The 45964-nt window shown below is 38.3% G+C and carries 44 protein-coding genes, 2 tRNA genes, 1 pseudogene and 1 riboswitch; of the genes and pseudogenes, 24 read left to right on the top strand and 23 right to left on the bottom strand.

Translation table 11 applies throughout. The features are described 5' to 3' along the window. Positions 1–414 precede the first annotated feature (414 nt). The 8 genes from I6F45_RS18930 (at position 415) to I6F45_RS18965 (ending at position 6445) form a co-directional block, all read left to right on the top strand. On the top strand, positions 415–1347 hold the full coding sequence (locus I6F45_RS18930) for a hypothetical protein (protein ID WP_007579759.1): 933 nt from the start codon (positions 415–417) through the stop codon (positions 1345–1347). A gap of 26 nt (positions 1348–1373) precedes the next feature. Continuing rightward, the gene (locus I6F45_RS18935; RefSeq protein ID WP_024589503.1) at positions 1374–2273 is read left to right on the top strand and encodes a DUF350 domain-containing protein; all 900 of its coding nucleotides are present in this window, start codon (positions 1374–1376) and stop codon (positions 2271–2273) included. A 3-nt stretch (positions 2274–2276) separates the two neighbouring features. Beyond that, a complete protein-coding gene (locus tag I6F45_RS18940; protein ID WP_197161672.1) occupies positions 2277–3998 on the top strand; it encodes a polyamine aminopropyltransferase in 1722 nt (573 codons plus the stop codon). 79 nt (positions 3999–4077) lie between these two features. Next, a complete protein-coding gene (locus I6F45_RS18945; RefSeq protein ID WP_008170558.1) occupies positions 4078–4491 on the top strand; it encodes a YjfI family protein in 414 nt (137 codons plus the stop codon). Positions 4492–4515: 24 nt separating this feature from the next. Further along, positions 4516–5208: a PspA/IM30 family protein gene (locus tag I6F45_RS18950; RefSeq protein ID WP_004335088.1), complete on the top strand. Its 693-nt coding sequence runs from the start codon at positions 4516–4518 to the stop codon at positions 5206–5208. Positions 5209–5282: 74 nt separating this feature from the next. Next, positions 5283–5921, top strand: coding sequence for a DUF4178 domain-containing protein (locus I6F45_RS18955; RefSeq protein WP_024592232.1), 639 nt, complete (start codon positions 5283–5285; stop codon positions 5919–5921). Further along, entirely contained in the window at positions 5918–6244 is a 327-nt protein-coding gene (locus I6F45_RS18960; protein ID WP_010554828.1) for a hypothetical protein, read from the top strand. The genes I6F45_RS18955 and I6F45_RS18960 overlap by 4 nt, the downstream gene beginning before the upstream one ends. A gap of 15 nt (positions 6245–6259) precedes the next feature. Beyond that, entirely contained in the window at positions 6260–6445 is a 186-nt protein-coding gene (locus I6F45_RS18965) for a hypothetical protein (RefSeq protein ID WP_024592231.1), read from the top strand. A 29-nt stretch (positions 6446–6474) separates the two neighbouring features. Here I6F45_RS18965 and I6F45_RS18970 read toward each other — a convergent pair whose 3' ends face one another. The 5 genes from I6F45_RS18970 to I6F45_RS18990 form a co-directional block, all read right to left on the bottom strand. Then, positions 6475–6876, bottom strand: coding sequence for a hypothetical protein (locus I6F45_RS18970; RefSeq protein ID WP_024589501.1), 402 nt, complete (start codon positions 6874–6876; stop codon positions 6475–6477). Between the two features lie 10 nt (positions 6877–6886). After that, entirely contained in the window at positions 6887–7420 is a 534-nt protein-coding gene (locus I6F45_RS18975) for a hypothetical protein (RefSeq protein ID WP_197142164.1), read from the bottom strand. Between the two features lie 110 nt (positions 7421–7530). Further along, positions 7531–8907, bottom strand: a complete 1377-nt coding sequence (locus I6F45_RS18980) for a class II fumarate hydratase (RefSeq protein ID WP_008137933.1) — start codon at positions 8905–8907, stop codon at positions 7531–7533. 11 nt (positions 8908–8918) lie between these two features. Beyond that, positions 8919–9284: a hypothetical protein gene (locus I6F45_RS18985; RefSeq protein ID WP_231609258.1), complete on the bottom strand. Its 366-nt coding sequence runs from the start codon at positions 9282–9284 to the stop codon at positions 8919–8921. Positions 9285–9385: 101 nt separating this feature from the next. Beyond that, positions 9386–9571 (bottom strand): hypothetical protein, encoded by a 186-nt coding sequence (locus I6F45_RS18990; RefSeq protein WP_010554833.1) that lies wholly within the window; start codon positions 9569–9571, stop codon positions 9386–9388. Between the two features lie 200 nt (positions 9572–9771). Here I6F45_RS18990 and I6F45_RS18995 point away from each other — a divergent pair, with 200 nt between their 5' ends. Then, a complete protein-coding gene (locus tag I6F45_RS18995; protein ID WP_197142162.1) occupies positions 9772–10362 on the top strand; it encodes a DUF938 domain-containing protein in 591 nt (196 codons plus the stop codon). Here the strand turns inward: I6F45_RS18995 and I6F45_RS19000 are convergent. The 4 genes from I6F45_RS19000 to I6F45_RS19015 all read right to left on the bottom strand — a co-directional run bounded on the left by I6F45_RS19000 (position 10339) and on the right by I6F45_RS19015 (position 16123). Then, entirely contained in the window at positions 10339–11478 is a 1140-nt protein-coding gene (locus I6F45_RS19000) for a GNAT family N-acetyltransferase (RefSeq protein ID WP_197142160.1), read from the bottom strand. The two genes, I6F45_RS18995 and I6F45_RS19000, sit on opposite strands and share 24 nt — an antisense overlap. A 6-nt stretch (positions 11479–11484) precedes the next feature. After that, a complete protein-coding gene (locus I6F45_RS19005) occupies positions 11485–12885 on the bottom strand; it encodes an alpha/beta hydrolase (protein WP_197142158.1) in 1401 nt (466 codons plus the stop codon). After that, positions 12875–15595: an ATP-binding protein gene (locus tag I6F45_RS19010; RefSeq protein WP_197142156.1), complete on the bottom strand. Its 2721-nt coding sequence runs from the start codon at positions 15593–15595 to the stop codon at positions 12875–12877. The genes I6F45_RS19005 and I6F45_RS19010 overlap by 11 nt, the downstream gene beginning before the upstream one ends. 72 nt (positions 15596–15667) lie before the next feature. Next, positions 15668–16123 (bottom strand): Lrp/AsnC family transcriptional regulator, encoded by a 456-nt coding sequence (locus tag I6F45_RS19015; protein ID WP_007579788.1) that lies wholly within the window; start codon positions 16121–16123, stop codon positions 15668–15670. Between the two features lie 136 nt (positions 16124–16259). On the opposite strand from I6F45_RS19015, the gene I6F45_RS19020 reads away from it, so the two are divergent. After that, a complete protein-coding gene (locus I6F45_RS19020) occupies positions 16260–17429 on the top strand; it encodes a PrnB family protein (protein ID WP_197161675.1) in 1170 nt (389 codons plus the stop codon). Position 17430: 1 nt separating this feature from the next. After that, complete coding sequence (locus tag I6F45_RS19025) at positions 17431–18555, top strand: aminotransferase class V-fold PLP-dependent enzyme (protein ID WP_197161678.1); 1125 nt, start codon at positions 17431–17433, stop codon at positions 18553–18555. Here I6F45_RS19025 and I6F45_RS19030 read toward each other — a convergent pair. From I6F45_RS19030 to I6F45_RS19045, 4 genes are all read right to left on the bottom strand, one after another. After that, positions 18539–19027: an RNA-binding protein gene (locus I6F45_RS19030; protein ID WP_197161681.1), complete on the bottom strand. Its 489-nt coding sequence runs from the start codon at positions 19025–19027 to the stop codon at positions 18539–18541. The genes I6F45_RS19025 and I6F45_RS19030 overlap by 17 nt on opposite strands. Positions 19028–19556: 529 nt before the next feature. Then, positions 19557–19649: transfer RNA gene (locus I6F45_RS19035), tRNA-Ser, on the bottom strand. A gap of 52 nt (positions 19650–19701) precedes the next feature. Then, a tRNA-Ser gene (locus tag I6F45_RS19040) sits at positions 19702–19792 on the bottom strand. Positions 19793–20011: 219 nt separating this feature from the next. After that, entirely contained in the window at positions 20012–20152 is a 141-nt protein-coding gene (locus I6F45_RS19045) for a hypothetical protein (RefSeq protein WP_010554841.1), read from the bottom strand. 327 nt (positions 20153–20479) lie between these two features. Between I6F45_RS19045 and I6F45_RS19050 the strand changes: the two genes are divergently transcribed. After that, the gene (locus I6F45_RS19050; RefSeq protein WP_197161684.1) at positions 20480–21349 is read left to right on the top strand and encodes a diacylglycerol/lipid kinase family protein; all 870 of its coding nucleotides are present in this window, start codon (positions 20480–20482) and stop codon (positions 21347–21349) included. A 37-nt stretch (positions 21350–21386) separates the two neighbouring features. On the opposite strand, the gene I6F45_RS19055 is transcribed toward I6F45_RS19050, so the two are convergent. Beyond that, a complete protein-coding gene (locus I6F45_RS19055) occupies positions 21387–22316 on the bottom strand; it encodes a DMT family transporter (protein WP_007579798.1) in 930 nt (309 codons plus the stop codon). Positions 22317–22418: 102 nt separating this feature from the next. On the opposite strand from I6F45_RS19055, the gene I6F45_RS19060 reads away from it, so the two are divergent. Next, the gene (locus I6F45_RS19060) at positions 22419–23861 is read left to right on the top strand and encodes an aminotransferase-like domain-containing protein (protein ID WP_010554843.1); all 1443 of its coding nucleotides are present in this window, start codon (positions 22419–22421) and stop codon (positions 23859–23861) included. Positions 23862–24099: 238 nt separating this feature from the next. Here the strand turns inward: I6F45_RS19060 and I6F45_RS19065 are convergent, their stop codons facing one another. Next, positions 24100–24894 carry a YggN family protein gene (locus I6F45_RS19065; protein ID WP_197161686.1) on the bottom strand — a complete coding sequence of 265 codons (795 nt, stop codon included), beginning with the start codon at positions 24892–24894 and terminating at the stop codon, positions 24100–24102. A gap of 388 nt (positions 24895–25282) precedes the next feature. Here I6F45_RS19065 and I6F45_RS19070 point away from each other — a divergent pair, with 388 nt between their 5' ends. Continuing rightward, the gene (locus tag I6F45_RS19070) at positions 25283–25468 is read left to right on the top strand and encodes a PA3496 family putative envelope integrity protein (RefSeq protein WP_007579801.1); all 186 of its coding nucleotides are present in this window, start codon (positions 25283–25285) and stop codon (positions 25466–25468) included. A gap of 118 nt (positions 25469–25586) precedes the next feature. Here the strand turns inward: I6F45_RS19070 and I6F45_RS19075 are convergent, their stop codons facing one another. From I6F45_RS19075 to I6F45_RS19085, 3 genes are all read right to left on the bottom strand, one after another. After that, a complete protein-coding gene (locus tag I6F45_RS19075; RefSeq protein ID WP_197161689.1) occupies positions 25587–26084 on the bottom strand; it encodes a glutathione peroxidase in 498 nt (165 codons plus the stop codon). A 72-nt stretch (positions 26085–26156) separates the two neighbouring features. Further along, complete coding sequence (locus I6F45_RS19080; RefSeq protein WP_004335020.1) at positions 26157–26456, bottom strand: AzlD domain-containing protein; 300 nt, start codon at positions 26454–26456, stop codon at positions 26157–26159. After that, positions 26453–27157, bottom strand: coding sequence for an AzlC family ABC transporter permease (locus I6F45_RS19085; protein ID WP_101216223.1), 705 nt, complete (start codon positions 27155–27157; stop codon positions 26453–26455). The genes I6F45_RS19080 and I6F45_RS19085 overlap by 4 nt, the downstream gene beginning before the upstream one ends. 107 nt (positions 27158–27264) lie before the next feature. Between I6F45_RS19085 and I6F45_RS19090 the strand changes: the two genes are divergently transcribed. From I6F45_RS19090 to I6F45_RS19105, 4 genes are all read left to right on the top strand, one after another. Further along, positions 27265–27921 (top strand): cytochrome b/b6 domain-containing protein, encoded by a 657-nt coding sequence (locus I6F45_RS19090; RefSeq protein ID WP_197161692.1) that lies wholly within the window; start codon positions 27265–27267, stop codon positions 27919–27921. An 87-nt stretch (positions 27922–28008) separates the two neighbouring features. Then, a riboswitch (cyclic di-GMP riboswitch) is annotated at positions 28009–28097 on the top strand. 96 nt (positions 28098–28193) lie between these two features. Continuing rightward, the gene (locus tag I6F45_RS19095) at positions 28194–28757 is read left to right on the top strand and encodes a chitin-binding protein (protein ID WP_197161695.1); all 564 of its coding nucleotides are present in this window, start codon (positions 28194–28196) and stop codon (positions 28755–28757) included. Positions 28758–28898: 141 nt separating this feature from the next. After that, positions 28899–30974: a S9 family peptidase gene (locus I6F45_RS19100; RefSeq protein ID WP_197161698.1), complete on the top strand. Its 2076-nt coding sequence runs from the start codon at positions 28899–28901 to the stop codon at positions 30972–30974. A gap of 60 nt (positions 30975–31034) precedes the next feature. Continuing rightward, entirely contained in the window at positions 31035–31433 is a 399-nt protein-coding gene (locus I6F45_RS19105; RefSeq protein WP_007579808.1) for a hypothetical protein, read from the top strand. Between the two features lie 22 nt (positions 31434–31455). Here the strand turns inward: I6F45_RS19105 and I6F45_RS19110 are convergent, their stop codons facing one another. Then, the gene (locus tag I6F45_RS19110; protein WP_165741075.1) at positions 31456–32208 is read right to left on the bottom strand and encodes a LytR/AlgR family response regulator transcription factor; all 753 of its coding nucleotides are present in this window, start codon (positions 32206–32208) and stop codon (positions 31456–31458) included. A 238-nt stretch (positions 32209–32446) separates the two neighbouring features. On the opposite strand from I6F45_RS19110, the gene I6F45_RS19115 reads away from it, so the two are divergent. After that, entirely contained in the window at positions 32447–35386 is a 2940-nt protein-coding gene (locus I6F45_RS19115) for a TonB-dependent receptor domain-containing protein (RefSeq protein ID WP_165729129.1), read from the top strand. Positions 35387–36054: 668 nt separating this feature from the next. Here the strand turns inward: I6F45_RS19115 and I6F45_RS19120 are convergent. Beyond that, positions 36055–36528, bottom strand: a complete 474-nt coding sequence (locus tag I6F45_RS19120) for a Dps family protein (protein WP_165726624.1) — start codon at positions 36526–36528, stop codon at positions 36055–36057. Positions 36529–36862: 334 nt separating this feature from the next. Here I6F45_RS19120 and I6F45_RS19125 point away from each other — a divergent pair, with 334 nt between their 5' ends. Continuing rightward, positions 36863–37072, top strand: coding sequence for a hypothetical protein (locus I6F45_RS19125; protein ID WP_007579816.1), 210 nt, complete (start codon positions 36863–36865; stop codon positions 37070–37072). Here the strand turns inward: I6F45_RS19125 and I6F45_RS19130 are convergent. Together I6F45_RS19130 and I6F45_RS19135 are read right to left on the bottom strand one after the other, a co-directional pair. Beyond that, positions 37069–37674, bottom strand: coding sequence for an alpha/beta fold hydrolase (locus I6F45_RS19130; RefSeq protein ID WP_010554854.1), 606 nt, complete (start codon positions 37672–37674; stop codon positions 37069–37071). The genes I6F45_RS19125 and I6F45_RS19130 overlap by 4 nt on opposite strands. 184 nt (positions 37675–37858) lie before the next feature. Beyond that, entirely contained in the window at positions 37859–38395 is a 537-nt protein-coding gene (locus I6F45_RS19135) for a YaeQ family protein (RefSeq protein ID WP_165729128.1), read from the bottom strand. Positions 38396–38486: 91 nt separating this feature from the next. On the opposite strand from I6F45_RS19135, the gene ylqF reads away from it, so the two are divergent. Beyond that, a complete protein-coding gene (gene ylqF, locus I6F45_RS19140) occupies positions 38487–39431 on the top strand; it encodes a ribosome biogenesis GTPase YlqF (RefSeq protein ID WP_010554855.1) in 945 nt (314 codons plus the stop codon). A 237-nt stretch (positions 39432–39668) separates the two neighbouring features. Then, on the top strand, positions 39669–39815 hold the full coding sequence (locus I6F45_RS21630) for a hypothetical protein (protein WP_409074715.1): 147 nt from the start codon (positions 39669–39671) through the stop codon (positions 39813–39815). Positions 39816–40088: 273 nt separating this feature from the next. Here the strand turns inward: I6F45_RS21630 and I6F45_RS19145 are convergent, their stop codons facing one another. Continuing rightward, positions 40089–43067, bottom strand: coding sequence for a DUF3857 domain-containing transglutaminase family protein (locus tag I6F45_RS19145; RefSeq protein ID WP_165741343.1), 2979 nt, complete (start codon positions 43065–43067; stop codon positions 40089–40091). Positions 43068–43312: 245 nt separating this feature from the next. Here I6F45_RS19145 and I6F45_RS21465 point away from each other — a divergent pair. Beyond that, a pseudogene (locus I6F45_RS21465) lies at positions 43313–43515 on the top strand (two-component system response regulator); the annotation flags it as partial. Positions 43516–43721: 206 nt separating this feature from the next. Continuing rightward, positions 43722–45806 carry an elongation factor G gene (gene fusA / locus I6F45_RS19150; RefSeq protein ID WP_024593825.1) on the top strand — a complete coding sequence of 695 codons (2085 nt, stop codon included), beginning with the start codon at positions 43722–43724 and terminating at the stop codon, positions 45804–45806. Positions 45807–45964: the final 158 nt, after the last annotated feature.

The following is a 45964-nucleotide window of genomic DNA, read 5'->3' on the forward strand; positions in this document are numbered from 1 at the left end:
CTCAGTAGTGAAACGAAACAGCGCCGATGATAGTGTAGCATTTGCTATGTGAAAGTAGGACATTACCAGGCTTCAAATTGTAGAAAGCCCGAATCTAACGATTCGGGCTTTTTTACGTCTGTAGAAAAGTGAAATGCGCGCAATTAACACACACTCACATCAACACCTAGCTCGTAGGGCGGGCGAGTGCAGCGACTCCCGACGCTAAAGTCACTGTAAGTCCCCCCCCTTATAACGCTTAAACTTCAATTCTAACCTTACGATATAGCTTCATATTTTCACTAAATTCTCAATAAATCAGACCCTGATTACAGAGTCCCACGTTTCTTCTCACTTTGTTGCAATTTCATTCTTGGTTTAATAAGTGACCTGTGTAAAACTACCTGAGTTAATTTAGTAAATCAGGTGACATGAATGTCGAATATTAAAGCTTGGAAACTTATAAGCCTGTTTTGTTTGTTCGCAGTGCTTATGGGTTGTCAATCGAAAGAAGAGCAGCTGCAACAAACAATTCAAGAGTCTATTAAAAAGGTAGATACGGAGCTGTCTCAGCTTGGTACTGCACTCGATAATGGAAGTGTACGCAATGCTGTGTTACTTAAAGAATATGGCGAGCTTCTTAAAAAACAACAACCAGAGCTTACAAAAGTTGTTGATGTAATTACCCTTGATGCAACGCGCCAAGGCGCACTTTATAGTGGCTTAACACAGCGACTTAAAGATATTAAAGGAACTTACTTAATTCCTCCTTATGAAGATACGTTACATAGCATTGATTTGTTGCGTGATGCATCTAAACCTACGCTATTTTCTGATGCGTTAACCGATCCTATCAATATGCTAGCTGATATGTCCAAAGGCACTTTAGCGCGTGTAGGCGCAATTAGTAAGCAAGCTGAAGGTGAGGGTGTTGGTAACCAAATGGTAGGTAACCCTAACTATGGTAACTGGCAATCAAATAGTAACGGTATTAGCTTTTGGCAATGGTACGGAATGTACCGTATTTTAGGTGATGTATTTGATCGTGTTGAATATGGAAGCTGGAGTAAGCGCCGAAAGTATAGCTATTACAATGACTATGGCCGCTCGCGTTATTCAAGCCCTAAACAAATTAAAACCCAAAGCGCTTTAGAAACACGCACGCGCCAAACATACCAACGCCAAGGTAAACAGTTTACAAGCCCTTATGCGAGTAAAAAAACAGGTGCATCAGGTTTAAGCCGTAGTAGTTATACGCCAGCAAAAAGCCGCAGTAGTTATTCTCGTTCGAGCAGTTATAGCAATAGCTCAGGATCGGTGCGTGATAGCGGTAGCAGAACCTCTCGTGGCGTGAGCCGTGGTAAGTAAAAGAATAAAGTTGGAGTTAGAATAATATGTATGAATTTAATGGAATAACTATGTGGTCACTGCAAGCGCTGGCGATTGATTTTGCAATTATTGTTTTATTATTTGTAAGCCTTAAATATATAAAAGGCTGGGTTTCAAACTTACATGCAAATGATGAAATAACAGAGCGTGATAACTTTGCTTTTGGGATTAGCTTTGCCGCTGGCTTAGTGGCACTGGCGATTGTATTAACGGGTGTAAGTAGCGGAGCTTTTGCTGCGACACTGCAACAAGAAGCACTGCAAATGTTAGCTTATGGCGCATTAGCAATTGTACTGATTAAGTTGGGTCACTTTTTTCAAGATAAAGTAGCGCTTCGTAAAGTAAGCCTGCACGACGAAATCGTTAAAGGTAACGTTACAGCTTCAATAATTGATTTTGGCCATGTTGTCAGTGTTGCTATCGTTATTCGCTCAGCTCTTTTATGGGTGGCTACTGACGGCTGGCATGGTCTTCCAATTGTAATTGCCGCCTTTATTATAGGTAGTGTTGTATTACTACTTGTTAGCCAGTACCGAGTGCAGTTATTTAAACGTACAAATAAAAGTGGCGACTGCCTACAACAAGCAATTGTTGATGGTAACTTAGCTGTGGGTATTCGTTACGCTGGATTTTTAGTAGGTAGTGCATTAGCTATTACAGCAGCAACGGGTGTTGCACCTTACGCGGCTGATAATATTAATGCGAGTTTACTATACTGGGCTATTAGCGCAGTAGTGAGCCTTGTTGCATTTATTATTTTGCACTTAGTGACAATTAAAATAATTTTATCTGGTTGCGATATTTCCGATGAAGTTAATCGTCAAAAAAATGTAGGTGTAGCTACTATTTCTGCAGCAGTATCATTTGCTGTAGGTATCACTATGGCAACATTACTAGGCGCATAATCAGTGTCATCAACCAACACTCCCCCAAGTAAGTCTCGCTTACTTGGGCACGATATACTACTTATTACTGTTATGGCCGTGCTTGCTGGGTGCGGCCTTATTTATGAATACTTACTGTCTCATTATGCGGGCCGTGTACTTGGCTCAGTAGAGAGCGCTATTTACGCCATGATTGGTACTATGATTGTAGCAATGGGCTTAGGCGCTTTTTTAGCGCGCTGGTTCAAAGATGCATTTACCGCTTTTGCTTGGCTAGAAAGCATTATTGCTTTGGTTGGCATGGGCTGCATTTTAGCGATAGCGGGTGTAATAGCAGTTAGTTATTCTCTTCCTCATTTATTTTCGAGCATTTTTAATTTACCCCCTGATGTTGTACTTAATGGTTACGTATTTCAAAAGCTACAAGAGTGGTCACGTTTTCTACCTTATGTTTTTGGTTTAATACTGGGCTTATTTATTGGTATGGAAATACCGCTTATAGCGCGCATTCGTCAGCACGTTTATGGCCGTTTTTTAGAAAACAACGCAGGGACTATTTACGGTGCCGATTATATTGGTGCTGGTATTGGTGCAGCCATTTGGGTAAGCATCATGCTCTCAATGCCTATAATGCAAGCTGCAGCGTGGACGGCGTTATTTAATATCATTGCGGGGCTCGCATTTTTATGGCGCTACCATACCCATGTGCGCTTTGCTAAGGCACTTTTAGTTTGCCATATAGTATTACTGGCATTATTTGGTTTTATTTTAGTATTTGGCAGTAGCTGGATGAACAGTCTAAGTAATGTTTTATACAAAGATAAAGTAATTTATTCGCAAGCAACTAAATACCAGCACGTAGTTTTAACCGAAAGATTAAGCAAAAACCAACCTCAGCCAATTACAGATTTATATTTAAATGGGCGTTTACAGTTCTCAAGTATTGATGAGCAAATATATCATTCAATGCTGGTTTACCCTGCAATGCTTGCCTCTAACAGACACGACCGTGTATTAATAATTGGTGGTGGTGACGGGCTTGCACTTAGAGATGTTTTAAAGTGGCCTGTGAGTGAAGTAACGCTAATAGATTTAGACGCGCAACTACTCAATTTATTTGGTCATAAAGACGGTGACTTTACGCCGCCAGAGCACATCAATAAGCGATTACTACAGCTAAACAATAAATCGATGCATGATTCGCGAGCCAACATAATTGTGGGTGATGCATTTTTAGAAGTAGAAAAGCTACTTGACCAATCTAAGCAGTTCGACACTATTTTAATTGATTTACCTGACCCTAATCATCCTGATCTAAATAAAATGTACAGTGACTACTTTTATAATCATGTACGGCAGCTATTAGCACCCGATGGCGCAATGGCGGTTCAATCAACCTCACCTTATCACGCTAAAAAAGCGTTTTTAAGCATTGCTAAAACAGTTAAAGCTGCTGGGTTTGGCTATGTTGAGCAGTATCAGCAAAACATACCTTCTTTTGGGCAGTGGGGCTGGACTATAGCGACTAAAATGGGGCAGTCGGCCAGTGGCCGTATTAATGATGCGACGGCTATGCCTGTGCCATCAAGATGGATTAGTAAAGAATATTTATTGGCAAGTTTTGTATTTCCTAACCACTACTTTGAACAAGTTAAAAGTATTGAGGTCAATAGGTTAGGGTCTGGTCAGTTGTATGATTACTACCGAACGGCATGGCAAATAGAAAGCGAATTGTATAAAAACTAATAAAACATGGTTGACATAATATGTCGGCCATGAGAATCTTAACTCAGACATAATATGTCAAACGACAAAAGGCAGAGACATGGAATTAAATGAACTTTCAATAAAATTAGCTTCTTTTGAAACTGAAGGCGCTAACTTTGAGTCTTTCTTGATTGCCAACCCAGGCGAGCAAGATGTTTTACAAGTCATTGTTGATGGAAATGATGAGCTTCCAATTTTTGTTACGCAAACGCAAGAGCAGTTATTATGTATTAGCTACTTGTTTGACGAAGATGAAGTTAAAAGTGAATTACGCGACGAATTAAACGAAACATTATTACGTTTAAACGTGCCAATTCCACTGAGTGCATTTGCTAAAATCGATAACAAATACGCGATTTTTGGTGCACTGTCGGTAAATTCATCATTGGATGACGTTACCCACGAACTAGTGACATTAGCCGATAACGCTATCGATGCACTAGAAGCCGTGACCTTGTATTTAAACGATTAATAGCTAGTTAGTGGAGTTAAGATTATGAGTATTTTAAAAAAATTATTTACAGCCGTACGTGGCGGCGCTCGTGAAGCAGGCGAAGCAATTGTAGACAAAAATGGCATCCGTATTTTTGAGCAAGAAATTGCAGACGCGCAAAATGCACTTCACCGAGCTAAAAAAAGCCTTACTGAAGTAATGGCCAAAGAAATGCAAACTAAGCGTAAAATTAGCGCTGTAGATGCATCAATCGCTGAACATGAAGCGTATGCAGGCCAAGCTCTTGAAAAGGGCAACGAAGCGTTAGCATTAGAAATTGCAGAAAAAATTGGTGACTTTGAAGCTGAAAAAGCTGAAAACGAGCAAGTATTGTCAGGCTTTAGCAATCACATTGTTGCGCTTAAGCAGCAAGTTAAAGATGCTGAAAAATCGATTAAAGAGAATCAGCGTCAGCTTACAATGGTTAAAACCACTGAAAGCGTACAGCAAGCAACAATGGCTGTTAATAGCACGCTTAATACAAACAGCTCGTCTATGACATCGGCTCGTCAATCGCTTGAACGCATTAAACAGCGCCAACAAGATCGAAGTGACCAGCTTGGTGCTGCAAAGCAACTTGAGTCAGACGTAAATGGCGATGACTTAAAAGCAAAAATGGCTGAAGCAGGCATTGGCGACACAAGTCCAAAAAGCGCTGATATTTTAGCTCGCATCAAAGCGAAGCAAAATAGCTAACTATTACGTTTATACTTTAAAAAGGTAACCGAGTTTTTCTCAGTTACCTTTTTTGCTTAGAAGGCAGCCTTCCTATGTTTAATTTTTTCAAATCTAAAAAAGAGCCAGAACGTCAACTTAATCATCCGAGCGATCTTAAAAAAGGCGACATGTTTAGCGTTATTGATTCATTTGCCTATCCTGCATGGTTAAAGGGTGAAACGTTACGTGTTACTGATATTCAGACTTACCAATATCAGCACAGTAGCGATACTGAATTTGTACTTGAGACAAATAGCGGCCAAGTTGTATTTTTACAAATTGAGCAAGATGATGGCGAAGAGTGGGCTAACTTTTCTATTAAAATTCAGCGAAACGAAGTTGAAGAGATATTTAGCCTTGATGAGTTTGCGCGTATTTTTGATGAAGAGTCGTTAACCCACATTACAGTGCAAAATACACCAGAGCGCTTTATGCAGTTTTTAGCTAAAAGCTACCAACAAAGCGAGTCGCCTTATGTGTGTTATTTCCATAATAAAGATTACCGCAACCAAACTTTGCCTCGCTATGAGCAAGAAGGTGGTGAGCCATGTGAAATGATTTGCTTAGCGTCAGATAATGAAGGCTTTGGTTTAAATATCGAAATTTGGGATGGCGGCGAAACCGAAGTATCGCTAACGCTCATGCGTCCAATGTCAGACATTGTAGACTTGTTTCCCGGAGATGCTAAGTGAGTGATGCTAAAGACAAGTGGTTACGTCAGGAACAAGCTGTACGTGCCACACAAATGGCATTCGATCTAAGCAGCGAAGTTCAAAAGCTGATAAAAAAGCAGGCAATTGATCAAGAGCTAACGCCGTCAGATATGATCCGAAAAATACTTGGCTTAGACGTAAAGTCTAAAAAAACGCGTCAACGTTTATCGTTTAACTTAAATGATGATGAAATAGCGCAACTAGCCAGTCGCTTTGATGTACAAAGCGATGATAAGCGAGCCGTAAAGCAACAAGTAGCTGATTTATTAATAGCTCACACTAAAAATAAAAAAGTGAAATAATTTAATTAGGTTTTTATGAATATTGTTTTAATTGCTTACTTAATTATTTTTGCGTTGTTTGGTACTGCGGCGAGTTATTTTGTACGTTTTATTTATGCATATTGGGTGCTTAAAACAATGCCCATGAAATACATTATTAAAGCGGGTATTTGCGTGGTACTGGTGGTAGTAATTTCAGCGTTAATTCCGTATTTAAGTTAACGCTGAAATTAGCTTATACGCGGCCGTTTTTATTTTATATCAAACGACTGGCATTGGTGGTTAATACACAGCGATTGCACTTCAAGTACAGGAGAACAATCAGTTAAGCCTTGTGCTTTATTTTGTATGTTTTCTTGTTTTGTTATTTGTTGAGCAAGCTGTTCTGCTTCTTCTTGAGATGTGTTTAGCGTTGAATAAACAGCATATTTACTCGGTCCGCCGCATGCGCGGGCGCCCACTTCAAGTACTTTGCACTGAAAGCTTGCAGTGCAGCTGTTATTACTCACCATGTTATTCAGATCATAGTTTAAGTCAGATAAGTTTTTACTTTGCTCATTTGACGTCACAGTACTAGCACAACCACTTAGTAATAAAATGCTGCTAGCAATGCTTAAAATTGATAGTTTAATTGCCGATGGTAAACAACTCATAACGTTATCCTTAAAATGCACTTACCGCTGAGCTTTCAAGTTTAACACATTTATTTTCAACACACTGCGTGCTTGGCGTTGTTAAATGCTGACAAATGCTCATCATCCCTTTTTGTGAATTATAACTACTTTCAAGCTTAGTAATTTTGTCGCTAAGGGCTGCTACTTGTTCCTCAGATGCTGCGTTTGTTGAGTACACAACAAAGCTGCTTGGCCCACCACATGCGCGACTGCCTACTGCATTTACTCTACATTGGGTGCTGGTATCACATTGCTTATCTGTAATTAGCGTATTTAATTCGGTTTTAGCTGTTTTTATATCGTCTATTGAAACGTTTTTTAAATCAGCTTTTGGTATTTTTTCAGCAACTACGTTCTTTTTAGTATTTTCTTGTAATTGAGTGTTTTCTTTTAGCTTTTGTGGCTCTTGCTTTGGTGCTTCAGCTTCTGAGGTGATTGTTACTTGCTGCGTTTCAGTGGGTGCTTTATCTAAGCATGCAGTTAAACAAAGTGGTAAAAGTATGGCTAACAATGGGGTACGCATAACAAACCTTGATAGTGATGAAATATTCATCACTATCATACACGGTGCATTTTTTACGGCAATAAAAACTATATTATCAAGTAATTAAAGCCGTGAAAAATACCGTTTTGTTAAAGTCCACCCTGCGTTAGTTTGGTGGGGTTAAGTAGTTTTTCGAGTTCACTGCGTGGTAAATCAGTTTCTTGTTCGGCTACATCAATAATAGGGCGGGCTTCTTTATAAGCCTGCTTTGCTATTTTTGCTGCTTTTTCATAACCGATCACCGGATTAAGTGCCGTCACTAAAATTGGATTTTTAGCGAGCGCTTTATCTATATTAGGCTGATTTACCTTAAAGCTGGCAATGGCTTTATCACCCAATGCCTGCGCGCTATTGGCAAGTAATTCTATGCTTTGTAAAATATTATACGCAATGACTGGGAGCATAACGTTTAGCTCAAAATTACCCGCTTGGCCTGCTACGGTAATCGTGGCGTCGTTGCCAATAACTTGTGCGCTTACCATGGCTGCGGCTTCTGGTATTACTGGGTTTACCTTACCTGGCATAATAGACGAGCCCGGTTGAAGTGCTTCAAGCTCTATTTCACCTAAGCCCGCAAGTGGTCCTGAATTCATCCAGCGTAGGTCATTCGCTATTTTCATTTGTGCTACAGCGAGTACTTTTAATTGCCCCGAAAGCGCGACGATGGCGTCTTGTGAACCTATATTATAAAAAAAGTTACTACTAGGCGTAAATCTAATTCCTACATTGGCACTCAGATTTTCTGCAAATTTGGCTGCAAACTTAGGGTCTGCATTTATTCCTGTTCCAACAGCTGTACCGCCTTGTGCAAGTTCGCATACACGCTCTAAGCTATGTCTAATTCCTGCTGCGGCATGATTAACTTGTGACTGCCATGCACTGAGTGTTTGATCAAACGTTACAGGCATTGCATCCATTAAATGCGTACGGCCCGTTTTAACTATATGGCCTACTTCAGCTTTTTTCTTTTCCAGGCTTTGCGATAAATTTTCAAGCGAAGGAAGTAATTCGTACACTACATTTATTGCGCTACTGAGTGCGATAGCAGTAGGGACTACATCGTTAGAGCTTTGCCCCATGTTTACATCATCATTAGGGTGAATGCTTTCATTGCCTATCCGGCTAGCAAGCGTTGCAATAACTTCATTGGCATTCATATTTGAGCTTGTGCCAGAACCTGTTTGAAAAATATCAACGGGAAAATGCTCAACATGTTCACCATCAATAATACTTTGGCAAGCTTGCTCAATTGCATCGGCTTTAGCTTTGCTTAAATGGCCTAGCTCACAGTTACTTTGTGCAGCGGCTTGTTTTATATAAGCCAGTGCAGTTATAAATTGCTTTGGCATAGGTAAGCCACTAATGGCAAAATTATTAACCGCTCGCTGTGTTTGCGCCTGATAGAGCGCATCAGTAGGTACTTGTAGCTCGCCCATGCTGTCTGATTCTGTTCTAAAGTTGCTCATAAGTGTGCTCCTTAAAAAGGGTTGAATTCGTGACTAAGAATACGAGCTTCACGCTCAAGTATTAAAAATTGTGCAGTATTGTTATGCACTTTATAAAACCGTTTTAGTGCTAATAAAGGTTTGTATAACTGCTCTAAACATTGTTTACGAATAGCATTATGTATAAGAGGGTCGCACATTTTGTTCATAATTTCATGGTGTGTGCGTCTAAGATAAAACTCTTGAAGCAAGGGATTACGTTGTTGCTCAAATTTTTTGGCGACGTTAAGGGCGGTTTCTATGTAATCGGCAACGAGCATGGGTGCATGCAGGCCAGGTCTTAAGCAATGGCAAGAGAGTTCTTGATGGTAACGATGCTGGGCATAATTTGAAGACATAAAAAAACCGACTTAAGTTAACGATAATAGTTATCATTACATTTAATCGGTTTCAGTGTAAACAGTTATTATAAAAATTATTTGCGATACTAATTTGAGTTTTAATTGTAGCCAAGAATAAATATCTGATCTGTTTCATGTTTGGTCATCGCCTGTTGATTATGTTTAGGGTGCGAAAGTAAATCGATTACTGTTGCTCTCATATCAACGGCGTAACTATGATCGTCGGTGGTTTTTTCGGTTATAGCAATAGCTGCGTCTACAGCGGTATAAGGGGGTATATGCATAATTTTATCCTTTGAAATTTAATATAAGTTAAACCCTTTAGTGGGTTAGTTATATAAAAGCATATTACGTACCAATCATAATAAATTAGCTCAACCATATGATAGTTATAGTGTTTAAAAATTATCTTTTTTTCATCACGACAAAATAAGCTAAATTTGCTTTACTGTTGTGCATTAATCTACAATTTTGGTGCACAGTAATGACAAAGCCATTTTCACAAGCCTGTGAAAACAATAAAACCCCTATTTTAGAGCAATTAAAAGTTGTATTAATAAATACTAAAACAGTACTCGAAGTTGGCTCAGGAACCGGCCAGCATAGTGTTTTTTTTGCAGAGCAATTACCACATTTACAATGGCATACAAGTGATCGTGCTATAAACCACGAAGGGATTAACTTATGGCACCGCGAAGCTAATTTAACTAATTTGCATGCACCACTTGAGCTTGATTTAAATAATGAGTGGCCAGTAGATAAGGTTGACGCTATTTATACTGCAAACACATTTCATATTGTAAGTTGGCAATTAGTTGAGCGTTTTTTTGACGGTGTTAAACGCCACTTAAATAGCGACGGTATGTTGTGTATTTATGGGCCATTCAAATACCAAGGTGAATTTACCAGCCCAAGTAATGATGACTTTAGTGCCTTTTTAACAGAGCGCGATCCGTTAAGTGGAATAAGAGATTTTGAAGCCGTTGAACAACTAGCTAAGCAAGCAGGGCTTACGCTTATTAGCGATACAGCCATGCCTGCAAATAATCAGTTACTCGTTTTTAAACGGCAGTAATGAGCTACATTGCTCTTTATATATATCAATATGGCCGCGTTCACGCTTTAAGTAGTCGCTTATTGCATTACTAAAGTCGCCATCAACAATATGGTGAGCAGAGTAGGTAAGTACGGGTTCAAATCCGCGTGCTATTTTGTGCTCACCTTGTGCACCCGAATGAAAACAGTTGAGTTTATGCTTTATTGCAAACTCAATACCTTGGTAATAACACAATTCAAAGTGCAGCGAATCTACTTCCTCACTTGCTCCCCAGTAGCGCCCATAAAGCGTATTTTTACTTACTAAACTAAGTGTTGCAGCAATCACGTTATCGTCTCTTTTGGCCAGCATAATAACGAGACTGTTAGCCATTAAGGCATGTAAAAGCGTAAAAAACTCCATATTTAAATAGCCCAAATGACCAGAGCGCTTTAAGTAGGTACGCTGATAAAACTCACAAAACAATTGCATTATCTCGGGCGTAATTTGCGTTCCTTGCAGCCATTCAATATCAATGTTCTGTTGCGCTATTTTAGCTCGCTCTTTTTTAAGTGACTTACGTTTTCGTGAGCTAAGCATCTGCAAAAAGTCGTCAAAGGATTCATAACCTTTATTAAACCACTGAAATTGCACACCCACTCTTAACATGGCGTGTTGCTCAGTTAATGAGGTGGCTTGGGCTTGATCGCAAAAGTTAACATGCCATCCCGACCATCCTTGGTGAGCACTGTGTAAGCTAAGTTGCTCTGTAATGTATTGATATACCGCATTTGGATTAGCGTGCTCGATAGCAATGCGCTTGCCTTCAATAGGGCTAAAAGGAATGCCAGATAGCCACTTGGGATAATATTCTAAACCGTGTTTTTCGTATGCCTCAGCCCAGGCCCAGTCAAATACATACTCGCCGTATGAATGACTTTTTAAATACCCGGGTGCAAGTGCAACGAGCGTATCATTTTCAAAAATAGCGAGGTGATGGGGCTGCCAACCGCTTTTTTGTGTTACGCATTGGCTTTGTTCAAGGGCATATAAAAAAGCATGTTGAGTAAATGGTTCATCACCAAATAAACGTTGCCACTGCGCCTGATCAATCTCATTAATACTGCTAAACCATTGGTGCGAAAACGTTCCCATGACTACTTACCTTGTAGTTGTTCTAAGCTGTTTTACGTTTTTAATAAACGTACTAATTTGCATTTTAAGCTCGGTAAAATGAGGATTATAAGTTAAGCGCTGTAAAGCCGGATAGTGTTTTAAGTTGGCGCTTGTACGCTCTCCTAGTTGTGGGTTTTTAGTTGTTTTACATGTTTTATATAGGGACTCGTCGTTAATAAAGCTGCCACAATTGCGATAAGTTGCGTTAATTCCATAATGTGGATTTTGCGGTGAGTTAACAACAGCAATATGCGATATACCATGAACCTTTTTACATTGAGGTGTTGTGCATTGCGGATTATTTACTGTGTAGTCACTAGCAAAGTCTGGCGGTAAAATATCAGTGCTTCCATAAAGTACTAAAGTATCGAGCGGTTTATATTTGATTGAATTACCTTTGTGTAATGCACTCAATAACTTTAGCGTGGCACGCGTATCTATCGTGGTATCAATATCGCTAAGTACACTAAAAACAGGTAATTTAAGTGCAGGGCGTTTGTTCAAGCTACTTATGCTTGCAAGTGACATTGCATCGTACGAAGCGGCAGCTGCATTTAAAGGAAATGATTCATACTTAGCAAAGTCTACATCGGCGTCTTTATCTATCCAATTAACAAAGGGTATGGCATCAATCCACTTTGCTATCCAGCCGTACTTATTATGTGGCTCGGAGCCTGGCGAATAAAGCATAAGCGCTTTAATTTTAGGGGATACAGTGTGTTTGGTTGCGTAATCAATAAGTAACGCTGCACCGGTAGAGTAGCCTGCGAGTATCACCTCATCAAAATCTTGCACCGAGCGATCAACGCCATATTTTATTGCTTGTTGCCACTGGCTAACCTCTACATTGAGTAAAGCACTTGCAGCGCTTCCATGTCCTGGTAATAAAATAGTACGCACGGTATAGCCTTGTTGATAATACACTTGTGCTAAATCGTGATAGGTAAAGGGGGAGTCAGTTAGCCCGTGGATTAGTAGTGCAACTTTATTACTGTTTGGGTGCGTGAGCTCAAAAGGGGCAATAATATCTGCAATAGTAGGGTCAGGTTTTCGCTTACCTTGTGTTACTAATTGCTGATACGTTTGTGTAATAACAGGGCATGGCATATTTGCACGTGGATTGGCTTTATTTATATGTTTATATGCAAAATCTAAGTAATCGTTAAATGGTAAAATGGCGTGGTAATTAAAGCGCTGGTGGTTGTGCTCATTTTCAAAGCGTAATAAGCCTTGTTGCTTACTTTTTGTTATAAATTTAAAGTCGCTCGCCTGCGATATACAGTTTTGAGCGACAGCTGTATGAGAAAAAACACTTAAAACAAAACCAAAAGCTACTCTTAAAAATACTCTTAAAACTATTCTTAAAATTAAACCACTATTGTTCATTAACTTCTGCATATTGGACAAGACACTCGGTTAGCTTAATGAGTTCAAGCGGTTTTGCAAGATGTTGATTAAATCCAACTGCTTGTGCATGTGCTTTATCCTCTGGCATTACGTCGGCAGTTAAAGCAATAATAGGGAGTTCTTGTTCGGTTTTAAACTGGCGGATCAGTGCCGTTGCTCTATAGCCATCCATTACAGGCATTTGGCAATCCATAAGCACTAAGTCAAAATGCTGCTTTTTCACTATATCGACCGCCAACTCACCGTTTTCTACCATATACGGCACAATCCCCAGCGAGCCAAGCATCGCTTTAATCACCATTTGATTTACTGGGTTATCCTCTGCGACCAAAATGTCTAGCGAAGTAATATTAGTATTATCAAATGTAATAACATGTTCTTTTTTAGGCTCTGTTGTTTCTAATCGCATTGAAAATGTAAAAGTAGAGCCTTTATCTACTTCACTTTTAAGGGCTATTTCTCCCCCCATTAATTGGCTTAGCTCTTTTGCTATTGTTAAGCCAAGTCCTGTACCGCCAAACTGCCTTGAGGTAGAACTATCAGCTTGGGTAAATGCGTTAAATAATTTTTTATGCTGGCTTGGTTTTATACCTATTCCGGTATCACTAACGTTTATAACAAGCTGTACTTTATTGGCGGCAGTAAACTCTGTTTCTATGTTTAAAGTAACGCTGCCTTGGCTTGTAAATTTAATCGCGTTACTACATAAATTAAGTAATACCTGCTCAATTCGCATAGGATCACCAATAAACCAGGTATTTAAAGGTAGCTTTGAGTTCACTTGCCAGTTAATACCTTTGTTAACTGCGCTTTGTTCAAACATATTGTCTATTCGTGTTATTAAAGCACCTAAGTCGAATGCAATAGATTCAATAACTAACTTTTGGGATTCTATTTTTGATATATCAAGAATGTCATTAATTAAATTTAATAAACTTTTAGATGATGAGTTTATTTTATCTAAATAGCCAATGAGTGTACTTGCACTGTCTGTTTCTCGAGCAAGTGAAGAAAAACCAATAACGGCGTTTAATGGTGTACGTATTTCGTGGCTCATATTCGCTAAAAATTGGCTTTTAGCCTGATTAGCTAAATCAGACTGCTGCTTTGCTTGTGCGAGTGAGTGTGTACGCTCAGCAACTTGACGTGTAAGTGCAATTTGTTGCTGATTAAACAGCAGTAAAACCATTAAAATTAAAGAACATACGGCAACTTGGAGTATGAGCAATAATAGAGTTAGTTGGCTATTATGTTGTGTTAAAAAGCTTTCTTTAAGGGCTAGTTTTACAATCCATTTTTGCCCTGCAAAGTCCACGTCAAACGACATTAAACGGCTACCTTTGGCTTGCTGAACATCTTGAGAGTAATTACTATAAAACGGCGGTGTGTTTGTATCTTCGTATATACCAATCGAAAACATATCAGACTGTTCTTTAGAAATGGCCTGCTCAATAATACTACGCACTAAAAATATACCAGTGGCATAGCCTTTAATTGTTTTTTCATCGTTATATTGGGAGTACACAGGGGCAAATAATAAATAGGCTGGTTTAGGTTGTTTGGTTTGCACCAACTGAATTATTTTAGTTCCGACTGGCATGTACTTTATAGCGGGGTTAAGCAGAGAGTTTTTTCGATCAGGGTTTGAAAATACATTAAAGCCAATAGCTTTTTGATTACCATTAAAAGGAGCTATGTATTTTACTATAACAAGGGGATCGTTAATTTCAAGAGGTTCGCCAACTATATCAATATCTAAATGGTAAATATTTGATATTTCTTGAGCAAAGACTTCGCGTTGATCTTGAGGTATTTTTGCATTCCACGATAAAGCGTTAATAAACTCGTATTGAGTTAGTAACTGACTAGCATAAGAATAAAAATCTTGCTGGCTCAGCATGGGAGATGATTGAACCTGACTTGCTAAGCTCTGCACTGCAATAATACTGCGATTTGTATATCTATAAAGGCTGTTTTCTATAACGTGGACTTCACGTTCGGCAATTTTAATAGTGCTTATACGATTTTCCTGATCGTATAATTGTGTTGTTACCGCGACTGATAAAAATAAAACTGAGCATACTGCAATTGTCGGAAATGCCGATATAGTATGTTGATTAGACTTTTGTGGTAATAAAGAAAGTAAAAATGGAGTTGCAATTAATACCCCTAATGTATCGCCAAGCCACCAGTAAATAACATTATTCCAATGATTATCAATACTGTAAATCGAGTTAAATTGACTCAGTGCGAATACGCCAAAGTTAGCTGAAATTAAGCTGACCAATATGGCTATGACTAAAATAAAGTAAATTATATTCTTGCGCTTTTTAAAGCGCAGCGGGTGACCAAGCCAATACTTTAAAAGAGCTGCGCCGACCATTGCCTGTATAACAACACCAAAGGCGATATACATTGCCTCGTTGAATGAGTTGCCGACCAAGACTAGCTCATGAGCTGAACTGTCAAAAATATTAAGGTTAAATGCAATTGCAGCTACAAATAAAGGCGGGATAAAGCGCCACCACCAAATATAACAACCGACTAGAGCTATGCCGGCAGGTAACCAAATTGGAATTATTTGCGAGTTAAAAGCAAGTTTAGTGAGTGCTATGCCGACTAAAAAATATGCTAAAGCAAACATGATGTAAAAAATAATGGAATGATTTTTAGAGTTAAAATTTTTCACATAAGGTCCAAGCAATTATTATTATCGTTTTGAAATATCAGTATAGCTAACAGTAAGTTATTTTGGTTATTTTTATAATGGTAACTGTTTTTTGCTAAATGACTGCTTTAACACGACTGTTGATTCTATATTTGCAATACAACTTAAACTACCTAGCTGATGTTTTACAAATGTTTCGTAGCTCTCAAGATCATGTGCAATGATTTTTAATAAATAATCATAGCTTCCTGATATTACACAACACTCTAATACATGTGGTAATTTTTCTACATGTTGCTCAAATTGCTCTGCAGCACTCACCGAGTTTTGGCTTAATCGTACGAATGCATATACCAACACATTAAGGTTAAGTGCTTTAGGATTTATGGCGGCGTGGTAGCCGGTAATAATATTTTCTTGCTCTAACTTTTTTATACGCCTTAGGCAAGGTGTATCCGATAGGTTGATACTGCTGGCCAAATCTGAAACCGACATACGAGCTTGGCTTTGCAGTGCAATGAGTAATTGCTGATCTTTTTTATCTAACATAGTTGTCGGCTTTTATTAATTATTTTTATATTTGTAGTGATTATTGCTAAGTATTGCAATTTTTACTAATTTTTTTGACGTTTTACCCTCATTGAACTCTGTTAGCATTTAACTATAAAAATAATAGAGCACACCAATGAACACACATACTGCTATTTTCGATCACTGGATACGAACAGAGTTTGTCACTTTAAATAGTGAATTAGAGCAGCTTTATTGGCAGCAAACCGATAAAGCAAATGTAGAAGGAATAGGCGAGGCCTTAAAGCAACAATTAGAAAAAGAAGGCAACGTATTAATTAGTAATTTATTAGCCGAGGGAAACACAGATCAAGGCTTTGATAGCGCTTTTGACTTACTCGGTAACGTAGGATTATTTATGGCAGCGTGTAGGCGCCATGAAATTACCGAACCAAGCAGAGAAACCAGCTCCCCACTAATAGATGCTTCAGCGCTTGCTATGCATATTGGCGCATCGATTGGCGTAACCCCTCGCTTTGCTACCGCCCACTTAACTACTCATAACAAAGCACTTAACGGTATTTATAAACGATTTACTAATTTACCTGATGAAAAGCTGTTTCTTGATTATAACACTCAAGGCATTTTGGCCTACAAACGGGCAAGTGATGCATTATTAAAAATATTACCACTGGGGATTTCGCATCCTTTATGTGGTGAGTTATTAGAAGTAGCTAAACAGGCACTTATAGATGTAATTGAGTCAAACAATGCACTTTATTCTGAGCTCGATACAGATCGCTTTTTTAACTGTGTTCGCCCTTATTATAAACCGTACCGTGTAGGTAAAGAGGTTTACAGAGGTGCAAATGCTGGTGACTTTGCAGGTATTAACGTGATTGATATGCTGTTAGGACTGTGTAGTGCAAACGAGCCTAGTTACTCGCAAATGCTGGTGGATAAGTTTTTATATATGATGCCAGAGGATCAACAAATCCTACGAGAAGCCATGCGTATGCAAAGCTTTATGGATGACTTTTTACAAGCCAAGCAATATAAAAATACAGATTGGTTTAAAAACCATGCAACGTTATTTATTCAAGTGTGTAAATTACATGGCGACACCGCAGTCGGTCATCATAATCAACTGGTTGAAAAGTTTATTGCTCAGCCCTCAAAAAATATGCAACAGCAGCATATGAGCAAGGTAACAGCAAGTGGTCCGCCGCTTCATGTGTTACTTGATTCGCTCGAAAAATTAAGAGATAGGCGAGCCAGTGCCAAACGCGACGATATAAAAACACGTTTTGACGATCTAAATACACTTAAAAAATGGGTTAAATAGCATGCTTAAAAATGATTTTTGTATGGCTGATGGCTGTTATTTACTAAACCACTCGGTAGGGCGTCCTCTTAAAAATACGCAGCAATATTTAGCTCAGCACTACTTTTTACCGTGGGAGAGCTCAAATAAAGAACCTTGGCAACAATGGCTGCCCGCAGTTGAGCAATTTACTACCGCGCTTGGTAAGTTATTTAATGCGCCTAGTTCGCAGTTTTGTCCTCAGGTTAATTTATCAAGTGGCTTAACAAAGTTGCTTATGTCGCACCCACGGTTACAGCAAAAAAATTGTAAAGTGCTAATGGCACAAAGTGATTTTCCGAGCATGGGTTTTGCAATGCAAAAAGCATTACCAGAGTGCGCACAAATTATGTTTATACCAGAGCACGAAAACCTAACTGATATTAGTGTTTGGCAGCGTTATATAACCGCCGACATCGATTTAGTTTTTATAAGTCATGTGTATTCAAATACAGGTGTACAGGCGCCTGTATACGATATTGTAGCTATAAGTAAATTAACCAATAGTTTATCAATAGTTGATGTTGCTCAGTCAGCGGGTGTTATACCGCTTGATTTAAGCATACTCGATGCGGACTTTATGATTGGCTCGAGCGTTAAATGGTTATGTGGTGGCCCAGGTGCAGCTTATTTATGGGTTAACAAAAATCAAATAGAGTATTGTGAGCCTAAAGATGTGGGGTGGTTTTCGCATCAAAATCCATTTGAGTTCAATATAAACCACTTTGAATATAACGCCAGTGCGCTCAAATTTTGGGGGGGCACTCCCTCTGTAGCGCCTTATATTATTGCCGCAAATAGCATTGCTTACTTTGCAGAGCTAACTGTTCACAAGGTAAGGAATCATAATTTAGCTATGCTTACGCTTATTCATGAGCAACTAGGCAAATATGTTGCATCACCTATGAGTAGTGATAAATGCAGCGGGACTGTTATTTTGTTTTTTAACAAGGAGCAAGACCATGTACTTACAGAGCTTAATAAAGCGAAAGTCAGTGTAGATGCCCGTAAATTTGGGATACGAGTATCGCCACATATTTATAATACTCAAGAAGACGTTGCGCAGTTTATTTCGATAGTAAAACGAGCGCTTAAGGGTTTTGGCTAAGCTGCTGCTTTCTTTGTTTTAATGACTCTATTTTTTGCTGCGTTTGATTAATTGATGCGTCGTAAGCTTGCTTTAACGAATTTGTTTTAGTTGCGATAGCATCAGCAATAGACGAAGCGCCTAAACGATTGGCTTTATCTTGAGTCATGTAATCTATCTGCTGTTTTTTAGCTGCGTATTCTTTTTGGCTTTGTGCAATAGATAGCTCAAGACGCTTTATTTCTCGTTCTATTTGTTGAACTTCTAAGTAGTCATCCACAGAGGTGTCGGTAATACCTTTACCGGACGTAGAGCTTTTGTATGCTTCAATTACGTTTATATCTTTAAGAGTAATAACTTGTGCATCTTTAGCGCAAGGCGTTTGGCTAAAGGTAGGAACGCCCTTAATTACACACTTATACACTGTTGTACTTTGTGCCAAGGTAAAAAATGGTGCTGCCGCGCAAACTGATAGCAATATGAACCGGATCATAGCTAAACCTAAAAGTGGCTAAAGTTGTGTTAATAATGCCCTAAGTTATTACTAGGCACAATTTGTTTAGTTTTTATAAATTTTAGGCACAAAAAAACCACAATTAAGTGGTTTAAATTAAGTATGGTCCAGAGGGAGGGATAGACTTGCTTGCTTGCTTGCATGTAATCAATCGCTGCGCGACGCTTGCAGCGGCCCAAAATGTTCCAGACATTTTGTCGAACCCTGTCGAGGGTTCTCACCCTCCCAATTTAGTACCGGTGTTAAAATTTAGGTACAAAAAAACCACAATTAAGTGGTTTAAATTAAGTATGGTGGAGAGGGAGGGATAGACTTACTTACATCCATGTAATCAATCGCTGCGCGACGCTTGCAGCGGCCCAAAATGTTCCAGACATTTTGTCGAACCCAGTCGAGGGTTCTCACCCTCCCTATTTTGTACTGGTGTTAAAATTTAGGCACAAAAAAACCACAACTAAGTGGTTTAAATTAAGTATGNAAACCACAACTAAGTGGTTTAAATTAAGTATGGTGGAGAGGGAGGGATTCGAACCCTCGATAGAGCTACAAACTCTATACTCCCTTAGCAGGGGAGCTCCTTCGGCCACTCGGACACCTCTCCAACGCATAACCGTTTGTATTGATGGAAGTAAAAAAAACCACCAATTAAAATATGGTGGAGAGATAGGGATTTGAACCCTAGATGGGCTATAAACCCATGCCGGTTTTCAAGACCGGTGCATTCGACCACTCTGCCATCTCTCCGTGACGCAGAATAATACTTAGGTGATACCGCTGTGTAAATAGCAAAATGACTGTTTGCCTAAAAAACGTACGTAAATGAGGTTTTTTTTGTAAATAAGGGGAAATTAAGGCAATTTTTAATAAAATAAATAGGTTGCAGCAAACAAGGGGGAGCTAAATAAGTGACTTCATTTAGTGGTTGAGTGTTCGCTGCACCGAAAAATAATCATGGTTGGGTGATTATTTATATTGAGCTGCGCCGCTAAGTGCTAGTCTTTTACCAATAGTGTTAAGTCTAGCTAACATTCTTGCTTTACGGTTAGTTGGTTTAACTGCTACTTGAGCTGCTGCTGTTTGATTTAATGTGTTAATTGGTTTCATTATTTTGCTCCGGGTTGTATATGTTGAAATCGCGTGCATTTTGCACGTTGTTTGATTAAAAAGACAACGATAAAAATTGAGCCTGACGGATTAGTTAAACTAATCCTTATTTATTTTATTAACGTGCGGTTCAGTGTTTTTTATTATGGTTTTTGCATAAATAGTTAAAATAAAATCGGCGTTACTCTCACCAATACTGGTATTTGTGTGTGTTTTTATTTATTTATATGCATTTTACACAACCTTTTTTGACTAGTTATTCAGATTAAAAAAACTCAATTAAACTCTTTTTTATTCGTTCTCAAATACATTGTTGGAAACAAAAGCTTGTCACTACTAATAATTATTAAACCAAGTACAAAAAAACAGAATGAAAAATCACTAATGTGGCTTAAAAGCATCTGTAAAAAACGCAGTTTTTCTTATTGTATGTTTACTACAACAGGAAACTTTAACAATGACTGCGCTCAAATAAGGTTGCTACTGAGTAAATTTACCAAAGTAGTTGTACTTGGCGGAGACGGTACATTGAGCTTGGCGGTTAATGCGTTAATAGGGAGTAGCTGTACGTTAGCATTATTGCCTTGCGGTACAGGTAATGATTTCTCGAGAGGGTTTAGTTGCAAAGAAGATGATTGGCGAAAGGCATTATTTAATACACCGACAGCAATTGATGTAGGAAAAATTAATAGTCGCTATTTTATTAATATTGCAGGGGTAGGGTTTGATGCTCATGTAGTTAAAGCGATTAATGCTAAAGCTAGTTTTTCATCTTTTGATTACAGTTGGACGAGCATTAAGGAGCTATTTTATTATCAAGCTCAGCAGTTACAAGGTACGTTTAATAACGATGTTAGGCAGTATAAAAATTTAATTACCGTATTTGCTAATCATAAGTACTTTGGTGGTGGTCTAGAAATAGCGCCAAAAGCAGATTTAACTGATGGGCTGCTTGAGTGTTATCAAATGCGATCGGGTGGGCTTTTTTATAACGTAATAAGCTTTATGAAGTTGTTTTTTAAGCGCCATCAGCATATAAAAAACCTTAACTACAGTCGCTTAAATACAGCTTCCATAAAAACTGAAGGGTTATTGATTGAAGCAGATGGTGAACTGGTAGGTAAAACTCCTGCCGTTATTAGTGTACATGGGCAGGCTTTACTTTTTCATATGCCAATAAAAAAGCGCCTACAGTAGGGTAGGCGCTTTTACGTTAGTTGCGTTAATAACGCGTCTAACTGGGGACGGAGCCACTTTTAGCCATTGCTCTATTAGCTAAAAAGGCGTTAATTCGTTTTGTTGGGGTAAGCACAATGGCGTTACCTAATAGCACTAGGCTAAATCCTGCAAAGGTATTTGCGTGCCATTCAAAGCCTTCAAAAAAGCTACTCAGTGTTACTGCCACTAGTGGGAATAAAACAATAACGTAGCTGGCTTTTTCAGGGCCTATATTTCTAAGTAGAGCAAAGTAGCAACCAAAAGCGATTACAGTGCCAAATATTGATAGATAAAGTAGTGATAGCCAGTAACTTGGTGGAGCGTTTAAACTAAATTGCACATCGTTCATTAATACATATAAAGCCAAGCCTATAGCGCTGTATAACATGCCCCATGCATTGCCTTGCAATACACCAATTTGTTTACGAGAATTACGAACGCTTACCATATTTCCTAATGAAGCCACAAAGGTGCCACCAAGGGCAAGTAGTAACCCGACCAATGCACCATTACTCAAGTCGAACTGCTGTAACTGTGGCCAAAACAGACACGTAATACCTAATACAGCGAGTACAGCACCTGTATAAATTCGTTTTGAGATTGGCTTACCAAAAAATAACCGAGTATTGACTATGTTCATAACCAGCAGCATTGAAAAGGCAATAGAGGTCATGGCTGAGGTAAGGTGATTTTGTGCCCAGTAAAGCATTAAATAATTTAATCCAAAATTACAAATGGCTAATAAAACAAAAAAGCCATGATCCAGTAACTTAAATCGCATGTCGGGTTTTTTGTACGCTACATATAACCACATTAAAAGCGCTGCAATAGCAAAGCGATAAAATAACGATAACTCTACCGCAATATCACCTAACTGAAACTCTATGGCTAACCAAGTTGAGCCCCAAATTAAAACGGTTGTAATGTATAGCGCTGCACTTTTCATGGTTAGTCTCCAAAGCCCGGTTGAATGGCTATTTTAAGACCTATCTGTATACTTACCATATACAGAAAAGTAAAAATGTAACCTATACAGATTTGGTGTGTGATGATAAGACAAAAAAATAGCCAAGGGCATGAGTTTTTATATCAGCAAGTTATTCAGTTGATTAGAGATATGAGCGCTCAACAAGTTTTACTCCCCGGCGAAAAACTTCCATCACTGCGTAAAATGGCAGATAACTTAAGCATAAGTATCCCCACTGTAAAACAGGCTTACCAGTCACTTGAAGATCAAGGGTTGGTAGAGGCGCGTGAAAAATCAGGATATTTTTTAAAAGTCGTTAGCATGGCGCATAATTTACCTAAGCGAGTTAAATTAAGTCGCGAACCTGTTGTGGTAAATAAACAAGCCTTAATAGAGCAGGTGTACAGCGCGATTCATCAAGCGAACGTAGTCCCTTTTGGTATAGCTAACCCAATTGCCGCAGCACCTACCGATAAAGCACTCGCCAGAAACATGCGCCGCGTAATGACAATTGCGGGCAGTAAAGCCATAAACTATGGCCCAACAGATGGGTTTGTACCGCTGAAAAAGCAATTAGTGCATCGCTATTTAGATTTTGGTATTGGCATTGATATGGACGAGCTTGTGATCACCAATGGTGCGCAAGAGGCCATGGCTATTGCGCTTAAGTGTGTAACAAAGCCAGGCGATGTAGTGGCTATTGAGACACCTTGTTATCACGGGATTATAGAGCTAATAGAAAGCTTAGGGCTTAAAGCGCTCGAAATACCACTGTGCCCAGATAATGGCATTTGGTTAAGTGATTTGGAGCGCGCTTTGAATGAGCATGACATAAAAGCGTGTTTATTCTCGACAGCAATTAGCAACCCTGTAGGCAGCTTTATGCCAGATACAAACAGGCAGCAGCTGGTGGAGTTACTCGAAAGCCACGACGTAGTGCTTATTGAAGATGACGTATACGGCGATTTATATTTTACGGCAAAACGAGGCACACCTGCTTTAGCGTACTCTAAAAAAGGATTAGTGATCAGTTGCTCATCTTTTTCTAAAACCGCAGCGCCTAGCTATCGTGTGGGTTGGGTCGTTGCCGGTAAATTTGCAACACAAGCGCGGCGATATAAACGAGCACTAAGTTGCTCCGCTTCGTTAATAAACCAATGGGCGTTATCAGAATTTATTGCCAGCGGCGAGTACGACCGTAACTTAAAGGTACTCAGGCAGCGCCTGCGCGATAACAAAGAGCGTATGCGATGGTGTTTACAACAAGCTATGCCAAAAAATACACGTATAAGCGATCCAAAAGGAGGCTGTGTAATGTGGCTAGATTTGGGAGGCGAATACGATAGCCAAAAATTATTTTTACTTGCTCTTGAGGTTGGTATTAGTATTACCCCTGGGCTTATTTTTTCAGCCTCTAATAAGTATAAAAGCTGCGTAAGGTTAAGTTATGGTGTGCCGTGGAGCGAGCAGATAGAGCAAGCAATAGTTACATTGGGCAAGCTCACTTTATTAGCTAAAAAGTAATACCAATCTGCTTATATATGGGGTCTATTTAACGTTAAGAAAATTACGCTAGAACTAGGCAAAAGTTTTTGTATCTAGTTGTTCTAAATAAAAAATTTTTAACGAAGTTATAGTGCAATTTAATTCGTTAAATTGATCAAAGATTTATGCAGGTTGGTATAAGTTTGGGAAACACAAAAAAGCAGCATTTAAGTAAACTTAAGTGCTGCCAAAGGGATGTTAAATAACGTTTGCTGTACTAATTCTGTTTAAAGCTAAATAACTGGTAACCTTTAAGCTCTGGCACTTGCATTACTAATTGCTCTTCTTGTTTTGCAATATCAGCAAAGTTTTCACATAAAGAGTTAGCTCTCTCTTCAAGTGCGCTTGCATGTAGCCCTACTTTTTCTTCTATTTGTGCACCCATATTTTCCATGCGCTGTTCAAAGGCATCCATATCGCCGCCTGAACCAAGTAACTCAGAACCTAAAGCCACTAAAATACTGCCCATTGATTGCATTACTGCTGATTCAACCGCTGTTTCTATCTGCTGCTCAAATTGTTGTTCAAAGTTTTCGCCAAATTGATTAAAACTTTGTTGGCCCATTACAAATGTACCTTGCTGGTAAAATGTGTTTTCTACCTCAATTTTAATGTCGTCCATAAGCTCAGACATATTATCAAGACCGTCAATATTAAATGCACTGCCTACTTCTTCTAATGCCACACCGGCAATTTTAACACCCTCAAGCGCTATGTTAGCTACTTCAGGTAATTGAGTGCGTAAGCTGTCAGAGTACTTATTCAGTGCTTCGCGTTGTGAGCTATTAAGCGCTACAAGCTCGCCATTTACGGTTAAGTCACCATGGGCATTAAATTGCATAGTTTTATTATTGGCAGTAAAAATTTCTAATTCGTTTGGTTTAATACGTACATCGTTTTTAAATTCGACGTTACATTCATCGTTACTAAATGAAATTGCAGAATCGTTGTCGTTATGAGCCATAGCGGCTGGCGTACAAATTAATGCGCTAACTAATAGTAATTTTTTCATGTTTGTTCTCTACTTTTTGTTGATGACGATTAATTAATAACAAGTTTGATGCCAGTTTTATTTTTCCATAAAAAACAATTGATTAAGTGTTTTTCTTTATTTTTTAGCAAGTCAAAATAATTAATAAATAACTATTTTTTAGTCAAATTGGCTAACTAATAAAAATTAATAAATTTTATTTATCGATACGATAAAAAACTCTCACTTTCCTCAATTCAAATTTAGCGCTATTTATTCACATTACTGACATGAAGACTATTTACAGTAGTCGCGTGGCTTTATTTTGATGTTAATTTGCAGTGCACTTTGGCATTAAACATTTTTAATTTTACCGGCTATTGCGATAATAAAATCCTTGGTTGGTCTCAAACACTTTATGGAGTGGGTTGTGGGTAAGACATTTAGTTACGATGCGCTAGATGACGATTTTGTTGAAGACGAGTACGAAATGCTCGGACGTAATCAACACGATAAGAACAAGCAAAAGGTTAAAAAGAAGTTGGAAGACTACCTTGAGCAAAAACGCTTGCGTAAAAATCTAGGCGAAGACGATTTAAGCGATTACACCGATTAAATTTCACTAGTATAAATAAAATACCAATTAATATTGGGAGTTTAAATGTGCAGTTATGCGTATGTTTAAGTTTCAATAGTATTGGCAATAAAGAGGCCTTGCGCCTCTTTATTACTTTTCAAAGCGTACTTTTAGCCTGTGCTAATGCTTTTTGAATTGTAAGTTCTAGCTTTTCGGGTTTAGTAAAAGGTGCATAACGTTTAATTGGTGTACCATCTGCGGCAATTAAAAATTTAGTAAAATTCCACTTTATTTTACGTGTTAAAAAACCAGGTAAAGCCGATTTCAAGTGACGAAATACAGGATGTGCATGCTCACCGTTTACATCTACTTTGGCCGCCATTAAAAAGCTCACACCAAAATTAATTAAGCACCCTTGCTCTATTTGTGTTGCGTCGCCGGGTTCTTGTTGACCAAATTGATTGCACGGAAATCCCAGAATAACTAAACCTTGGCTGGCATACTTATTATGCAAAGCTTGAAGCGACTCGTATTGGTAGGTAAATCCACATTTACTTGCGGTATTAACAATAAGCACAACCTTCCCTTTAAAATCATTAAAGTTGATAGGTTGACCCTGCAAGCTTGTTGCGCTTAATTGATGGAATTTGTGCATATTGGCGTCTTTTTATTGTTGTTAGCCGCATTTTAACCTGAGTACAATATTTCATAAAGTATAAAGATCGCACTAATTTAAAATTAGAAATAGCCCCATACCGGCAAGCGTAGTGTAATAAATATTATGTGTTTTGTAGGCAACAATAATGGCGACTATTGCTGCGCTTAAATAAGGATTTTGCCAGTTTAAGTTAATGCCATCTTCATTCAAAAACACGATAGGCACCCAAATTGCTGTAAGCACTGCAGGTGCGCTAAAGCTTAAAAATTGCTGCATTTTAGGGCCTACTTTAAACGGTAAAGCACGGTGTAAAAACAAATAACGCGTAAAAAATGTAATGCACGCCATGAGTAAAATAGTCGTCATCATGGCGTTACTTCCTTTTTAGTGGTTAGTCTTGCTGTGCTGTAACCTGCGGCCATTGCCAGCAGCGCTGAGCAAACAAGCCATAACTCAAATCCTGTGCTTTTTAAAAGCGTTGCGCTAATGCCTGCTACAATTACCGTAACGAGTGAGGCTAGGTTTTTAATTCCCGGAATAACCAAAGCTATAAACGTGGCAGCAATGGCAAAGTCGAGCCCTAAATTAGTTAAGTCGGGCAGCATTGTGCCTGCTACAATGCCAATTAACGTCCAAATATTCCATGCAATATAAAAGCTAAAACCAGCGCTCAATGCGTATATTAAACGTGTTTTTGTTCTGTATGCTTTTCTATGGTGAGAAAATGCAAATAGCTCATCAGTTAATACAAAACTTACTGGTAAGCGCCAACGCATAGGTTGGTCAATTACCTTATGACGCACAGCTAAACCGTATAAAAAGTGCCGAGAGCTAATAATAAATGTTGTGAATAAAATTGTGAGCAATGGTGTGTTGCCCGCTATAAGTTCAATTGCAACAAGCTGTGCAGAGCCTGCAAAGACTAATAACGACATTGCTTGGGTTTCTAGTGCACTAAAGCCATTTTGAATCGCTAAAGAACCACATAAAATACCCCAAGGAACAACGGCTAAACACAGAGGTAGCATATCTAAAAAGCCTTTTAAAATAGCTTTTTTAACTGGTTGCATGATATTTACTCGCACGGCTTGTAGAATGGCTCATAAGGATACCTTAATATTATGATGTTAAAGTAGTTAACGAATTAGATAATACTGTTTTTTTAAGGATAGGCGCAATGACGACGTTAAAAGTGTGGGATGGGTTTATTAGATGCTTTCATTGGTTTTTGGTTGTAAGTATTGCGGTGCTTTATTTTAGTATTGAAGAGGGCATGATTGAGCTTCATTTTGTTGCTGGCTTTTTTACTTTAGCGCTTATCGTAACACGTTTAATATGGGGGGTTATTGGTAGTAAAACCGCAAGGTTAAGTGCGTTACTACATTCTCCTCGTGCTATTTTAAAGGCACTAAAGACACCAAGCGACTCGCTAGGTCATTCAGCACCTGGCAGTTGTATGGTAATGGTATTTTTTATAATTATAATTACGCAGCTTATTACCGGGTTAATGAGTAGTGATGGCATTTTAACTGACGGCCCGCTTGCTCAATATGTGTCTAGCAATACGATTGATTTTGCAAATTGGCTACATGAGCTGAATTTTGACATTTTACTTTATGCTATTGGTTTACATGTATTAGCTATTATTGTTTATAGAATAAAAGGTAAGCCACTAGTTAAGGCGATGATCACAGGCTCAAAAGAGTTAAAAGCGGATGACTCTGAGGCTAAAGTAACAAAAGCGTCTTGGCCTGCGTGGCTAATATTTATATCTTTATTGGTGTTGCTGATATTTACGTGGGCAAAAGAACCTTTAACTTATTTATTTAGTTAAAAATACATTAAACCAACCTAAAGGGTTGGTTTTTGTTTTTGGTTACATTCTTTTGTTTGATTGTTATGCGGGGCCGAATTATAATCGCCGCATTGCTGGCAAACTAATCGAAAGATTAGGGCGCAAAGTTTCCGGTCTAAGGCTTTTTATAAAGCTATGGTAGCGGGACTACTGCATAACGTGTTGTTATGTATCACTTGCCCTCAGTGTATTTTTTGTGTATCCATAGTGTATGGATAAGATTTTGTAACTCTTAAGGTGTTGCCGTGTTTATGCATACGTCGTTGGCCTGTGGAAAGTGGTCAACAATAGGTTGCTTAAATCATCATACCCAATTGTTTATTGGCGATGTGGTGAGTGTAACCTTTTATGACATGCAAGGAGAGCTAGTTAGTTTATCATTTGATTACAAAATCACCTCGCTTGAACAAGGTGAACCTCACGCATGGCCACGTTTAGTTGCCGATCATATTAACGTGCATGTACCCCTTGTTAGCGCAGGTAAAATGACCGAACAAGGTTTAATTGTTGCCTATAGAAACAATGAAATTTTTGCTTTGCAAAGCAGTGGGATATGTAAAGCGTATGTCGATTTTCATTGTATTGCAAAATGCGATGAGCGTGTTGTTAATAACCTTGATACTTATGATTACGTGTACCCTGAAAATTGTGAAAACTATAATGCGGGTACAAAGGTATTGCAGCCAAAAACAGGGCATGTTTATCAATGTAAGCCTTGGCCATTTAATGAGTTTTGCCGCGCGAGTGACGATAAAAAGTTTATGTTCGAGCCCGGTGTTGGACAAAGTTGGGCTATGGCTTGGCAGCAAATATAAGGCTTAAGTGAATTATCTTCCCAAAGGTATAGCTGTTTTAGTAATGAAGCGTTTACCGTTTTAGCCCATCCAACTATTGGATGGGCTTTTTTATTTTTATGATAAACTGCAAATCACATTATTTTTTTAATTGGTTTTGTTGTGTCTCGTCCTGACTACTCTTTAAGTTTATTACCTAATTTCCCGATTGCTAAACAGCAAGCCCATACATTAAGTACTCATAATAAAATACGCACTGATAATTACTATTGGATGCGTGATGACGATCGTCAGGATGAGCAAGTACTTGCACATTTACATGCTGAAAATGCATATTGCGATGAACAGTTAGCTGCAATGAAGCCACTCCAAAATACACTTTTTGAAGAGTTAAAAGCACGCATTGTAAAAGACGATAACTCGGTACCCGTTAAAGACGGGAAATACTGGTATCACTCAGAAGTTCGTGGTGATGATGAGTACTCTCGCCATTATAGAAGCACGAGCATAAAGGCTGATAATAAAGAGCTTTTACTCGATGTGAATATATTAGCTGAGGGATTTGAGTTTTTTGAGCTAGGAGAAGTCGCACTAAGCCCATGCGAGCAGCTTATGGCTTACTCTGAAGATACTGAAGGCCGTCGTATTTATAATGTTCGCTTTAAAAGCTTAGCGGCAGATGAAATGCTACCCGACGTACTTGAAAATACAGAAGGACAAGTTGTTTGGGCGAACGATAACAAAACAGTTTTTTATGTAAAAAAAGATTTAAAAACGTTATTAGGATACCAAGTATTTAGGCATGAGCTTGGTAGCGAGCAAAGCCAAGATGTAATGGTTTACGAAGAGCAAGACAGCAGCTTTTTTATGGGGCTTGGTAAAAGCCGCGACGAAAGCTTAATTATTATTGATTTAGCATCGACAGAAAGCAACGACACATGGGTGCTTGATGCTAATAAGCCCACTGACGAATTTAAAGCATTAATGCCGCGTGAAGATGGCCACGAGTTTGACGTAGATAAGCTAGGTGACACATTTTATATTGTGACTAACTGGCAAGCTAAAAACTTTAGATTAATGACAGCAACAAACGAAACGATTGCTGATAAAACACAATGGTTTGAGCATACAGCTCACAGAGAAAATGTACTGCTTGAAGGTGTAGAGTTATTTAATGACTTTTTAGTATTGAGTGAACGCGAGCAAGGGCAAGCTCGATTCGTAGTTGTTAATAGGCAAGGGAATCGTATGGCACTTGAGTTTGCCGATCCTTGTTATTATGCTGCAATAGCAATGAACCCAGAGCCAGACACACGGACTGCGCGTATTTATTACTCAAGTTTAACAACACCAGGCTCTTTATATGATGTTGATTTAGCAACTGGCGAAAAAACACTGCTTAAACAGCAAAAAGTACTCGGTAGTTTTAATGCCGATGACTATCAGTCAGAGCGATTAATGGTAACTGCTCGCGACGGAGTTAAAGTACCTGTATCTGTTGTTTATCGAAAAGACAGCTTTAAAAAAGATGGCACAAATCCGTTATTTCAATACGGCTATGGCGCCTATGGTTATACGATTGATCCTAGCTTTTCTAGTTCGTCACTGAGCTTACTCGATCGTGGCTTTGTTTATGTTATTGCGCATGTTCGGGGCTCTGAAATGCTAGGCCGCGAATGGTATGAGCAAGGTAAAAAAGAGCATAAACAAAATAGCTTTAGTGACTTTATTGATGTGACAAAAGCGCTTGTTGATCAAGGTTATTGTGATAGCAATAAGGTGTTTGCCTCAGGCGGCAGTGCCGGTGGCCTATTAATGGGGGCGGTTGTAAACCAGGCACCAGAGTTATATTGCGGTGTTGGCTGTCATGTACCATTTTTAGACGTATTAACCACAATGCTTGATGAAAGTATTCCACTCACAACAAATGAATACGATGAATGGGGTAATCCAAATGAGCCTCAATTTTATGATGTGATAGAAGCTTACTCGCCTTATGACAATATTAGCGCACAAAACTACCCGAACATACTCGTTACTACTGGTCTTCATGACTCACAAGTGCAGTATTGGGAGCCTATGAAGTGGGTTGCAAAAATGCGTGAACTTAAAACAGACAGTAATATTTTAGTATTTAAAACCGATATGGATGCAGGTCATGGCGGTGCATCAGGTCGTTTTAAAAGCTTAGAAGAAAAAGCCCTCGAAATGGCCTTTTTTATTGCGCTGTTAAATTAACTGCAAAATCGGAAAATTGTATTACTCTATATATAGAAGTTGATATATATAAGGTAATTTATGTTTGGAGCACATGGCGAATTTCAGATTTGTTCACAGCCCCCTCATATGTATTTAAAATTGAAGGGGAGCTTTAACAATGAAGGTATAACATCATTAACTAATGGTGTTATTCAAGAATTGAGCACTCACCCTGAAAATACAATTAAGTTTGTGATTGTTAACTTAAAAGAGTTTGAACTGTTAACTTTAGATAGTCTTGATTCGTTAGAGGCCTATTTTGCGGGTGTAAAAGAACGTGGCTATCAACGAGTTGACTATATAAACATTAATATCATAGCTAAAAACATGTTTGAAAAAGTATGGAAAAATAGCGATGTAGAAGTTAATTTTTATAAAGATACTGAAAGCTATTTATTAGTGCATCCAAGTGATAGTTATATAAAACAGAACTGGTAATTAATATGAGTATTATAAACCGCTACTGAAGAGGGCTTATAATACTCTCTAAACACCCTTTATAGCGCCTTGAAAGGTTTAAGCACATATCGTTTTTAAGTCTGACTTTATAATCGCCACTGTCAGTAGGCATCAGTTCGCAGATAGCTTGTTTTCTTACCAGCGTTGAGCGATGAATACGAATAAACCCTTCTGGCTCTAGCTGCTGTTCAATATTTTTCATGGTTTCGCGGTGTAATACCGGTGTACTACCTTGTGTAAAATGTAGCTCTACATAATTGCCAGCACCATTAATCCAAATAATATCTTTTATATCAATTAGCCTTACCTTACCTACATCTTTAACTACGATATGTGATGATGGTTTTTCGGTTTGTGTGCTTTGTTGATATTTACGCTCGGCCGCGCTTGCAATCGGGCAAAGGTGAATCAGTTTATCAAAGCATTTATCAATACGTGGTGCAGTTGAATCTACTATTAAAAAATCAACAGCGCCAACTTCAAAAGCAAAACTCGCAAAATGACCCGACTGGGCAATAATGACTAACTTAAGCTTTTTAGCGAGCTCCGTTAAATGCACTATTTGCATAGGGTCAGCCAGATTAGTTAGTTCGTAAAACAGTACGTTGTATTGATCTGTATCTATCTGATCTAACCTGTTTGCCTGAATAAAAGATTGAGATTCAAAGTGTCGGTGCTCTTGCACGCGCTTTGTTAAAAATGTTGCAAACTTAGTGTTACTAACAAAAGTTAATGCATGAAAAGAAGCGACCATTATTTTATATCTCTTGCTGTATATAATAATAAAGACCGTGCTTAGCGGAAAAACTGTTATGAAAAGTACAATATATTTATAAAATAATTGTGACGTACTAATTCATCCCATCAAACTAGCTATTCATACCAAAGATTACGCCTAATAAATAATGCCCGTAGAGGGTTTAAATAAATCCCCTTACTGTAATCCGCGAAGTAACTATTTAGTTACAAAAATAACAATTCAGGGGAATTATATGACATTAACTAACAAAGGTAGCGCGCGATTATTTAAAAAATCGTCGTTAACAGTTGCGCTAAGCAGCGCGATACTTGCAAGCTTTTCATTTCAAGGTGTTGCTGCAGAAGATGACGAAATTACTAAAATAGAACGTGTACAAGTTACAGGTTCTCGTATCAGCAAAGCGAAGCTTTCTCAACCAGCACCTATTGTAACAATTACAGCCGAAGATATCGCAAAAGGCGGCACCCCTGATTTGGGCAGTATCTTGGCTGAGTTACCGTCGATAGGCGCAACAGATACATTAGTTGGCAATAATGACAGTAATGCGGCAGCAGGCGTTAGCTCTGCTGATTTAAGACGTTTAGGGGCCGCAAGAACACTTGTTCTAGTAAATGGTAAGCGCCATGTAGCGGGTGCACCAGGTTCATCACAAGTCGATTTAAATACGATACCTTCAGCACTGATAGAAAGAATTGAAATTATCACAGGTGGTGCATCTGCTATTTATGGCTCTGATGCTGTATCGGGTGTTATTAATGTTATTTTGAAAGATAATTTTGATGGTTTACAATTTAATGCATCAGTTGGTAATTCAACAGAGGGTGTAGGTACTGAAAACCATAGCTTTAGTGTTGTAGCTGGGACAGATATTGCTGGTGGTAAAGGTAATATAACATTCTTCGCAGGCCAAGACAGAGTACGCCAGGTTTTAGCCAATGATTTACGGCAAACAAATGCTTATGGCACAGTAGATAACCCATTAAATACTGGTGAAAATGATGGTATTCCAGATCGTTTAACAGTGCCTAATGTGCTTTCTGAAAGAATAAGTGAAAATGGTGTAATTAATCCATTTGGCGATAGTGGAAGTATCTATACTTTTAATAATGGTGGTAGAGCTGAGTTAATGCCAGCACGGGAAGCAAGCGGTAGCTTTGCTTTTGGTAATTTCCCTGATGGTTGTGAATTTTGTGCTAATACACAAGATTATGAAAATGTATTACCAGAGCTTGAAAAGTTAACACTTGGTTCTACATTAAATTATAACCTTACAGATAATCATACATTTTATAGTGACTTTAAATTTGTGCGCACTGAAGTTGAGCAGCAATTTCAGCCATCTTTTGAATTCGGTGGTATTTTCATTGATGTTGAAGATAATCCATATTTAGATAGCAACCTTCGCCAGCAGCTGCTTAGTGAAGGTACTACTAGCGTTGAAATGTCTAAATTTTTTGGTGAGCTAGGAAACCGGAGCGCAGATAATAAACGTGAGTTATTTCGTGTTGTAACTGGGCTTAAAGGGAACTTCACTTTAAGTGAGACGGACGTTGATTATGATTTTTATTATGTTTACGGCCAAACAGATAATCGCCGAAAAACGCTTAATGATTTAATTCCAGATAATTTGGTTGCTGCACTTGATGCCGTGATTGATCCTGCTACAGGTGAAGCTGCATGTCGAAGTCAGGTACCTAGCTTACAAGGTGAAGGTTATAGTGATCCTGCTAGTGTAAATGGTGGCGCTTGTACTCCATACAATGCATTTGGCTTTGATCAAGCCTCAGCAGCTGCTAAAGATTATGTATCAGCAGATGTTACTCGTACAGATACAATTACCCAAGAATTTATTGGCGGCAGTATAACGTTTGATACAGGTGAGTTTTTTGAGCTTCAGGGCGGCGCAATTGGTTTGGCTACCGGTTTTGAATACAGAGAAGAAACTTCAGAAAGCATTACTGATGAGTTTACAAAAGCTGGATTCTTATCAAACGCGGCTACACCTGATGCATACGGTGAGTTTGATGTAACCGAAGCATTTATTGAAATCAACTTACCTCTATTAACTGATGTAGCATTTGCAAAAGAGTTAACTCTTGATGCAGCTTACAGAACAGCTGATTATTCTCATGCAGGTAACGCTGATGCGTGGAAAGTTGGTTTATTGTATCGCCCTATTGATGATGTTCGTATACGTGGTACCTATGGCCAAGCTGTTCGTGCACCGAATATTACTGAAGCATTTGATCCACAATCACCAGGCTTTGCTAATATAGCAGACCCTTGTGATGCTGATCGCATTAACGATAATCCAAATCGTGTAGCTAACTGCGCAGCACTAAATATAGATTCAGGTTTTCAAGCTAACGATAACGTAAGTGTAGATCTTATTAGTGGTGGTAACCCTAATTTAGAATCTGAAACGTCAACGTCATTAACAGCAGGAATTGTTTGGACACCAAGCTTTTTTGAAAACTTTTCATTAACAGTTGATTACTATGATATTGAAATTGAAGACGCAATTTCTTTTATCGCAGCGCAAAGCGTGATTGATAACTGTGTTGATGCTGCAGGTGGGCCAGATGCTGCGTTCTGTTCGCAAGTTGATCGTGATTCAGGTACTAATGATATTGCACTAGTTCGTTCTGGATATTTAAATGCAGCATCAATAACAACAAGAGGTATTGAAGCTGATTTTGATTATGATATGAGCCTTACTGATTATTCATTAGAAGGTGATTTGAAGTTTAACTTATTTGTAAATCACCTGCTTGAGCTTGATGTTTTTGAATTCCAAAATCTTCCTGATACAGTAAATGTTGAAGACGGGGAAGTTGGAGACCCAGAGTGGCAGGCTCGCTTTTCTGCTGTATACAAGTACAACGACCTTACACTTAACTGGACTACTCGTTATACAGACCGCTCAGCGCGCTTTGATTTATCACCAGACGGTGATATTGAAGAGGATTTACAGCCTGGTTACGTCGGTTCTATTATAACGCATGACATCTCAGCAAGTTATAACGTACTTGATAATGCACGTGTAGATTTTGGCCTTCGCAATGTAACTGATAAGTTACCTCCAGCATATATTTCTGCTAGTGGTGGTAATGAAGCTATTTATGATGCTGTCGGTCGACGTTTTTTTGCTAATTTTAGTATTAACTTTTAATTTTAGTGAGCATAGCTCACTAAAATAATTAGCTAGATTTACGTTGTGCATCTTAAGTAAGGAAAGGTGCTTAACGTCAAATCCCCCCTGCTTTTGATTATTTTGATAGGGGCGATCAACTCGCCCCTATTTATACAAGCTGTCATTCAAAAGTGATTACTTTAGTAAGTTAGACTATTTAATTGAGTGCACCAAAAATTACCCATCTAAATAACCGCATGCTACGACCCTACCTTTTAATTAAATTACTTTATTTAGGCCATAACAGAATATCTAATAGTGTAGCCAAAATTAATTTTTACTATAAATTCAGAAGAAAATAAGCCATAAATTAGTATTTATTATGGCTTCATCTATTCAGAGTAAATAGACTTTTATTAGATAAAAATATGTGGCGAAAATCCTGATAAGATTCTTACTCACGAAGCTACTAGGCTGAAAAAGACTAAAATTGAATATATATTACATTTATTCAATGATATGAAACTAATGTGCTACTTATGGTGGTATATAAGCATTGTACCCACTTAAACCAAAAACAACGCCACTGGTAACAGGGGCGTTGTTTAGTATGGGGAGGTGGTTAATATAGTAACCGAATCGCTAAGTTATTTAACGATTTATCCCTATTTGTGGCCTTCTTCATTGAGGGCTTTTTTTTTGCTAGCTTAGTCTAAGTAAGCCTTTAGCATCCAAACCAGTTTCTCTTGCTCTGAAATGTAATCGCTCATTAGTGAGGCTGTACCTTCATCGTCTGCATCACCAGCTTGAGTTAAAATATCACGCTGCATGTGAATTAATGTACTGTAACCAGCAAGTAGGTTCTCTACGGCTGTAACACCATCACTAATACCTTTAGCTTCTTTAATTTTACTTACTTCAAGGTAATCAGAAAATGCATGTAGTGGTGCGCCATCTAACGTTAAAATACGTTCTGCAACTTCATCTACTTTAAGAAGTAGTAAGTTATAAATCTCTTCAAACTTAACGTGTAGTTCAAAAAAGTTACGGCCTTTAATATTCCAGTGAAAACCACGCGCGTTCATGTATTGAATCTGGTAGCTACTCAATAATGTATTGAGTGACTTTATGATGTCTTCGCTTTTTGCACTGTTTAGACCAATTGCGTTTACATGTGACATAACTTGCTCCTGAATAACCGTTTGTTTGTGAACTTGTAATAAGTATCGCGGATTTTTATTGTTTAGTGAAATCGTTTAAATATATCTAGTTAATAGTTTTAACCTATTAGCTGTTTTTGATACCTATATTCACTTTAGACTATTAATAGAAGTGGGTCTGATTAATAAAAATACTACCCCTCAAAAGTAAATAAACCTCAAAAGTATATAAATCATGATCTAAAACAAACTTTATTCAAGGTAATAACTTAGCTATTTTTTTATTGATGCAGGTCAAAAATCATCCACCCTAACGGCGCATAATAATGTTGTCGAAATAATTAGGAGAGATAACATGCATGCAAAAACAGCAAAACAAAATAAAGCAGAGTTAATAGTGGTAGGAATTGCAGTCATCGCATTTGTACTTGGGTTAGTAGCGCACTTAGCGGGTGCAAGCTTTGCGAACTCAGATTTTTTTGGCTACATTGCGGCGCCGATTCCGCTTATATTGGCAGTGGTATTTTTAATTAGTTATAAAATAGCAGCCAATGCTGAGGATTAATCTTTCTCGTTTAAGCACTTTAAAATGTAATCGAGTACTTGGCGCGAGTAAATCATACTGGTATGGCTTAAATGAAACACTTTATGTTCGGCCATACCTTTAAGTTTGGTTTCATCGAGTAGTACAGTGCCATCTGACTGGCTACCTTTGACTATTAAGGGCATAAGCCCAATAGGTAAATCGCCCGCAATACTGTAAAGCTTAGCTTTAAAAGGCCAATTACCATTTTTAGTGAGTAAAAATTCAACACTATTTTTTAAAAATGATTCAAACCCTTTTTGCTTCATTTTTTGCGCTATATGGCTGCCTTTATGTGGAGTACCCAGTGTAATTACCTTCGTAACATTCTGGCTAGCAGGGGAGTTTGCCTCTAGGTAAGCACGTGCAATAAGCCCTCCCATTGAGTGGCATACAAGCGCTGCCGGTTCGTTAGAAATACACTCATCAATTTGTGCAAATATGGTGTCGCGGTGAGGGTCGAGCGTATTATAGGTAATGTTTAATACCGTCATCCCCGATTCTTCAAGTCGTGAACAAAGTGGGCGCATAACAAAGCCAGACATATACAAGCCATGTAAAACAATAACGTGTTTAACTTTCATATGCTCCCTAATACCAATTTTATTAAAAACATGATCATTCTAGCGTATTAAATAATCCGCTACCTGCGTTAAAAATTATTTATATAGAACAACTATATGTCATAATTTTCGCCTTGTTATCGACTTATTTCCTTGTCGCTATAATAGATAACTAATTTAATGCAATTGGTATAATCTATCTTAGTTACATTAATTGCTGTGGTTTTATTTCAATATTGGTTGTATCTGTATTTACCCATACTTCACCATCTTGAATGGTAATGGCGAGCTTAATTCCACGATCAACCAAAGCAGCAAGTGCTTGTGTTGCTGCATAATCAAGGCTAAAAATACTTAGATTTTTAAATTCATACAATTTAGGTTGGTGTTTTTGCCACCAAATTGCTTGATTGTTTTCACCGTAAGTATATAGCACCACTTTTTTAGATTTATTACAGGCTTTTTTGAGGCGTTTTTCATCTGGTAAGCCAAGCTCAACCCACAGCTCTATCTCTTCACTATAGCTTACATGCCAAAGTTCAGGTTCATCATCAGCACTTAGCCCTTTAGTAAATTCTAAACCATCACAGCTATTTAGCGCAAAAGCGAGTAAGCGAATCATCAACCGCTGATCGGTTTCTGATGGGTGTTGAGCCAAGGTTAAATTAAAATCTTGATAAACGTGGCGGTCCATATCGCTAAGCGATAACTGCACTTTCATAATGGTGGATTTAAGAGCCATAACAACTAATCTGAAAAAATTTGCGTCAGTATAGCGCAATTAAATGAATTGCCAGTTAAAATAGCGGTTAATTATACGTTAGGAGTTAAAAATGGCTATCCAGTGGTTCCCTGGGCATATGAATAAAGCCCGCAATGAAATTAAAGAAATAATGCCACAAATGGATGTGATCATTGAAGTGCTTGATGCGCGCATTCCCTACAGTAGTGAAAACCCGATGGTGGCAACCTTGCGTGAAGGTAAGCCGGTCATCAAAATTATGAACAAAGCTGATTTAGCTGATCCTAAAATGACTCAAATCTGGAAAGATTATTTTGAGCAAGAAAATGGCGTTAAAGCTATTTCTTTTGGACATGATAAAGCGGCTGAAGTGCATCGTATTAACGAACTTTGTAAAAAGTTAGTGCCGCATAAAGTGGGTGCCGATAAGCAAATTAAAGCCATGATAATGGGTATTCCTAACGTGGGTAAATCTACGTTAATTAATGTACTAGCTGGGCGTATAGTTGCAAAAACAGGTAATGAACCTGCGGTAACTAAAGCGCAGCAACGCATTAAGCTTGAAGACGGTATTATGCTTTACGATACGCCAGGTATGCTTTGGCCAAAAGTAGAAAATGAAAACTCTGGTTATCGCTTAGGCGCTACCGGTGCCATTCGTGATACGGCGCTTGAGTATGAAGAAGTAGCTAGCTATACCGCTGAATATTTATTACGTGCATACCCAGAGCTTTTAAAAGCGCGTTATAAGATTGCCGAACTTCCTGAAAGTGATTGGGAGTTTGTTGAGATGGCGGGTAAAAAACGTGGTTGTATTCGTGGTGGCAACCAAATAGACACGTACAAAATGTCTGAAATACTAATCAACGAATTACGCGACGGTATTATTGGCCGTATTACTATGGAAACTCCGCAAATGCGTGAGGAAGAAGAAGTAATGGTTGCTGGTTTGCGTGCCGCTGCAGAAGCTAAAAAACAAGCTAAAGAAGAAGAAAAGCTTCAACGCCGAGCGCGAGCTCGTAAAAACCGTCGTTAATATTTAACCTGAGTTCAGGTTATTTAATTAAAGTGATTTAGTTTTACTAAATTACAGACATAAAAAAAGCCCGTAAGGGCTTTTTTAGTTTCATATCTACCGTCACCGATATGAGCAATGTAGCAAGTAAAATAGTAGGGCGGTTACTCATCATCAACATCAAGGGGCGTTGCGGTTCATAACAAGTAACCATAGCTGTTTACGTGCGCCACACGTTGTTTCAGGGTCGAGAAACAAATCAATTCATTCCTTAACAAGTGGTATGCAATCCGTCTTGTTGATATTGATTATCAGTTAGATCTAACTGTCTGTCAACACCTAAATGCAAATAATTCTTATTATTGTGGTGCTTGTTTTTTATTCATATATAAATCGGCTAGTTAGCACTGCCATTTCATAAAAATGCTTATCTTGGTTAAGCAATTAAGAATAGATTTTTAATACTTATTAAATAATTTGATATGAATTTTTATTATAAAAGTATTGACCTTTCAAAGTTAAAATAAATTCAAGCTAGGAATGATTTTATCGCCTTCCAAGACAGCGACTGCTTTGATATAAAATCAAATAGTCTCTTGTAAAGTCTTAGCCCCCAAAGATCAACAGCCTTTAATTAGTAGCTAAAAATATTCGTACTTAATTGGATATTTTAAGCCACTAACGCACTTTATTTACTGTTATACGTAAATTAATCTGCTCCACTAGTACTTTATCCTGCTTGTTTAGACGCCCTACAATGAGCAAGAAATCACTACCGTCAGTTTTTATTACTTTAATGCTTGTGTTATCAAGTTTGGTTTTACCATAGGTGGTTTCTATTTTTTCTATGTCTTTAAAGTGACTAAGATCCGATTCAAGCCTGCCGTCATCGTTTTTGTAGTAACTAAAAATATAGTTCTCGGTTATTCCGTTACCGTCTTCTCGGTAATCAAATACTGCATCGCTATAAAAATAAAGTATTTCTTCGTTTTCAGGTGTTAGGCGATTACGTTTTAAAAAGTGTACTTGGTAAGACCATAAACTATCGCCTTTTATAATTGCGGCATTGGGTAAAATATTTACTTCTTGAAGTACGCCTAAAAATAATAGAGGTGCAAACGCAAGCGAGATTAAATACTGTCTAATTCGCCAGTACGAGTTGTAATGTAGGGCTTCTTTACTTGTATCGGTTTGTTCAATGTAACTAACTAGAGGCAACCATAAAAATGGCATTATACAAATCACTATGGTTGCGTATTCGTCCATACGATAAGCAAAGGCGCTGGCGAGTACCATTAGCCAGAGTGTTAAGGCAGTCCAGTTAGGCATTACTCTATTTTTGTTTAACTGTTGTTGGCTGTGCTCTGCAAGTGCGAGATACAAAGGGTAATACCATAAAAATGCAAATATACCTCGAGCAATAGGCATAATACTTGAGTTATCGCGCTCTTTAATGGCTTTAAAGTTACGATAACTCCAGTAGTTAACAAATATGCCTAAACTTAAAATACTGTAAATAATAAACTTACTTACAGATACTGCATAAAATGGACTATCTTCAAATTTCACTTTTTTTGCTGACTCTAATCGCCAATCGGCGAAAAAGAATATGAGTACTAAAATATAGCCAGCCAACACATACTTAAGCCAGCTATAACCAAAGCTATCTAGCACATCAGCTGTTGTTTGAGGTGTTTCGGTCGTTTCCGCGTATTTTAGAATAGGGTAATGGGTTGCTGATATTAACTTTTTACGCTGTGCTAAATAATCATCTATTTGAGCGGCTTTAATATGATCTTGTTTTGCGTAATAGTCATAACTCAGTGTTAAAACGTTATCATTAAATTCAGTAGTTGTTTTTAGATTGAAGTAGTCGTTATCAATTTCTTGTTGATCGCTATCAAATCCCCAACCTTTTTCTGCAAAATGTAGTTTTATTGTGGTGTTAATTATATTGGGGTAGCCAAAGTAGAGTGGGTCGGTGCGATTTACCTGCTTTGGTTCGTAAACGCTATTTTGTATTTCATTCGCGTAAAAACTAGCTTCGTAGCCTTCGTCTGTTTTTTCCCAAAATTCACTAATTAAATACGATTCTTTGGTTATTAGTTTACCCTTTTGTTCTTGTTCACTAATAGTCATTGCTTCATTGATTGATAGACCCTTTAAAAAGCCTTGGTAATACTCGAAGTAAGATTTAGCAACGCTATTTAGACCACTGCTGGCTATATTGCTTCTTCGGTTAATAGCTTCAAATTCAGCATAAGTGTACTGGGTTTCAAAACGTGATGGCTCAGATACTTTTTCAGCAATAAAAAAGTTATCTTCTACAGATACATTTGTATGTACAGGTTTTTGCGCCATTGAAGTTAAAGTGGTTTCACCTTTATCAATAATTAGGGCATAGCCATAATCAGGCTGTGCTAAATATTCGAGAGTACCTCGTTGGTAGCTAACCGTAGGATCGAGCCAGTAGCGTTTTCCGTTTTGTTTAAGCGTAACAATTACGTGATTAAATACACTTGCAGAAGGTGGAAGTTCTTTTAAACGTTTGGTTTCCTCTGTATCAACTAGCGCAGGGAAGGCCTCTATATCCATCGCTTTTAATAACGAGATAAGCAGTACTGTTTTATCTTTGCAATCGCCATATCGTAGCGAAAGCGTTTCTGAAGCTGACGTTGGTTGATGCGAGTTAGTGCCCATTTCAAGCCCTAAATATCGAACTTCGTCTTGGCTAAAGCGCAGTGCTGCTGCAATTTTGTCTGATGTTTTTGTGTGTTTTGCTTTTATTTCTTCAGCTACATCCAAAATGCTGTTTGGGGTTTCTATGGCTGATTGATAAAGTGGATATGCCCAGTTAACTACCTGACCCCAATCGTCAAACTCAGAAAAGTAAACTTGTGTATATGGGTCGTACCACGTTGGGGTTTGAGAATTTTGCTCGAGTAAGGGTTCTTCAAAAAGAGTTATAGAATAATCTTTGCCATATTTGTTAAGCGTTTCTTGAATATCTGCTGTGCCGTTTATTGTATTAATATGTAAAGGCGTTTGTTTACCCCAAAGTACACGCATATTTTGTTGCACTACGGGTACCGACCAGTTTAGCGTGCGTCTTGTACTAAATTTATTAGCATATATAGGGTTGCTACCTGCCACTGTGTAGCTGTAATCAAGTATGTCGCCACTGCGCATATCATCAATAATAATGTTGAGTGATAAGCTACCATTATAAATACGATCAGCTAACTCAGATTCACCTTGTATAACCGTCATTCTCGCGCTGCCAAGCTTATCAATACGCTCATTATTTCTAATAATCGTTAAGCTGTTTAGTGTTAGCGACTCATAACTTGGATCAAAATCAAGATTAAGCTGGCTTATATAATCAACACCACTTTGATTTAAAGCTTTCATAACCAAACGCGTATAGCGTTGCTGTTTTTGTCTGCTCGGTATATAGGATTGGTTATCGAGTAACAAATAAAGTGTGCCGTCACGTACCTTGGTTATGTCGGAATGCTTGGGTTGCTCAATAATATGTGTATTAACCCAATTAGCTGGTTTATCTATTTTATATTGCTGCGCAAAAATACTATGAGAGGAAATTAATAAGGTAAGTGCAATTAGCCAAGAGCTGAGTCGAAGGAAGTTCCATTTCATTGTAGGGTCTTATAGTTGTTTTTATAAATACTATTGAAGGAATAATGTACCAAATTTAGGCTTTTTTGACAATGAGATGTTAATTGAATCCATCCACATATTTATATCTATAATTATGATAATGAATAAGTTCAGCTCAATTTAGCTTATTATTTATATGCATAGGTTATAAATACAATGAAAGCATAAAGGTATTTAATTATCTCTAAAAATAGCTTTGCTATTTGTCTTATTGCTCGGCACACATTTTACTTTGCAAAATACACTATGCTTTTATAAAGCACGCAACCACCGCATTTACCGCTCAGCAAATGGGTGACTTGGTCGGTGTTAGTCGCTCTACAGCACGCCGTTACTCGGAGTATTTGCTTGAATCAGTAAGTTAACAGCGGATCAAAGTTATGGCAGTATTGGCCGCCCTGAACGTTGCTATAAAATAGCGAAGTAACTTTTTGTACCTAAGGCTTAAATGTTAAATTCCATCTATTTCAATGCCTTACGTTTTTTTTGTTATGTTTGATATTTAATAGATACTGACGATAAAAAAAATATGTTGAATTGATTGCATTTTAAGCGGCTTGTATGGTGATGTTCGCTTTAAGTGATGTTATACTCCTGCGGAATAATTTATCGACTTTATTAAGAGCAAAATTAATGGCAGATTTATCGAAGTACAGAAACATTGGTATTTTCGCGCACGTTGATGCGGGTAAGACCACGACTACTGAGCGTATCCTAAAGCTTACTGGTCAAATCCATAAAACTGGTGAGGTTCATGATGGTGAATCTACTACTGACTTCATGGAACAAGAAGCTGAGCGCGGTATTACTATTCAGTCTGCGGCTGTAAGCTGTTTCTGGAAAGATCACCGCTTTAACGTTATCGATACTCCTGGACACGTTGACTTCACAGTTGAAGTTTACCGTTCACTTAAAGTACTAGATGGCGGCATCGGTGTGTTCTGTGGTTCTGGTGGTGTTGAACCACAATCAGAAACTAACTGGCGTTATGCTAATGATTCAGAAGTTGCACGTATTATCTTCGTAAATAAATTAGACCGTATGGGTGCTGATTTTTACCGTGTAACTGAGCAAGTACGTAAAGTACTTGGCGCAACTCCACTAATCATGACTTTACCAATTGGTATTGAAGATGAGTTTGTTGGTGTTGTAGATGTTTTAACTAAAAAAGCATACGTTTGGGATGACACTGGTCTTCCTGAAAACTACGAAATCACAGACGTTCCTGCAGACATGGTAGATAAAACTGACGAGTATTATGAAATGCTTGTTGAAACTGCCCTTGAGCAAGACGATGCACTACTTGAAGCTTACATGGAAGGTGAAGCACCTTCTTTAGAAGACATCAAACGTTGTATCCGTAAAGGTACTCGTGACCTTGCTTTCTTCCCAACATACTGTGGTTCTGCGTTTAAGAACAAAGGTATGCAGCTTATTCTTGACGCTGTTGTTGATTACTTACCATGTCCTACAGAAGTTGATCCTCAACCTCTTATGGATGAAGAAGGTAACGAAAATGGCGAGTTCGCAGTAGTATCTACTGACGAGCCTTTCAAAGCGTTAGCATTCAAAATAATGGATGACCGTTTTGGTGCATTAACATTCGTACGTATTTACTCAGGTAAACTAAACAAGGGTGACACTATCCTTAACTCGTTTACTGGTAAAACTGAGCGTGTTGGCCGTATGGTTGAGATGCAAGCAGATGATCGTAACGAATTAACTAGCGCACAAGCTGGTGACATCATTGCTATCGTAGGCATGAAAAACGTGCAAACTGGTCACACATTATGTGATCCTAAGCACCCAGTAACACTTGAGCCAATGGTATTCCCAACTCCAGTAATCTCGATTGCTGTACAGCCTAAAGATAAAGGCGGTAATGAGAAAATGGGTGTTGCTATCGGTAAAATGGTTGCAGAAGATCCATCTTTCCAAGTTGAGACTGATGAAGATTCAGGCGAGACTATCCTTAAAGGTATGGGTGAGCTTCACTTAGATATCAAAGTAGATATTCTTAAGCGTACTTACGGCGTAGACCTTATTGTTGGTCAACCACAAGTTGCTTACCGTGAAACTATCACTAAAGAAATTGAAGATAGCTACACGCATAAGAAACAATCTGGTGGTTCTGGTCAGTTCGGTAAAATCGACTACCGCATCAAGCCAGGCGAAGTTGCTTCAGGTTTCACGTTTAAATCATCAGTTGTTGGTGGTAACGTACCTAAAGAATTCTGGCCTGCAGTTGAGAAAGGCTTCAAGTCAATGATGGGTACTGGTGTTCTAGCTGGCTTCCCTGTACTTGACGTTGAAATTGAACTTTTCGACGGTGGTTTCCATGCCGTGGATTCATCTGCAATCGCGTTCGAAATCGCTGCTAAAGGCGCTTTCCGTCAATCGATCCCTAAAGCGGGCGCACAACTTCTTGAGCCAATCATGAATGTTGACGTGTTCACTCCAGAAGATCACGTTGGTGACGTAATCGGTGACCTTAACCGTCGTCGTGGTATGATGAAAGACCAAGAAGCTGGTTTAACAGGCAGCCGTATTAAAGCTGACGTACCGTTATCAGAAATGTTCGGTTACATCGGTACACTACGTACAATGACATCTGGTCGTGGTCAGTTCTCTATGGAGTTCTCACACTACGCTGCATGTCCGCAAAACGTTGCTGATACAGTAATCGCTGCAGAAAAAGAGAAAAAAGCTGCTAAGTAATTAGCTCTTTAACTCTTTAAAAAAACCCGCACATGTTGCTAACACCATTCAGTTAAGCATGCTTTGACTTAATGGTGTACCGAGTTTTTGAAATTCGAACGGTCCTACTTTTGGGCCGTTTTCTTTTTTCTGGAAGAATATAACGTTTCACTCGTTCT

The sequence above is a fragment of the Pseudoalteromonas sp. SWYJZ19 genome (assembly GCF_015864375.1).
In the GTDB taxonomy this organism is placed as follows: domain Bacteria; phylum Pseudomonadota; class Gammaproteobacteria; order Enterobacterales; family Alteromonadaceae; genus Pseudoalteromonas; species Pseudoalteromonas arctica.

Bases quoted from the DNA above. Each gene is read 5' to 3' on its own strand.
- I6F45_RS19055 (WP_007579798.1), bottom strand. From the start codon at position 22,316: ATGAAAAGTGCAGCGCTATACATTACAACCGTTTTAATTTGGGGCTCA.
- I6F45_RS19030 (WP_197161681.1), bottom strand. From the start codon at position 19,027: ATGATCCGGTTCATATTGCTATCAGTTTGCGCGGCAGCACCATTTTTT.
- I6F45_RS19130 (WP_010554854.1), bottom strand. From the start codon at position 37,674: ATGAAAGTTAAACACGTTATTGTTTTACATGGCTTGTATATGTCTGGC.
- I6F45_RS19015 (WP_007579788.1), bottom strand. From the start codon at position 16,123: ATGTTAGATAAAAAAGATCAGCAATTACTCATTGCACTGCAAAGCCAA.
- I6F45_RS19085 (WP_101216223.1), bottom strand. From the start codon at position 27,157: ATGCAACCAGTTAAAAAAGCTATTTTAAAAGGCTTTTTAGATATGCTA.
- I6F45_RS19080 (WP_004335020.1), bottom strand. From the start codon at position 26,456: ATGATGACGACTATTTTACTCATGGCGTGCATTACATTTTTTACGCGT.
- I6F45_RS19105 (WP_007579808.1), top strand. From the start codon at position 31,035: ATGTTTGGAGCACATGGCGAATTTCAGATTTGTTCACAGCCCCCTCAT.
- I6F45_RS19075 (WP_197161689.1), bottom strand. From the start codon at position 26,084: ATGCACAAATTCCATCAATTAAGCGCAACAAGCTTGCAGGGTCAACCT.
- I6F45_RS19110 (WP_165741075.1), bottom strand. From the start codon at position 32,208: ATGGTCGCTTCTTTTCATGCATTAACTTTTGTTAGTAACACTAAGTTT.
- I6F45_RS19090 (WP_197161692.1), top strand. From the start codon at position 27,265: ATGACGACGTTAAAAGTGTGGGATGGGTTTATTAGATGCTTTCATTGG.
- I6F45_RS19125 (WP_007579816.1), top strand. From the start codon at position 36,863: ATGCATGCAAAAACAGCAAAACAAAATAAAGCAGAGTTAATAGTGGTA.
- I6F45_RS18955 (WP_024592232.1), top strand. From the start codon at position 5,283: ATGTTTAATTTTTTCAAATCTAAAAAAGAGCCAGAACGTCAACTTAAT.
- I6F45_RS19005 (WP_197142158.1), bottom strand. From the start codon at position 12,885: ATGAACAATAGTGGTTTAATTTTAAGAATAGTTTTAAGAGTATTTTTA.
- I6F45_RS18945 (WP_008170558.1), top strand. From the start codon at position 4,078: ATGGAATTAAATGAACTTTCAATAAAATTAGCTTCTTTTGAAACTGAA.
- I6F45_RS18980 (WP_008137933.1), bottom strand. From the start codon at position 8,907: ATGAGCAACTTTAGAACAGAATCAGACAGCATGGGCGAGCTACAAGTA.
- I6F45_RS19025 (WP_197161678.1), top strand. From the start codon at position 17,431: ATGCTTAAAAATGATTTTTGTATGGCTGATGGCTGTTATTTACTAAAC.
- I6F45_RS18995 (WP_197142162.1), top strand. From the start codon at position 9,772: ATGACAAAGCCATTTTCACAAGCCTGTGAAAACAATAAAACCCCTATT.
- I6F45_RS18985 (WP_231609258.1), bottom strand. From the start codon at position 9,284: ATGTCTTCAAATTATGCCCAGCATCGTTACCATCAAGAACTCTCTTGC.
- I6F45_RS18950 (WP_004335088.1), top strand. From the start codon at position 4,516: ATGAGTATTTTAAAAAAATTATTTACAGCCGTACGTGGCGGCGCTCGT.
- I6F45_RS19120 (WP_165726624.1), bottom strand. From the start codon at position 36,528: ATGTCACATGTAAACGCAATTGGTCTAAACAGTGCAAAAAGCGAAGAC.
- fusA (WP_024593825.1), top strand. From the start codon at position 43,722: ATGGCAGATTTATCGAAGTACAGAAACATTGGTATTTTCGCGCACGTT.
- I6F45_RS19065 (WP_197161686.1), bottom strand. From the start codon at position 24,894: ATGAAAAAATTACTATTAGTTAGCGCATTAATTTGTACGCCAGCCGCT.
- I6F45_RS18970 (WP_024589501.1), bottom strand. From the start codon at position 6,876: ATGAGTTGTTTACCATCGGCAATTAAACTATCAATTTTAAGCATTGCT.
- I6F45_RS19020 (WP_197161675.1), top strand. From the start codon at position 16,260: ATGAACACACATACTGCTATTTTCGATCACTGGATACGAACAGAGTTT.
- I6F45_RS19095 (WP_197161695.1), top strand. From the start codon at position 28,194: ATGCATACGTCGTTGGCCTGTGGAAAGTGGTCAACAATAGGTTGCTTA.
- ylqF (WP_010554855.1), top strand. From the start codon at position 38,487: ATGGCTATCCAGTGGTTCCCTGGGCATATGAATAAAGCCCGCAATGAA.
- I6F45_RS18975 (WP_197142164.1), bottom strand. From the start codon at position 7,420: ATGCGTACCCCATTGTTAGCCATACTTTTACCACTTTGTTTAACTGCA.
- I6F45_RS19045 (WP_010554841.1), bottom strand. From the start codon at position 20,152: ATGAAACCAATTAACACATTAAATCAAACAGCAGCAGCTCAAGTAGCA.
- I6F45_RS19135 (WP_165729128.1), bottom strand. From the start codon at position 38,395: ATGGCTCTTAAATCCACCATTATGAAAGTGCAGTTATCGCTTAGCGAT.
- I6F45_RS18930 (WP_007579759.1), top strand. From the start codon at position 415: ATGTCGAATATTAAAGCTTGGAAACTTATAAGCCTGTTTTGTTTGTTC.
- I6F45_RS18990 (WP_010554833.1), bottom strand. From the start codon at position 9,571: ATGCATATACCCCCTTATACCGCTGTAGACGCAGCTATTGCTATAACC.
- I6F45_RS18965 (WP_024592231.1), top strand. From the start codon at position 6,260: ATGAATATTGTTTTAATTGCTTACTTAATTATTTTTGCGTTGTTTGGT.
- I6F45_RS19000 (WP_197142160.1), bottom strand. From the start codon at position 11,478: ATGGGAACGTTTTCGCACCAATGGTTTAGCAGTATTAATGAGATTGAT.
- I6F45_RS19145 (WP_165741343.1), bottom strand. From the start codon at position 43,067: ATGAAATGGAACTTCCTTCGACTCAGCTCTTGGCTAATTGCACTTACC.
- I6F45_RS19115 (WP_165729129.1), top strand. From the start codon at position 32,447: ATGACATTAACTAACAAAGGTAGCGCGCGATTATTTAAAAAATCGTCG.
- I6F45_RS18935 (WP_024589503.1), top strand. From the start codon at position 1,374: ATGTATGAATTTAATGGAATAACTATGTGGTCACTGCAAGCGCTGGCG.
- I6F45_RS19060 (WP_010554843.1), top strand. From the start codon at position 22,419: ATGATAAGACAAAAAAATAGCCAAGGGCATGAGTTTTTATATCAGCAA.